The sequence below is a fragment of the Halalkalibacter sp. APA_J-10(15) genome (genome assembly GCF_023017105.1).
Taxonomy (GTDB): domain Bacteria; phylum Bacillota; class Bacilli; order Bacillales; family Bacillaceae_D; genus Halalkalibacter.
On the sequence record NZ_JALKEV010000003.1, the window covers coordinates 1 to 57,671 of the forward strand.

Below are 57,671 nucleotides of genomic sequence, written 5' to 3' on the forward strand. Positions count from 1 at the left end.
TCAAACTTTTTTATAAAAGAATGATTCAATTGAATATAGAAAAAGCGTGTTTTGATCAATCTTTTTTCAAAACACGCTTTTTCTATTTGCTATTTTATCAAGGTTTATAGAGTTAATTTAATCAAACCCTATTTCATTGCTACAAAACTGTTTCAATAATAGGAAAAAAAGCTCGTTACGTAAGGTACTCCTTTCGTAACGAGCTGTTCATAGAGATGATTATACTTCCATAATAATTGGTAAAATCATTGGCTTTCGCTTTGTTCGTTCATATAAAAACGGACCGAGTAAATCTGTAATTTCATTTTTTATTTCAGACCATTGTGATGTTTTACGCTCCATTACCTCATTCAAATGATTCGATAGAAGCTTCTGAGATTCATGAATTAAGTCTCCAGATTCACGCATATAGACAAATCCTCGCGAGATTAAGTCAGGGCCAGCCGTAACCTTAAATTCCTTCATATTTAGGCTAACGACAACTACTACTAAACCTTCCTCTGATAAGATTCGGCGATCACGTAAAACGATATTACCAATATCACCAATTCCATTTCCGTCAACATACACAGAGCCGGAAGGAACCTTCCCAACGACACCTGCTTCTTCAGGATGAAGAGCTAACACATCTCCATTATCCATAATGAAACAATTTTGTTCGGGTATTCCACAATCCTGTGCTAATTGAATATGCATCTTTAGCATGCGGTATTCACCATGAATAGGCATGAAATATTGAGGCTTCATCAGTCTAAGCATTAATTTCTGTTCTTCTTGACCACCGTGACCAGATGTGTGTATATCATTTAATGAACCATGGATGACATTAGCGCCAGCACGAAAAAGTTGATTGATCGTTTTACTCACACTTAATGTATTTCCTGGAATTGGCGATGATGAAAAGACAACGGTGTCTCCAGGAATGATCTGGATTTGGCGGTGTGTTCCGTTAGCAATTCGTGATAATGCCGCCATAGGCTCACCTTGACTCCCTGTGCATAGAATCGTTACTTGATTGTCAGGAAGCTTATTCAGTTGAGATGTCTCAATAAATGTATTTTTCGGTGCTTGAATATAGCCTAATTCTTGTCCGATTGCTAAGGAGGATTCCATGCTGCGTCCGAAGACAGCGATTTTACGTCCATATTTCACAGCTGATTCCACAACTTGCTGCAGGCGATGAATATTCGATGCAAATGTAGCAAAGATGACTCTTCCTTCAACCTTACGGAAAATATTATCGATGCTTTCGCCAACTTTTCGCTCAGACATTGTAAATTCAGGTATTTCACTATTCGTACTATCTGATAATAAGCATAGTACGCCTTCTTCACCAATTTTGGCCATTTTTGTTAAGTTAGCAGGTTCTCCAACTGGAGTGAAATCAAACTTGAAATCACCCGTGTGTACAACACTACCAGGTGGAGTCTTCACGACAATTCCGTATGCATCAGGGATACTATGGGTCGTGCGAAAGAAGGATACTGACGTTTTCGTAAATTTGACGACTTGATCCTCATGAATTTCATGTAGCTTCGTTCTTCTTAGAAGCCCATGCTCTTCTAATTTCCCTTTCAGAAGTCCAAGAGCTAATTTTCCTCCGTATACTGGAACATTGACAGATCGTAATAAATATGGAATACCACCGATATGGTCTTCATGTCCGTGCGTAATAAAGAGTCCTTTAATTTTGTCCTCATTCTTAACTATATAAGTATAATCAGGAATGACATAATCAATACCGAGAAGCTCGTCCTCTGGAAACTTAATTCCGGCATCAATTAAAATAATTTCATCTTGAAATTGTACAGCATACGTATTTTTCCCGATTTCTCCGAGTCCACCTAATGCAAATACGGCTGTTTGGTTGTTTTTAACTTGTTTCATAAATTATACATTCTCCACTTTGTAATCTTCTTTTTGTTGTTCATATTCTAAGTATGGACCAGAGATCGGAGTAATAAACTCAATATTATATTGGCGTGAAGCTAATTTTAAACGAACTTCTGCTTCACTCTCCGCTTCAATAAAGAGAGATTCCGTAAACTCTCGTACTGGAACCTCGGAAAAATTATTTTGATAATACACTTTAAAAATCATTTAGCTACCTCTCCTTAATTGTGGTTATAGGTTCATTATAAAGTAAATACTTCCTAATTTCATGTTTTTCTTTTTTTATTTTCGATTAAGAAGAGTCAATGATTCACAAGTAGTCGTTTTTTTCTTTGATGTCATTAACGTTGAACTTCAAAATATCGTTTCTTTGGGAGTAGGTTCTTACATTTGTTTACGATTCGCTTTCTCCATTTTTTTAGCATATGATCCCGCCTTTCTTCACAATAGTGTTCTTTTCTGTAGTATGTGTTAGTTTATGTCAGTTTGTTCAAGGGAATTTTTGTAAAAACAAGAACTTGGAAAAATAAAATGCTCTAAAAAGTCACATGGACGTTTCAGAGCATCAACCTAACTTATGCTATATACCTTTTGGAAGATGACGTTTTAATTTGTCTGAGAAGTCCTCAATTCGATCATAAAACATAATACCATCAAGGTGATCTAATTCGTGTTGAAAAACAATGGCAATAAATCCTCTTAATCGTAATGTTACTTCTTCTCCGTCTAAGGTAGTTGCTTTAACGGTTATTCTTGAATGGCGTGGAACGTTACCTGGGATATCACGATCGACTGATAAGCAACCCTCTCCGCCTTCTAAATGATTTTCTTCGACTGAATGACTTATAACCTTTGGGTTAACGATGCCCATACTATATAAACGGTCTTGTTCATCCGTTGCATGAATGGCAAACATTCGCTTTGAAACACCAACCTGTGGGGCAGCTAATCCGACACCAGGGCGAAGGTCATGTTTTTCAGCTAATTCCGGGTCTTGACTATTAATAACAAAATCAAGCATGTCCTGTAACAGCGATCTATCTTCTTCATTTAAAGGTAAAGGAACCTCTGCTGCTTTTTGACGCAAAATAGGGTTTCCTTCTCGAACGATATCCTTCATTGTAATCATTTATGTATCACTCCTTGTTAACTTTAACACTAATGGGATAGTGGGCAAGCATTCTTTAATGTATTCTTATGTTAACGTGAAATAAGGAAAAAGCAAAGGTTGATGTTATAAAAATTTTCAAAAAACGAATTGGGGAATGTGCACAATTACGGCAAGTAATTGTGCACATTCTCGTGATTAGGGGATGAATATAGGAGAAATTAACCTCCGAATTTTGATGCGCCGACAATAATTAAGAGGATGAAAAGAACTACAATCAACGCAAAGCCCTTTCCAGCACCTCTGTCGCAGTGGCTAGGACCATATTGCATAGGACCATATTGCATTGGAGCTACTTGACCACCATAGCCATATCCACATGGGTCATAGCAACATTGTTGACCAGCACCAGCACCGTAACCGTAACCAAACATGAGCCATTCCTCCTTTATAAGCGTATCGCATTGTAGCGATTCACTAATTACTGTATGCATGTTACATATAAGCGGTTGGACGTTTGCCCAATTCTGATCGTTTATTTTAATTTATTGTACTGGCTCATATTCATTGTACTTCGCTCATATAATAGCAACGTTTACATTTACATGGGCAAAAAAGATGTGTATGGTTAAGCTAGATATTAAAGTGAGAAGGAGGGGAGTTTTGTGAAATACATACAATTTTTACTAATAATTGGACTAGCATGTTTCGTGCTTACAGCTTGTGGTGGGGATCCAGCTCAAGACGTATATGAACACTTAGAGACAGCTGTTGAACTAGAACGACCATTTGAAGAACAACAACAATCTCTCTATCATGCTGAGGAAAGAGAAAATGAATTGTTTGATGAAGTTATAACGTTAGGGACGTCTGAATTAGACGAAATTGAACCTCTTATTGAAGAAGCGCTTGAATCGATTGAGACTAGATTATCGATGGTTGAGATTGAAGAGGAGAGCATTGAAGCAAGTTTTCATGAATTTAGTGAAATTGAACAATATGAAGATCAGTTTAATGAAACCGAATTGGAAGAGCTATATTCTTCATTATTAGAAACGATGAACACTCGTTATGATGCTTATCATTTATTAAATAAAGTGTACAAAGAAGCAGCACAAGCTGACCAAGATCTATTCGAAGCATTTCTTGATGAAGATTTAACACTTGAACGATTGCAGGGGCTTGTCGATCAAGTAAATGATCATTATGAATCTGTAGATCAGCATACGCAGTCTTTTAATGAGGCAACCGATTTATACAATGAGAGTAAAAGGAAATTCTACGAAGCATCAGATTTAAACATATCCTATGAATGAGTCAGATAAACGTGCTACATGTGCCTTCTATGAGAATGACTCATAGAAGGCATTTTTATCGAGTGAACGAGCTTTCTTTTATTAGGACGTGGCGCTGTGCTAAACGGAACTTCGTTGTGTTAAAAGAAAGAAATACGCCATTTTTAGCATGAGAAGTGGAACGTCATTCTGCTAATACGCAAAAAGAAGAGAAAAGTGAAGCACAATAATAATGATATGACGAAGACTCTGTTTGAAACTGTATTATAAAAAAACATATTGATCTATAACACAGTTTTAAAATAAAAGGGTTGTTAGGGTGGAAAGGAATTGTTAAATGACACAATGATACAAAAGGATTGACGAATTTATACAAAGTAGGTTAGACTTATTTTTGAAGGTGACTATTGTATTAGTTATTGAAAAGTTTTACTAATACAGTCTCAGTTGTCGATAATTATTTCAGTTCTTTAAGGCTTTGACATGAAAAAGATCTACTTGAAACTGTTATGGATAAAGGTAGATTGGGTATTCTATGCTAGAGAATGGTCAATAGTCTTGAAATTAAATGAAACATTTAAGAACGACAGAACAGGTTCTTTATTTTTGAGGAAGAGGTGAAGGTGGAAATGAATACAAAAACGTTAGAACAAGTTGAAAGTCAATTTGAAACGTTTCAAATTTTGGATGAGGATGGAAAGTTAGTAAATGAAGAAGCGATGCCTGAGCTAAGTGATGAACAACTTCAAGAGTTAATGAAGAGAATGGTTTACACACGCATTTGGGATCAACGGGCGATCTCATTAAACCGCCAAGGGCGTCTTGGTTTCTATGCCCCTGTAGCTGGACAAGAAGCTTCAATGCTTGGTTCACAATTTGCGTTAGACAAAGAAGATTGGATCTTGCCGGGATATCGCGATGTTCCACAAATTGTATTCCAAGGACTACCACTATATCAAGCTTTTTTATGGTCACGTGGACACTATGAAGGTGGACAAATGCCTGATGGGTTAAATGTATTGTTCCCACAAATTATTATTGGAGCCCAAATTGTTCAAACTGCCGGCGTTGCACTTGGGCTTAAGCGTAAAGGAAAAGAAAATATCGCATTAACATATACAGGTGACGGTGGTGCGTCGCAAGGTGACTTCTATGAAGGAATGAACTTCGCTGGTGCATATAATGCTCCTGCTGTATTTATTGTTCAGAATAACCGTTTTGCGATTTCAGTGCCGGTTGAGAAGCAATCGGCTGCAAAAACAATTGCTCAAAAAGCAGTTGCTGCTGGTATCGAGGGCATTCAAGTCGATGGAATGGATGTATTAGCTGTTTATAAAGCGACAAATGATGCTCGTAAACGTGCATTAGCTGGAGAAGGTCCTACGTTAATTGAAACATTAACATACCGTTATGGCCCTCATACGATGGCTGGGGATGACCCAACTCGATATCGTTCTTCTGATTTAGATGATGAGTGGACAAAGAAAGATCCGCTTGTTCGTTTCCGTAAATTCTTAGAAGAAAAAGGACTTTGGAACGAAGAGAAAGAGAATGAAGTTGTTGAACAAGCGAAAGCAGACGTGAAAGAAGCGATAAAGAAAGCAGATGCTGCTCCTAAGCAAAAGGTAACAGATTTGATAGGCTTTATGTTCGAGGATTTACCAGCAAATCTTCGTGAGCAAATGGAACAATACACAGCAAAGGAGTCGAAGTAACCAATGGCGCAAATGACGATGATTCAAGCGATTACGGATGCAATGCGTAATGAGCTTAAAAATAATGAAGATGTACTTGTGTTTGGGGAAGACGTTGGTCAAAACGGTGGTGTGTTCCGTGCGACTGAAGGTCTGCAAAAGGAATTTGGGGAAGAACGTGTGTTTGATACACCACTTGCAGAATCTGGTATTGGTGGTTTAGCAATTGGTTTAGGTTTAACCGGCTTCCGTCCAGTGATGGAAATTCAATTTTTTGGATTTTTGTTCGAAGTCTTTGATTCAGTAGCAGGTCAAATGAATCGTATGCGTTACCGTACAGGAGGCAAGCTAACGTCACCAATCACTGTGCGCTCTCCATTTGGTGGTGGAGTTAAAACACCTGAAATGCACGCTGATAGCTTAGAAGGACTCGTCGCACAAACACCAGGTTTAAAGGTTGTTATTCCTTCAACACCATATGATGCAAAAGGTCTACTTATTTCAGCAATTCGTGATAATGATCCTGTTGTGTATCTTGAGCATATGAAGCTTTACCGTTCATTCCGTGGAGAAGTTCCTGAAGAGGAATATACGATTCCACTTGGAAAAGCGGATATTAAACGTGAAGGTAAAGACTTAACCATTGTTACATATGGCGCGATGGTACACTCATCATTAAAAGCGGCTGAGGAGCTTGAAAAAGAAGGGTATGATGTGGAGGTTATTGATTTAATGACCATTAGTCCTCTTGATATCGATACAATTATTGCATCTGTTGAGAAGACAAATCGTGCAATTGTTGTTCAAGAAGCTCAAAAGCAAGCTGGGATTGCAGCGAATGTTGTGGCGGAGATTACAGAGCGTGCAATCTTGAGCCTAGAAGCCCCTGTAAAGAGAATAACAGCACCTGATACTGTGTATCCTTTTGCTGCAGCGGAAGATGTTTGGTTACCAGACTACAAAGATATTGTTGAAACAGCAAAAGAAATCATTAACTTTTAATGTATGAATAAAAAGAAGGAAAGATATTTGTCTTTCCTTTTTACCGAATCGTTAAGAAACAAAGGAGGCACATAAGGTGGCATATCAGTTTAAGTTACCAGATATTGGTGAAGGTATTCACGAAGGTGAAATTGTTAAGTGGTTTGTAAAGGCAGGCGATGAGATTAAGGAAGATGACATTCTTCTTGAAGTTCAAAATGATAAAGCAGTAGTAGAAATTCCATCACCTGTTGATGGAAAGGTGCTTGAAGTAAAAGTTGAAGAAGGTACGGTTTCAATCGTAGGCGATGTTCTTCTAACGATTGATGCTGGAGATGCTAATCCTGCAGAGGAAGAAGAGACAGTAGAAGAGGAAAAAGATGAACCAATTGCAGAAAAGCAAGAGAAGTCAGAAGAATCACCTAAGACAGATCAAAATGGCTCTACTGAAAACACTCGTGTGATCGCAATGCCTTCTGTTCGTAAATATGCTCGGGACAATGACGTAACGATTGCAAATGTGTCAGGTACTGGTAAAAATGGACGCGTATTAAAAGAAGACATTGATGCATTCTTAAATGGTGATCAAGCGGCTCCAGCAGCTGGAGCAGAGAAAGAAGAAAAAACGGCAAAAGAATCAGCAAAGCCGGCTTCTATTCCTGTTGGTGAGCTAGAGGAACGTGTTCCTTTAAAAGGTGTGCGTAAAGCAATAGCGAAAGCGATGGTTAACTCAAAGCATACCGCGCCACATGTTACTCATATGGATGAGGTTGAAGTTTCAGGATTAGTTGCTCATCGTAAGCAGTACAAAGAGGTTGCTGCAGAGCAAGGTACGAAGCTAACTTATTTACCGTATGTAGTGAAGGCTCTAACTGCTGCATTACGTAAGTTCCCAACTCTTAATGCTTCAATCGATGATGCCAATGATGAGATTGTTTATAAGAAGTATTTCAATATTGGAATTGCGGCAGATACGGAGCATGGACTATTTGTACCTGTTATTAAAGACGCAGATCGTAAATCGATTTTCGCATTAGCTGATGAGATTAATGAGCTTGCGGCTAAAGCTCGTGATGCTAAATTAAGCGGTGATGAAATGAAGGGCGGGTGCGCGACGATTTCAAATGTAGGTTCTGCGCGTGGCTTGTGGTTTACACCAGTTATTAATCACCCAGAAGTAGCCATTTTAGGTATTGGTCGAATTGAAGAGAAGCCTGTAGTGAAGGACGGCGAAATTGTTGCTGCACCTGTTCTTGCCCTCTCTATCAGTTACGATCATCGTCTAATTGATGGAGTAACAGCACAGAATGCACTTAATCATGTGAAACGCTTGTTAAATGATCCACAATTACTATTAATGGAGGGGTAACAGATGGTTGTAGGAGATTTCGCGAACGAAGTAGATACACTAGTCATTGGTTCAGGTCCTGGGGGATATGTTGCTGCTATTCGCGCAGTGCAGTTAGGACAAAAAGTAACAATTGTTGAGAAAGGTGATATTGGTGGTGTTTGCTTGAACATAGGTTGTATCCCATCAAAAGCACTTATTTCAGCAGGACATCGCTATCATCAAGCAAAAGCTTCTGAAGATATGGGAATCGTTGCTGAAAATGTTTCCATTAATTTCGATAAGGTTCAAGAGTGGAAAGCATCCGTTGTTAAGAAATTAACAGGTGGAGTTGAAGTCTTGTTAAAAGGGAACAAAGTTGAGATTGTCAAAGGTGAAGCATATTTTGCGTCGGAGAATTCTGTACGTATTATGGATGAGTCAAGCGCTCAAACATACAATTTCAAAAATTGTATTATTGCAACGGGCTCTCGTCCAATCGAAATTCCAGCATTTAAATATACGAAGCGAGTTATTAATTCAACGGGTGCACTTGCTCTTAAAGAAGTACCAAAGAAAATGGTTGTCATTGGTGGGGGCTATATTGGGATCGAGCTAACAGGTGCGTTTTCAAATATGGGCACTGAGGTTGTTGTTCTAGAAGGAACGAAACAAATTCTTGGTGGATTTGAGAAGCAAATGGCTAAGCTTGTTGAACGCCGTCTTAAGAAGAATAATGTTGATTTCAAATTCGAAGCGATGGCTCAAAGTGTAGAAGAGACAGAAGATGGTGTGAAAGTAACGGCTGAAGTAAATGGCAAAGAGGAAGTATTCGAAGCGGATTATTGCCTTGTCACTGTTGGACGTAGACCAAACACAGATGAACTTGGCCTAGAGCAAGTCGGAGTTGAAATGACAGATCGTGGAATTGTTAAGGTTGATAAGCAATTACGCACAAATGTATCTAACATCTTTGCAATTGGTGACATTGTAGACGGACCACCTCTTGCTCATAAAGCATCTTATGAAGGTAAAATTGCAGCTGAGGCTATTGCAGGTGAAAAGTCGGAAATTGACTATTTAGCGATTCCAGCGGTTGTCTTCTCGGAGCCTGAATTAGCAAGTGTTGGATATGATGAAGAAGGTGCAAAAGAAGCAGGCTTTGATATAGTTGCAGCGAAATTCCCATTCGCCGCTAACGGACGTGCGTTATCATTAAATGATGCTGACGGTTTCATGAAGCTTGTAACACGTAAGGAAGATGGACTCGTCATTGGAGCTCAAATTGCCGGGCCGAATGCTTCTGATATGATTTCAGAGCTTGGTTTAGCAATCGAAACAGGAATGACAGCAGAAGATATCGCATTAACCATTCATGCTCATCCAACATTAGGTGAGATTACAATGGAAGCAGCTGAAGTTGCACTTGGTACACCTATTCACATTGTGAAATAAAGGTAAAGCCGTACGGAAACAGTGAATCTGTTTCCGTACTTTCGTTTGAGGGTAAGAAAGTATTGTTAACTCGATAGAAGAAGGGTATTCCGAAAGATTAATTGTCTCTTTCGGAATACCCTATTTTCCTTTGATTTGGATAGCCATTTAAGGTGTCTCCTCCTCTAAAAACAGATCAAACAGCTCTGTAATAATTTCTTCTTCTGTAAGGATTCCTTCCATACGTAGGTGTTCATTTTCGCCAGTTACTACAATCATTGTTGGAAACTCATTGATTTCAAAATATCTAATTACATCTCGTTCATTAAGATCAACAATAATAAATGTGAGCATTTCATCTTCGAAATGTTGTTGTAATGTTAAGAATGCATCATAATATGTATTTTCATCCTGTATAGAGGTAGAGTCCGAAAATAGGACAGTGACCATTTCATCATCCGGATGATTTAAAGGGTTTTCTTCGGTGGAGGCGACGGAAACACAAGCAGTTAGAATAAACATAGAGCTTAACAGAAAGACCATGATGTACTTGTCCAACGCAGTTCACTTCCTTTGCATACTGACTAGCATTGTTTCTCCATTTTAGCATGCAAGAACGTTCCTAATAGCTAAGTAACAAAAATGTAATGAAATAGAAATATTTTGCATAAATTCAGGAAAAGAGTAAAATTAATCAGTTAAAGATGGTTTGTTAAAAATATAAGAGGGATAACTCTTTTCTTCAATTGATACACGCCTTTCATCACTTGTAATTTGAGTTAAATCTTTCATCACTCTTTGAAGAGATAACAGCTCACGACATACTTGATGTAAAAATAAATCTTCGTGCTTATGCTTGTTTAAAAGTTGTTTTAACTGTTCTAAACAAATATAATGTTCTGTCGTAACTTGGTGATAAGGGTCCATTAATATAGCCGAAAATGAATCAATTGCTCGCCGTAACACCTCTTGATCTCCATTCGAAAAATGATGGTTAACTCGGGTATGAGCTAATTTACCCAAATGAAAAAGAATAAAATGTAAATAGTCCATTTTTTTTTGCAAATAGCTGAATGATCTTCTCTCTAATTCTGTTGATCGACGGTATACCCACTCGTCTATTTGAAAATGAATAAATTGATAAGCTTTTATTAGATCATCTTGTAATAATCGGTAATGTAATGTTTGGTTCTGCTCATTTTGATTAAAGTGATCTTCCATAATGGCATGAATACAATGAGCAGTTTGTGAAAATAAATAATTGACTTTGTTAGACAGAATTGGCCCGAATTGTGGTGGTAAAATAAGAAAATTAATAAGCGTAGAAACGATAATACCGATAGAAGTCCCTGTAATTCTTTGAGCGAAGTCTGAAACCAAATCTAGTGAAGTGGCTGGTATCATTGCAACGGCTGTTAGTGTGGCGACGAGAGTCCCTGTATCAAGTTTTAGCTTCATGCAAGCCATAATCGTCAATATAGAAACGATGCCATACGTGATGGGTGTTGGGCCTAACAACTTTGTTAGGAAAATAGCAAACATGGCTCCAATAGCAGCGGCAGGTAATCGAATTAGACCTTTTTTTATTGAATCAGCTGCTGTCGGCTCGATCGTCACAATCGCTGTTACAACTGCAAAAGTCGGTGGGATATTAATGAAGTGACAAATGGTCGCCGTAATGAAGACAGACAAGCCTGTTTTTAATACGCGTCTACCAATCCATCCTTTCATAATCATCCTCCCAATAAGAAGTCACCAAAAAAGTTAAAATCAAACTTTTTCAGTGCATTCCCCAATAAGCCTTTTTTAGTATTTATGACAAAAAGTGATATTTATAGTATGTCATAAATAAATTCCTGTTATACTTATGGAGGTGAAGGAGTGAAAGGAAATGAGGAATCTATATTGGATCGTGATCTTTTGTTTGTGCTTTCTTATTGGATGCGAACAAACAGTAGATGAGGAGATTGATGAGAATCAATTAGATGAGCAACATCAAATAGCAAATGAAAAAGATGAACAAATAGATGAAGATGTGCAAGGTGTTAAAGAAGATGATGATGAGCGCGCGGAAAATGTAGAGAAAGAGGAAGTTGAAGAGTCTAACTATTACCGCGTAAATGAAGCGAATTGGAATATAGAACCAATTGATGAGGGGAATGAACAGATTGTCTTATTAACGATTGATGATGCTCCTGCTAAGCATTCAATGGAAATGGCAGAGACGTTATATACATTAGGTGTTAATGCAATTTTCTTTGTGAATGGTCATCTTCTTAATGAAGAGGGGAAGGAAGTCGTCAAACGTTTGCATGAGATGGGCTTTGAAATCGGAAATCATACGATGAATCATCCGAACATGAGCGAATTATCAGAAGAAGAACAACATTTCGAAATAATCGAGCTTAACGATATTCTTTATGAAATTACAGGTGAATATCCGCGTTTTTATCGTGCACCATTTGGTGATAATACAGATGTTTCGAATGAATTAATAGAAGAGCTAGATATGACGAGGATGAACTGGACGTATGGATATGATTGGGAAACCGATTACCTAGATCCTGAACCGTTGGCCGATATAATGGTAAATGCGCCAGAATTACAAAATGGTGCGAATTTACTTATGCACGATCGAAAATGGACGGCTGATGCGTTGGAGAAAATTGTACATGGACTTCAGGCAAAAGGATATGAAGTTGTCGACCCAAAACTTATTAAGGTGGAGTAGGAAAATCTCTACTTGTTAATCAAATGAGAGCAAGGTAAAATAATCGTCATATGATAATTTAGGGGGAATCTAAGGCGTGTTAAAGTCGAGATGGTTACTCTCTGCATGTTTCATTCTTTTAGTAGGTTGTCAAATGAATGATGAGCCTATAGAAGAACAAGAGATGGATGAAAATAAGGCAGCTGAGACAAAGCAACAAGATGTTAAAGAAAAAGATGATGTAGAGGAAGGATCAACAGAAGTGGATGATTCACTTCAACTTTTATCTATGGAACGGCTAAATGATCAACCACACTTTATGCTAAATGATTTATTAGATATAATTGGTGGAGAATATGATTTTGATGACGTGCATCGTACTGTTGAAATAACAATAAACGATGACTCCTTTTATTTAATAGATGAAGTTCCTGTATTAGAGCGTAATGGACAATATGTTGCAACCGATGAAATTCATTTAACTATAGTGGAGGAAAAAGATGATTATTCTGTTTTTCTTCCCGTTGCATTTATTGAGAAAGGGCTAGATATTCCAGTTCAAATAGAAAGAGAAACGATAGAATTTCACTGGTATGGTCCAACAGAACGAGTAGGAGGTCCACCAGAAGATTTTGATATGTCTGATTGGGATGTAGATGAAATGGTTGACTATCTATCTTTTCTCGAAAGCCCTATTCAGGGAGCTCAAGTGAGTCGTCAGCCTAGTCATTTGCCTGGTGCACCGCGAGATTATCGCAATGGGTTTCATGAAGGGATTGATTGGTATGGCTATGCTACAGGTGAAGCGATTACACCAGAAACTCCTATCTATGCGATGGGGGAAGGGGTTGTCGTTCGTGTTGATCATGACTTTAAGGAATATTCATCTCCTGAGGAGCGCAATGAAGATTTAGCTTATACGGTTGAAATACAAGATACTCCGGAATACATTTTTGATCGATTGCGTGGTATGCAAGTATGGGTTGAATATCCAGGTGGTGTCATGAATCGATTTGCTCATTTATCTGGAATTCCCGAAGATTTGCAAGTAGGTGACACGGTAGATGCTGAAACAGTTATTGGTTATGTAGGAAATACAGGTACAAGCTTCTCTGTTAATGGCGATGAAATGGGTGGCCTTCATTTACATCAAGATCTACTCATATATGGCGAATTATTTTGGGAGCCTTTTACGTTAGATGAGACATCAACGATATTACAACGTATTTGGGAATAAATAGGGAACCTGCATGAGCTATTATTGCTCATGCAGGTTTTTAAAGGTCAGTAACTAAATTGCTTTTTTACGTTCACTGAATCGCTTTGTGTTCTTTAATCACTCGTAATGTGTTGAAGCTTTCGTCTTCTGGTCCTTGAACAGGTAAGCCATTAGAAAGATTTTCTGTAATGTACTGCAAATTGTCAGTTGTAATAATTTCTCCTGGAATTAATACTGGAATTCCTGGTGGGTATACCATAATGAATTCGGCAATAATACGTCCCGCTGATTTTGAAAATGGAACAATCTCGGTATCAGCATAGAAGGCATCACGTGGTGATAGTGATAAAGTAGGTATATTCGGTACTGATACAGGTTTATGATCTTGATTCGGTTGTATTTTTTTTTCGGAGGCTAAATGTCTTAAAGCATCAACTAGCTTATTAATTTTCTCTTTCGTATCACCGAGTGTAATAATGCACAAAATGTTGTACAAATCAGAAAGTTCGACTTCGATTGAATAATTCTTGCGTAACCAAAGCTCAACATCATGCCCACTAATGCCTAGCTGTCTAACAGAAATAATCAATTTGGTCGGATCCATATCGTAGGTTGCAGGAGTACCGAGAATGTCTTTATCGACACAAGTAAGGCCGCTTATATCATTAATTTCTTTGCGGGCGTCATTTGCAAGCCGAATGGCTTCATCTAGTAATGCTACGCCTTTTGTTGCAAGTTGCATACGAGCTGTATCTAGAGATGAAAGCAAAAGGTAAGACGTGGATGTCGTTGTGAGCATACTGATAATTGCTTGTACTCTTTTAGGAGATACGAGTCCTTCTTTTACATTTAAGATCGAGCTCTGTGTCATTGATCCACCAAGTTTGTGTACACTTGTTGCTGCCATATCAGCCCCTGCTTGCATAGCTGATAGTGGTAAGTCAGGATGGAAATGAATATGAACACCATGGGCCTCATCAACAAGAACAGGGATTTGATACGAATGAGCCAATTCTACAATTTGCTTTAAATTCCCTGATATTCCGAAATAAGTTGGATTAATCACTAGTAGCCCTTTTGCATCAGCGTGTGCATGTATAGCCTTTTCTACTGAATCAACCGTTATACCGTGTGAAATTCCAAGGTTCTCATCAATCTCTGGATGTATAAAGATGGGGGTAGCACCAGAAAAAATAATGGCAGACATAATCGATTTATGTACGTTGCGTGGGACAATAATTTTATCCCCTGGCCCACATACAGCCATAATCATCGTCATAATAGCTCCACTCGTACCTTGTACGGAAAAAAAAGTGAAGTCAGCTCCAAAAGCTTCTGCTGCTAACTCTTGTGCTTCTTTAATGATTCCATTTGGATGGTGTAAATCATCTAACGGTGCAATATTAATTAAGTCTATTGCAAGTGCATTTTCGCCAATAAATTGTCTAAATTCAGGGTCCATCCCTGCTCCTTGTTTGTGACCAGGGATGTGAAATTGGATTGGTTGCTTTTCTGCGTGTTGACGAACACCAGTGAACAACGGTGTAAGATGTTGTCGAGACAACGGGTTCACCTCTTTTGTATAATAATCATCGCTAAAACAAAATGAGTATATCAGAAATAAGTTATAATTCCTAGAATGTTTTTGTTTTTTGATTCGATAGTTCCTCGTTGATTAGGGTGTCAAAATTGGTGATAATAAACAAAGAAAGGATGTGAATAAGATGGATCGATCTTTACCAATTTCTTTAGACTGGAGTACGGAAGAAGTGGTTGATGTTATTCAGTTTTTTGAATGTATTGAATTAACGTACAAGCAGCCAATAAACCGCGAAACGATTCTACATAAATATCGCCGTTTTAAAGAAATCGTTCCTAGCAAAAGCGAAGAGAAGACGTTATGTAAGCAGTACGATGAAGAACTCAATATATCGACATATCAAGTGGTGAAACGAGCAAGAGAGAGTCAAGATCAAATGATTAAAAGTGAGCGTCAAAAGTAAGAAAGTGTTCCAAAGGGTTTTGGCCTTTTGGAACACATAAGCAGTTGAAATATGCTCTATTCATTTGCACTCATCGCTAATTGATATAAAGGTAATAATTCTTCATACGTACGTTTTACATACTCCACTAGCTTTTCTTTGTCTTGAACAACCTCATCATTAGGTGTTAAATGTTTACCAATTAAGAACTCTGCCTTTTTCACATCCCTTAAACGAATAAGAGATTGCTTTAATTCTTCTTCAGAAAAGTTAACTAATGGTTTCGCGTCCTTTTTCATATGATCTAATGAAACAACCATGTCGTTTGAAAGCGAAGAAAATAAGTCTAATTCATTTAGAAAACAATTGGCGATGGCTGATTTTGCTGGTAACTCATATATGAACGCCAACCAGATAAATAGATGGTCATCAAATAGTCCTAATTGGAAATGGGGATGTTTTTTATAGCCGCGCTTGTTGTCAGCGATGGCCAACCACGTATCGTTTGGTGGATTTACTTTTCTTCTAGCGTGTTTAGCAATGTGTAAATACATTTCATTTCCAATCAACATCGATAAATCAGTTGTTAATTGTGAACCAATATCTTGGAATTTGGGTTGAATTTGATTTTGGATGGCAGTCATTCGCTCATCTAATCCTTCTAACTGAAAAACGTGAAAATCTTCCTTTGTAAAACCACTCATATTTATACCTCACTTTTCCTGTTGTTCATTTCCTTTAGCCATTGTTAATAACAAAATAGTCATGACTGATTTCCTTTATATTATCATATTTTCACGCTGTGTCGAAAAGATGTGCATTATAAAAATTTCCCCCTATTCCTCATTTCTTTTGTCGTTGCTCTTGATTTTTTCTGAAAATTCACTTAAAATAATAACTATAAATAACTGAAAATTTAGTTAACTATTAATGACAGTTATTCGAGCCATTGAAAAAAGGGAGTGTAGCAAATGGAACAAGTAATGAATACGTTGAAACGAAAAGACGGAAGAGATAGAATCCCTGTGTTGCGTCTCGAAATAGATTATGAGCTTGTTACCTTACATGATGCAATGGCAACAGAAAATTTAGATGAAATGAAGGCTGCTAAATGTAGACTAAGACAGCTTCATGCAGAATTAGTAGAATATGGATTTTTCCATTAAACGTATTGAGATGTGCAAAGGAAGTTTGACTTCAAGCGCATCTCTTTCTCATTTTTCAAAAAACTAGTAAGTCGTGCTACCTCATACTTGATTCAATATGGTCATTCACGTCATAATGGAAGGAAGTCAAAAGGTTCATTTCAACAATGAGGAGGTATGATGTGATGTCAAATGATTGGTGTGAAATTGAAAAGGTAGCAAAATCATGGATCTATGAAGCAGCGCAGATCATAAAGAGTTCGTTTGCTTCGTCAATACATATTGAAACGAAATCAAATCCAAATGATCTTGTAACAGAAGTGGACAAGGCAATAGAATCGTTTTTTTATCATAAAATTAAGGAAGCGTTTCCGGAACATTTTTTTCTCGGAGAAGAGGGAATTGCGGAAGAATTACAATCATTAAAAGGGACAGTTTGGTTAATCGATCCAATTGATGGAACGATGAATTTTATTCATCAGAAATATAATTTTGCCATTTCAATTGGAGTCTATCAAGATGGTATAGGTATGGTTGGTTTAATTTATGATGTAATGGCAGATGAACTGTTTCATGCTGTTCGAGGGAAGGGTGCTTTTTTAAATGAAGAACCACTTGTTCCTGTTAAAGAAAGACCTGTTGAAGAAGCGATTATTGGAATTAATGCTCGGTGGTTAATTGAGGGAAGAAACCCTTATCGAAATCCTTTATCAGCACTTGTACGAGATGTACGTGGTACTCGTTCAATTGGATCGGCAGCGATTGAACTAGCATACTTAGCAGCTGATCGATTAGATGGCTATATAAGTGTGAAATTATCTCCGTGGGATTATGCGGCCGGCTTAGTTTTACTTGAAGAAGTTGGTTGTAGAGCTTCAAATTTTCAAGGAGACCGTTTAAGCTTATTAGAGCCAGGCACATTTATTGCTGGAAAGCCTCATGTGCATAAAGAAATTATCTCTTTGTATTTAGGTGAGGATCATTAGCTTGAATCACAAAAGAACCTGGTGCAGCTTATGCATCAGGTTCTTTATTTTCGCGCTCGTTTATTTTTTTCTTTAACGTAAATCCTAATCCCATCGCCAAGAAAATACCGATAATAGATAAAATAAAAATAAGCATACTCTTTTCTGCGACTGCTACACCAATGCTCATGATACAAATGACGGTAATAACAGCTAATAATAAAAATAAGACATTTTCTTTCTTCATTAGTGCCCCCTTATATATGCATATTCACTAATATAGAGTTGTTCAAAAAGGGAGGTTTTTCCTTTTTTGAATGGCCTCTTTGGTGCTTTTTGAACAGGCTCTTATAGTGTACCTTTTTCTAACAGAAAGAAAAAGGCTTGAATGTGTCAAATCGCGCAAATATTTTTTAGAAAAGAACGAAATATATCATTTGTGTGTAACGAAAAAACATGAAAGATCTGTAAAGGTTGTTGAATTATCGAAGAAAATCTTGCTAAATAGAGTGTGGACAAGTTATACTTGTACAGTTAATGAACGCATAAGGAGAGAGAAAATACAAAATGACCATTCGTAACGATATTCGTAACATTGCTATTATTGCTCACGTTGATCATGGTAAAACGACTTTAGTCGATCAGTTATTAAAACAGTCCGGGACGTTCCGTGAAAATGAGCAAGTCGATGAACGTGCTATGGATTCCAATGCTCTTGAAAAAGAACGTGGAATTACCATTTTGGCTAAAAATACAGCTATTCGCTATAATGACAAGCGAATTAATATTATGGACACACCTGGACACGCAGATTTTGGTGGTGAAGTAGAACGGATCATGAAAATGGTCGATGGTGTTCTCCTCGTTGTTGATGCGTATGAAGGCTGTATGCCGCAAACAAGGTTTGTTCTTAAGAAGGCACTTGAACAAAAGCTAACACCTGTAGTTGTTGTGAATAAAATTGACCGTGATTTTGCTCGGCCGTTAGAGGTTGTTGATGAAGTGGTGGATTTATTTATTGACTTAGGGGCCGAAGAAGATCAATTAGATTTCCCTGTTGTCTATGCATCGGCTATTAATGGTACAGCGAGTCTAGACCCAGAAAAGCAAGATGAAACGATGACAGCTCTATTTGAAACGATTATAGATGCTATTCCTGCACCTGTAGATAATAGTGATGAACCACTACAATTCCAAGTAACGATGTTAGATTACAATGATTATGTCGGTCGAATTGGAATTGGACGTGTGTTTAGAGGAACCATTAAAGTTGGTCAGCAAGTAGCATTAATGAAACTTGATGGCTCAGTTAAGCAATACCGCGTTACTAAGATGTTTGGCTTCTTAGGTCTGAAACGTATAGAAATAGAAGAAGCAAAAGCTGGAGATTTAATTGCGGTTTCTGGTATGGAGGAGATTAATGTCGGTGAAACGGTTTGTCCGCTTGAACACCAAGATGCACTACCGATTCTTCGAATTGATGAGCCTACATTGCAAATGACTTTCTTAGTGAACAATAGCCCTTTTGCTGGACGAGAAGGGAAGTTCGTTACAGCTCGTAAACTAGAAGAACGTTTGAAAGCGGAACTAGAAACCGATGTAAGTTTACGTGTTGAAAATACTGAATCTCCAGATGTTTGGGTTGTTTCAGGCCGTGGAGAACTCCATTTATCAATTTTAATTGAAAATATGCGAAGAGAAGGTTACGAGCTTCAAGTTTCGAAGCCTGAAGTTATTATCCGTGAAATTGATGGAGTGAAGTGTGAGCCGATGGAGCGGGTTCAAATCGATGTTCCTGATGAGTATACAGGTTCTGTTATGGAGTCATTAGGTGAGCGTAAAGGTGAAATGCTTAATATGACGAATAATGGTAGTGGTCAAGTTCGTCTAGAGTTTTTAGTTCCTGCCCGAGGCTTAATTGGTTATACGACGGAGTTCTTATCACAGACAAGAGGGTATGGAATTATCAATCATTCCTTTGACAGCTATGCACCTATTGCTGCAGGTCAAGTGGGGGGACGTCGACAAGGAGTCCTCGTCTCGATGGAAGCAGGGAAAGCTAGTCAATATGGCATTATGCAAGTCGAAGACCGTGGTACGATCTTTGTTGAACCTGGAACAGAGATTTATGAGGGAATGATTGTTGGTGAGCATACTCGAGATAATGACCTTGCTGTTAATATTGTGAAGATGAAGCAGCAAACGAATGTACGTTCCGCAACGAAGGAAAATACGGTGACAATGAAAAAACCTCGTATTATGACATTAGAAGAAGCGCTAGAGTATTTGAATGAAGATGAATATTGTGAATTAACACCTGAGTCGATTCGCCTAAGAAAGAAAATCTTGAATAAATCAGAGCGTGAACGTGAAGAGAAAAGACGTAAGCTTTCAGGTAAAGGGTAGATAGAAAGGATAGGTGACCGTAAATGTTGGTCGGTAGTCCACAAATATCTGAGGAGAATCTAGAACAGTTAACGTGGTTAATGAGAGCAACAACTGAAAATCCCTGGTATGGATTTTATGGGTTTTTGGCTATCGTTGCTTTAGCAATCATTGTTTTTAATTTAGGGTTTGCTAAGAAATTGCCAATTTTAAAAAGGGTTCTTGTCTATATCACATTGATTATTGGTTGCTTTGTGCTTTGGTTTCTAGAATTTTTCTTTGGGGCACCAATCATTGTCGTGTTAATTATTTCAGGGCTCGTTTTAGGTATTTATCGATTTCGCTTACACTTGCACCGTCAGCAGAAAAAAGAAACATAAAAATAAAGGGATGTCCGAAAAGGTATGTTTTTAACCTTTGGGACATCCCTTTTGCTGTAAGGTAAGAATGTATAAAATTCTTAGAGGTTTAATCTAGGAGGAGTCTGGTTCTCTCGTTCCACTTTCTGAAATTCCCAACTTCTTTGTACTACTCAGCACGACGCAATTAAGAAAATTGTCCAATCCCTTATTGTGATTGGCGACGTTGTTCGGTTTTCACCTTAATTCGATCATAGCATTCGTTACACATATACGTATGAATCGGTCTATTTCGTAAACGTTTTGCCAATGGTAGTTCGTCTGAAATTTTTTCGATTTTATCACATAGCACGCATTTAACTCTCATGTTATTACTCCTCCTTATAACAGCAAACAAACGAGAAGGACCCACTTGTTTTCTCGCTATTACTTATATTGTAAGCAATGGAGACTAGAAAATCCACTTTAAATATACATCTACCTAAAAATCGAACTGTATAAAATATAAAAGCGAGCATACTTTTTCCTTCTAGATTAAAAAGCTTGATCATACATTTCTACAAACAGCTAAGAGCGAGATAACGAATCCGGTGATAGTGAAACTCTAGTCAGGAGGAAGAATGTTGAAGAAAATTTACGTTTTGGATACGAACGTGCTCTTGCAAGATCCTTATTCGATTTATTCCTTTCAAGATAATGAAATCGTAATCCCAGCAGTTGTACTTGAAGAATTAGATTCAAAAAAAAGGAACATGGATGAAATAGGAAGGAATGCTCGCAAGTTTTCAAAATGTATAGATAAATTAAGAGGTGATGGCAAATTACATGAAGGTGTCCATTTACAATCTGGTGGGGTTTTAAAAGTAGAACTGAACCATAAGTCCTTTTTAAGATTGAAGGACTCATTTGCAGAAATGACGAATGATAATCGAATTATCGCAGTCGCTCTAAATCTAATGCTTGAAGAAATGGAGAAGGAGGATGGTAAGCAGGTTATTTTAGTTAGTAAAGATGCACTCGTTCGTGTGAAAGCAGATGCTCTTGGATTAGTTGCTGAAGATTTCTTAAGTGATCGTGTGATAGAATTTGAAGATGTTTACCCAGGATATGTAGAAGTATATGTGGATTCGACTGTTATGAAGAGCTTTTACGCAAAAGGAGAAATTACAATATCGGAATTAACGAAACATCCCTTTTACCCTCATCAATTTATTATTATGAAGGATGCACTTGGGAGCTCAAGCTCTGCATTAGGTAAGGTTGAACCAAATGGTAAGAACGTAAAGCCTTTTTTAAATGAACCTGAACAAGTTTGGGGTATTCGCTCACGTAATGTCCAGCAACGTATGGCTCTAGAGCTACTATTACGTGATGACATTCATTTAGTTACAATGATAGGGAAGGCAGGGACTGGTAAGACGTTACTATCTCTGGCAGCTGGTCTGATGCAAACAGAAGATTTAGGTAAATATAAAAAATTAGTAGTGGCAAGACCAGTCGTTCCTCTTGGGAAGGATATAGGGTTTTTACCAGGTGAAAAAGAAGAAAAGCTACGACCGTGGATGCAGCCAATCCATGATAATTTAGAATTTCTATTTAATACTAAAAAGCCTGGGGAGCTTGATCAAATTTTGGCAGGGATGGGATCGATTCAAGTAGAGGCACTAACCTATATTCGTGGAAGGAGTATTCCAGATCAATTTATTATTATTGATGAGGCACAAAATCTAACGAAGCATGAAGTGAAGACAATATTAACTCGTGTTGGTGAAGGGAGCAAGCTTGTTCTAATGGGTGATCCAGGGCAGATCGATCATCCTTACTTGGATGAATACAATAATGGGCTCACTTATGTTGTGGAACAATTTAAAGATCAAACGGTAAGTGGACATATTAAGCTTGTAAAAGGAGAAAGATCAGGTCTAGCTCAGCTCGCTGCTGATTTGTTGTAGTTGAGGGGGTGCAAAGCCACCCTCAACATAATCGTAGTTAATGGACAATTATTTTCTTAATATGACGAATGGGATCATTTACATTAGAGCCGTCGCCATAGTAGAGATGGACGGGGCCATCTTCATGTAATGGTTTCCCTTCCTTAGCAAAACCAAGTAGGGCTTTTTTCACTTGAGCATATTGTAGTGTGACAGTTTGCTCCTTGCATTCTATTTCAATAAATGTCGGTGTTTGAGTAGGTTTTGTATTTTCGATAAAAGGGAGCAGTGGTATTGCATATTTCCCATTGATTTCTCGTTGCTTCTTATGCTTAATTTCATTCCCATTTGTATGAAGGCGAGGTGGCGCAGAGCCTTCAAGGATTTCTTTGTCCCATTGAGCAGAGATCTCTTTCTTATAAATCGTATCCTCGTCTTCGTTATTAGCTTGTTCATTGAAGTATGTATCTAAATCAACCTTCCTTTCATCAAATATCCAAACGGTTGGGTCAATCGTTAAAGGATGCTGGACATGACCTTCTATGAAAAAAACAAATTCTTGCATAAACGTATCCCCCTTGACATGTTGTGTCTCAATAAAGTATAAATGGTTTCAATAGATTTGTCACATATGGGGGGATAAACGTGGTCTGTGAATATGGAACTGAATTAAAGCGAATGGTTGAGGTCGCACGCGTACATACAGAAAATGGGAAGCTTGCCGATTATATACCTGCATTAACAAAGGCGAATCCGGGCGATATAGCTGTTTCAATATTTGATGGTCAATCTACGTGCTTTAGTGAAGGAAATTACAATCAACGTTTTACGCTTCAAAGTATATCTAAAATTTTAACACTTGCGCTAGCATTGATCGATCATGGTGAAGATGTGGTTTTCAATAAAGTTGGAATGGAGCCTACTGGTGATCCTTTTAATTCAATCGTCAAGCTTGAGTCTCATAAGCCATCTAAACCATTAAATCCAATGATTAATGCAGGTGCTCTAGCCGTCAGTTCATTAATATTAGGTGAATCCGCAAATGAAAAGGTAGATCGGTTAATTGCTTTTGTTTGTCAGCTTAGTGGTAATGATTTTTTGACATATAGTGCCGATGTAGCTCAGTCAGAATTTGAGACTGCAGACTTAAATCGGTCTCTAGCTTATTTCATGAAGCAACATGGTGTCATTACCGAAAATGTAGAGGAATTGCTATCATTTTACACGAAGCAATGTGCAATTGAAGTCTCATGTGAGGACCTTGCCCGAATTGGCTATGTTTTAGCGAACAAAGGTAAAAATGAAGATGGAATAGAGGTGATTCCCGCAGACGTTGCTAGAATTGTAAAGACATTCATGGTTACTTGTGGCATGTACAATGCATCTGGTGAGTTTGCCATTAAAGTTGGAATTCCAGCTAAGAGTGGTGTGGCAGGTGGAATTCTTTGTGCAGTCCCGAATAAGATGGGGATAGGGATCTATGGTCCAGCCCTAGATGAAAAAGGAAATAGCATTGCTGGAATGAAATTACTTGAGCTTATTTCTGAACGATACGAATTAAGTATTTTTTAGATATGGATAAATGAGAATGATTCTTATAACCAATGTTTCTGATTAAAATCATTGCTTTTTCTTGCTAGAAAAGATACTATTAAGACAAGATTATTCATGAGGGAGGGGTCCAGATGTCAGCTAAAATGTTGACTGAAGATAGAGATAAAGCATTTGCCCTTCTGAAATCAGATGCGGATAAAATTAGGCAGCTAATTGAGGTACAAATGGAAAATTTAACAATGCCTCAATGCCCTTTATATGAGGATGTCCTAGATACACAGATGTTCGGATTATCGAAGGAGATTCATTTTGCTGTCCGATTAGGCTTAATAGAAGAAGAAGATGGCAAGCAGATTCTAGATGAACTAGAACGTAAATTAGCAGATCTTCATGATTCTACAACTAGAGCATAAAAAGTCAAGCTATCCATGATGGTAGCTTGACTTTTTATTTATCTCATAAAATCTATACAAAGAATGTGACTGTATAAGACTTAATATTAAATGTTTAATATTGGTTTGATAGGTAAAGCTAAAAACGATATAGGGTCAGCTTTTTAATGATAACTAGTTCTTTCTAAGTAGAACCATAACAACATAACTAAGTACTGAAAACAGTACGGATATAATGAGCGCATGTAACAAACCAATTGAAAGAACTTCATTTTCTGTAAATACGACAGATATACCACTGACTAATTGTGCAGTTACAAGTACAAAAGAAAGGATCGTTGCCCATAATAATACTCGTTCATGCTTATAATGTTTAACCGTCCAGAGCATCAAAGCGAGAAGGACGAGTAGAAGAAGGGTACCAGCTACCCTGTGAAAATAGTGTGCGCCTACTGGCCCAGCAAGCCCAGGGAAAAGCATGCCGTTACATAATGGAAACCCAGAACATGCTAGTGTTGCCTGTGTATGCTTCACATAGGCCCCGGTATAAATAACAGCATAACAATACGTGATCGTCATAAAGACAAAATATTTATAGCGGTTCGATACATGAACTAATACACGGGACCCCTTTGAGTCTTCATAGGCTAGAACGGTTAGTAAGACGACAGCAGCAAGTGACATCGCTGATATACCAAAATGTAAAGCGAGAATCGCCTTTGATTGACCGAAAACAACAGCACCAGCACCTAAGAGACCTTGGAATATGATTAAAATGACTGCAAGTGTTGCCATTAATCTTGTTTCTTTTACATGCTTTAACTGCTTCCAAGACCATAAGGCAAGTATAATGATAAGTGCTCCTACCAAACCAGAAACAATACGGTGACTATATTCAATAATTGTTTCAATAGCAGGATTTGTTGGAATCACTTCTCCAAAGCAAAGGGGCCAAGTAGCACCACAGCCTTCACCGGACTCTGTTTTTGTAACGAGTGCGCCTTGAATGAGTACGATTAACACACCAATTGAGGTTAATGTACCAAAGATTTTTAATTTTTTATGCATAGACATCACCTTTCTTCTATAAAAATGCTCCGAAATATGCTAGAGTAAGCTATGGTATGTGACTACTTACCCATTGATCTTATGTAGAATCATGAGAAAAGTCAATTTAACAAAGATGAAGATTTTATGACATACATAATTGTGAAGAAAATGTGAACCTGATGATTTTAGTGAAACTCGTAAGATTTTAAGATATAATGTCACTGTACTCGTTATTAGGTGATAGGGTTATGCACCTAATTATTTTTTATAATGTGGCTTGTTACCTTTAAAGGAGGTGAAGAATGGATGAATAAGTCAAATACGGCATTTGAAGCAACTGAGGTGATCAATTCTGACTCACCAATAACTACAAGTCATCAAAAGTCTTGGAAAGATTATTTAGTTCTAGCTAAGCATGGAATTGTGACATCTAATTTGATTACGACATTTGCTGGCTTTTATTTAGCGGTAGTCTATACAGGAGTAGGCCTAGGTTCTCAGCTTTCAACGATGATTTTTGCACTAGTGGGTGCAGCACTTGTGATGGCAGGCGGCTGTACATTAAACAATTATATTGACCGTGATATTGATCATATTATGGAAAGAACAAAGGAACGTCCATCAGTGACAGGTCGATTCTCAGCAAATCAAGTATTAGTATTAGGGTTAGTACAAGCTGCTGCTGGTCTAGCTTTTCTTTCGCTGACGACTGCATCTGCTGTTGTTATAGGGTTGATCGGTTTGTTTATCTATGTTGTACTTTATACGATGTGGACGAAGAGGACAACGACGTTAAATACAATTGTCGGTAGCTTTTCTGGTGCAGTACCACCACTTATTGGGTGGGCAGCTGTAGACGGTGGCTTACACTCATATGCTTGGTTGTTATTCTTTATCATGTTCTTTTGGCAACCTCCTCATTTTTTAGCGTTAGCAATGAAACGTGTGGAAGAGTATCGAGCTGCGGGCATTCCGATGCTTCCGGTTGTTGCTGGTTTCGCGATGACAAAACGACAAATTGTTGTTTATGTAGCGGCTTTGTTGCCAGTGTCTCTTATGCTATATCCATTTGGGATTGTTTATACGATCGTTGCCTCTGCTTTAGGATTGGGTTGGCTATTGTTAGGATTAGCAGGCTTCAAAATGAAGGATGACATTAAGTGGGCTCGGTATATGTTTGTGTATTCACTTAATTATTTAACAATACTATTTGTTCTTATGGTTGTTGTTCATATTTAAGGATATGAACCGACTAAAGATATAAACATTAATACGAATGATCGTATGAAAGTGAGGTTGAATTATCTGATGAAACTTTGGAAAACATCTTGGCGTTTCCTGTCTCTGTCATTGCTCGTCTTTTTCCTTTCGGGCTGTCTTGGGGAGACTAATTTAACTGCCCTTGATCCAAAGGGACCACAATCAGAGTGGCTATTTGATAACATGCTTCTTTCCTTGTATGTTATGGCATTTGTCACGATTGTCGTGTTTGCAATCTTTTTTATCATTCTTGCAAAATTTCGTCGCCAGCCTGGAGATGACGAAATCCCTAAGCAAGTTCACGGAAATACAGCACTTGAAATTACATGGACTGTTATTCCGATTATCTTGCTTACTATTTTAGCTGTCCCAACAATTACAGGTACGTTTATGTTAGCTGATATGGAGCCTGATCCAGAAGTTGGGGAAGATACGCTCTACATTAAAGTAACTGGACACCAGTTCTGGTGGCAGTTTGACTATGAAGACGAAGAATTTACAGCTGGAAATGATGTATACATACCAGTTGGGGAAAAGGTTATCTTTGAACTACACGCACAAGATGTTATTCATTCATTTTGGGTACCAGCATTAGGTGGTAAAGTCGATACAATTCCTGGTATTACGAACCATCTATGGCTTGAAGCATCTGAGCCAGGAATTTACAAAGGAAAATGTGCTGAGCTTTGTGGAGCATCGCATGCATTAATGGATTTCAAAGTGATTGCGCTTGAGCGTGATGATTACGATGCGTGGGTAGCTGGCATGCAGGCGGAAGAAGTTGAGCCAACAGATACATTAGCGCAACAAGGTCGTGAAGTATTTGAAGAGCAATCTTGTATTGGCTGTCATGCGGTTGGTGGAATGGGTACAGCTGCAGGTCCTGCACTGACGGATTTCGCTAATCGTGAAACACTTGGAAATTACTTAGAAAATAATGATGAGAACTTAGAAGCGTGGATTCGTGATGCTGAAGCGTTGAAACAAGGCGCTGTTATGCCTGCATATCCTGAATCAGAACTAAATGATGAAGATATGGAAGCACTGATTGCTTATTTACGTTCTCTATCAATTGACTAGAAATAAAGGAGGTTAACCCTTTGGCTACACAGAAAAAGGAAAAAAGCGTCATCTGGGATTGGTTAACGACAGTTGACCATAAGAAGCTAGGCATCATGTATTTAATTGCCGGGACGCTTTTCTTTGTTAAAGCTGGAATTATGGCGTTATTTATGCGTATCCAGCTCATGTATCCAGATATGAATTTTTTAAGTGGTCAAACATTTAATGAATTTATTACGATGCATGGGACGATCATGTTGTTTTTAGCAGCAACGCCATTATTATTTGCCTTTATGAACTATGTAATTCCGTTACAAATCGGAGCAAGAGATGTGGCTTTCCCATTTGTTAACGCTTTAGGTTTTTGGATCTTCCTATCAGGGGGATTATTACTAAGTATGAGTTGGTTCTTTGGTGGAGGTCCTGATGCTGGTTGGACAGCTTACGTTCCTCTATCGAGTCGTGATTATGCGGGCGTAGGACTCGACTTTTACGTTTTAGGTCTACAAGTTTCTGGTATCGGTACGCTCGTTTCGGCTATTAACTTCTTAGTCACGATTATTAATATGCGTGCACCAGGAATGACGATGATGCGTTTACCATTATTTGTGTGGACGTCATTTGTTACATCAACATTAATCTTATTTGCCTTTACGCCATTAGCTGCTGGGCTTGCGTTATTAATGTTGGACCGTCTGTTTGATGGGCAGTTCTTCATATCGAGCATGGGCGGTAATGCCGTGTTATGGCAACATATATTCTGGATCTTCGGACACCCAGAAGTGTACATCCTTGTTTTACCAGCGTTTGGTATTATTTCAGAAGTGATACCGGCCTTTGCAAGAAAACGTTTATTTGGTTATACAGCGATGGTATTTGCTACAATGATTATTGCATTCTTAGGGTTTATGGTTTGGGCTCACCATATGTTTACAGTTGGTATGGGACCAGTTGCGAACTCTATATTTGCGATCACGACGATGACCATTGCTGTACCTACTGGGATCAAAATCTTTAACTGGCTCTTCACCATGTGGGGCGGTAAGATTACGTTTAATACAGCAATGATGTTTGCTTCATCATTTGTACCTACGTTTGTATTAGGTGGGGTAACAGGGGTTATGTTAGCAATGGCACCAGTTGACCACCTTTACCATGATACGTACTTTGTTGTTGCTCACTTCCACTATATTATTGTTGGTGGTATCGTTCTTTCATTATTTGCTGGCTTGTTCTATTGGTATCCTAAAATGTTTGGACATAAATTAAATGAAACACTTGGTAAATTGTTTTTCTGGATTTTCTATATCGGTTTCCATTTAACATTCTTTGTTCAACATTTACTAGGGTTAATGGGTATGCCACGTCGTGTATACACATACTTAGAAGGCCAAGGATTAGAGCTATTTAATTTAATTAGTACAATTGGTACGTTCTTCATGTCTGCAGGTATTATCTTATTAGTTATTAATATCATTTACTCTGCAATTAAGGGAGAGCGTGTAACGGTTGCCGATCCATGGGATGCACGTACGTTGGAATGGGCTACACCGACACCGGTGCCAGAGTATAACTTTGCTCAAACACCACAGGTTCGTTCATTAGACCCATTATTCTATGAGAAAATTCATGGAGATGGCAAGATGAAGCCTGCTGAGCCTGTTGCTGATATTCATATGCCTAATGGATCAATACTACCGTTAATCATTTCAGTTGGTCTATTCTTTGCTGGTTTTGGCTTTATCATGATGAATATGGAGAATCCAATTATTCATCCATTAGTCGTTGCAGTGGGTGGTTTGGTCATTACTTTTGGAGCGATGTTTGTCCGTTCTATTAAAGAAGATCATGGCTATCACATTCCTGCATCTCAAGTTAAAGCAGATTTAAATGAGAAGGGAGGAAACTAAGAAATGGCGGGTTCAGTTGATACTTCAAAGGGTCTTCCCTCTCATCCGGAGAGAGCAACACTTGAAGGGAAAAACAAGTTTCTCGGTTTCTGGTTCTTCCTAGGTGGGGAAACGATTTTATTCGCAACGTTCTTTGGTACGTACCTTGCATTAAGGAATGGTGTTGCGGATGGTCCAACATCACAAGAAATGTTTCATCTTCCACTCGTTTTTATTATGACGATGATTCTACTTACTAGTAGCTTGACGAGTGTACTTGCGATGTTCGCAATGAAGAAGAATCAGTTTACGAAGTTTAAAGTGTGGATGTGGATTACCGTTCTATTAGGTCTTTCGTTCATCTCTCTTGAAATTTATGAATTTTATGAGTATGTACATCATGGGCTTGGATACTCAACAAGTGCATTTGCTTCGTCCTTTTATACACTAGTAGGATTACATGGAGCCCACGTAGCCTTTGGTTTAGGTTGGATTATTGTTTTGTTAATTCGATATAATAAATCAGGTATTACGTTAACGAATGCACCTAAGTTTTATGTCGCTAGTTTATATTGGCACTTTATCGACGTTGTGTGGGTATTTATTTTCACCGTTGTCTATCTCATGGGAGTAGGAGGAGGTCACTAATATGGCGGATCATTTAAGTCAACCTTTTGAGAAGAGTGCTATGACCAATGAGGAAAAGAGACAGACCCAGAAAGAAATCAAAAAGCAAATTGTCGTATTTGTCTTAATGATCTTTTTAACGGTCTTATCATTTCTAGCAGTTGGTGCTGACTTAATACCACGTTCATTTGCGATTCCATTCATACTCATCCTTGCAGTGATTCAGTTTGCGTTGCAATTAGTATTTTTCATGCATCTCAAGGATAAGGACCATGGATGGGCAACTGCCTTTATGATCTCTGGTATTTTCGTAACAGTACCAACAATAGCTGCTTTAATGTTATTGATTGGAGTTGTAAAATATTAAGAACAAAAGAGTGATCCAATTGGGTCGCTCTTTTGTTATAAGATCGTTTTCAAAAAGTCCATTAAGAATGAGCAATGACTTTGATTGTTACGTGTAACACCACGACTAAACGATCCAAAGAAACAGTGAATACGTACTTCGAGGTTATTCAAAATAGAAAAAAATCGTTCATTAGTTTGTAAATGATTCACCTTCTGTAGGTGTATGAGTTTGTGTATAATAATGAGGACATGTTTTGAAATAAGAGGAGTTGAAAGTATGGAGCAAGCAAGTTCTACGTTTAAAAAGCGCAATTATAAACCCGCCATTATTATAATAACGATCGTCATCAATGGATTAGTTGCTTTGTTAGCTGGATTACCTGGAGTCGAGAGCTTTGATGCGTTTGATGTGACGATTTTACCGATGTTAAATGCCATTTTTAATAGCTTCACGTTCATCTTTTTATTGATAGCCTTTATAGCGATTATTCGAAAAAATGTAACGTGGCATCGACGTTTCATATACGCTGCTTTTATCACAACAACGTTATTTTTAGTGACGTATGTGGCTCATCACTTTTTATCACACTCGACTCCATACGGAGGAGAGGGCTTCTTAGCAGCCTTTTATTACTTTATTCTCATAACGCATATCGTTTTAGCCGCAATTATCGTTCCGCTTGCGTTAACTTCGGTAGCCCGTGCATGGAATATGGAAAATGAACGTCACCGTAAAATCGCTCGTTGGACGATGCCGATTTGGCTTTATGTCAGTTTTACTGGTGTGTTAGTTTACATTATGATCTCACCATATTACTAGAAGCTTTTTGAATACAAACACGAATTGAGCATTTACAAAAGGGACTCTTTTGAAGCTCAGTCTCGTGTTTTTTTGTCTATTAAGTGTAAATAGTTATGTAAATAATGAATAATTATTAGGGTTTGCATCAATTGTATCTATGTTATTATGAAAGTGCTTACAATCAAATGGAAGCTAAAAGTGCTTGATTTCGTTTTGAAAGGAGTATATAGATGACCAGTCAATCGAATCATCGTTATCCTGAAAGAGGAATAGTTAGTAAAAAACCAGCCGATCAATGGCAAGAGGCAATGATTACCGGAAATGGGGAACTTGGTGCTCTTATTTTCGGTCAGCCATTAGAAGAAACGATTATTTTTAATCATGAAAAGCTATATGAACCTTTACATGGGCAAATTATTCAAAATAACAATATGTCACCGTATTTAGGTGAAATAAGAGAATTAATGAAAGAAGGGAAATTTCGCGATGCTGCGGAACTTTTTTCTAATAAATCTGGACATCCATTGTTATTTACTGATGCTTATCATCCTGCCTTTGCTTTAAAGCTTCAAATGTCCAATTGTGACCGAATTTGCGATTATGATCGATCTATAAATTTTGAAACCGGTGAAGTGACCGTTAGTTGGTCTGATGATCGAGGGCGGGTTGTACGTAAGCAGTTTGTTTCTAGAGAGGATCATGTTAGTGTTATTTCTTTAACGACAACATCAAATGAAGAGATGAGCCTTGAATTGTCCATTGATGATCTTGTATTAGAAGGTAGTGCGCGTGAGAAGCACATTAGTACAGATGAACGCTTTCTTGCTTTTAGTTGCGCATATGCGAAAACAAAAAAAGGGTATGCAGGTGGAACAGTTGTCATAACTCCAATGGGTGGACATGTTGAAGTACACGGAAAAACACTCACTGTTTCAGAGGCAAAGGAGGTCATCCTTTTAACAAAGATTAAACCAATTGATGATTATGATCAACAAGCTCCATCGACATTAGCGTCGATAAAAAAAGCATTAAAAGCGATATCTTCTAAGGAGTATGTTGAACTATTAACATCACATATACGCATTCATGGAGAGTGGTTTAATCGAATGTCACTAACTATTTGTGATAGAGAGGACACACAAAAGCCTACGGAAGAGTTGCTAGTAAGTGATCAATCTTTGAATAAAGCATTGTTACAGCAAATGTTTGATATGGGGAGGTATGTCTTTATCTCTTCTTCAGGTTCTTATCCTCCAAACTTGGTTGGGCTATGGACTGGTGAATGGCGTCCGGCATGGAACGGTGATTTTACAACAGATGCAAATGTGAATTTGGCTGTTTCTGGTGGTGGAATCGGCAATATGCCTGAAGCACTAGAAGGCTATTTTCAACTCATCGAAAAAATTGTTCCAGATTGGCGAATAAATGCCCAAACATTTTTCGGATGTCGAGGTGTGTTAGCAGGATCTAAAACAGACGGTAACCACAATATTCATACTCATTTTGATGTTGATTGGCCGTTAGGATTTTGGACTGCGGGTGCACAGTGGCTAATGCTACCATTTTATGAATGGTATCAAATTAGTGGAGATGATGCGTTCTTTATTCAACGCGTTTTACCCATCATGAAGGAAATTGCTCTTTTCTATGAAGATTTTTTAACAGAATACAATGATGATGGTACGTTTATGTTTATACCTTCTTATTCACCAGAAAATACACCACGGATTTCAAACGATCTCCAAAAGGAAGGATGGCAGCCGAATCAAGCAAGTATTAATGCAACGATGGATGTAGCTGCAGCTAGAGAGTTGTTTACGTCGTTAATTGTCACGTGTCAGGAATTAGGAATCGAACGAGAGAGCATTCCTAAATGGAAAGATATGCTTGCCAATATGCCTGATTACGCCATTAATGAAGACGGTGCATTAAAAGAGTGGATTCATCCTCAATTAGATGATGAATATGACCACCGACATGTTTCTCATCTGTATCCTGTATGGCCAGGGCATGAAGTAAACCCTGAAGTTACGCCTGAATGGTTTGAGGCATCAAAAGTAGCATTAGAAAAGCGTGGGAGAGAAAATTATTCTGCTCACGGTGTTGTCCATTGTGCATTAGTCGCTGCAAGACAAAAGAATGCTGATCGAGTTGTGGATAACTTGAAGCTACTATTGCAAGAGGGGGACTATATTCACTCAAGTCTTGTGACGTCTCATAATCCGAATCGTGATATTTATAATGTGGATGCAAGTTGCAGTTTGCCTACATTAGTAATGGAAATGTTAGCTTACACATCACCTGGATTAATTGAATTATTGCCAGCAGTCCCAGAAGAAATTAGAAAAGGAGTCATAACGGGGATGAGAGCAAGAGGCCAAGTAGTGATTGAGAAGCTAGAGTGGGATTTAGGAGCGGGTGATGTCAATGTCTATTTGCGATCTCTTAAAAAACAAGAGGTTACCGTTCGTTTACGTCAAGGCATTGAGAAAGCATGGAATTCTGAAAGTGAAACAATATTCATCCATAACAATACAGACCTTTCTATACATCTAAACAAAGATGAAGAGAGATATATTAAAATAAAACTTTCCTAAGAAAGAAGGAGTGGAATTATATGTTTACAAAAATGCCATATGGTGGAGATTATAACCCTGAACAATGGGATCGCGCTACTATGGAAGAGGATATAAGAATGTTTAAAAAGGCTAACATTGATTTTGTCCGTGTTCATATATTCTCTTGGGCTCTTAGTCAGCCAGATGAAGCGACCTATCAATTTGAATGGTTAGATGAAGTGATAGATCGTCTTCATGAAAATAATATACAAGTCGGAATTGGTACTGGTACTGCAGCACATCCAGCTTGGTTAGCTAAGAAGTACCCTGATGTTTTACGAGTTGAGTTCAACGGTATGAAACGTAAATTTGGTGGAAGACATAATTCATGTCCGAATAGTCCATCTTATCGAACATTTGCGAAGCGCCTTGTTGAGAGATTAGTTGATCGTTATAAAAATCATCCAGCAGTAGTATTATGGAATGTATCAAATGAGTTCGGTGGAGCATGTTATTGTGAAAATTGTGAAAAGGCATTTCGTGTTTGGTTAAAAAAGCGTTATCGAACATTAGATGAAGTAAATCGTGTTTGGAATACGAGATTTTGGGGACATACGTTTTATGATTGGGATGAGATCGTTGCACCAAACTTGCTCAGTGAACATTTTGCTGAAAACCGGACTATGTTCCAAGGTATTTCGCTTGATTATGCTCGCTTTAATTCTGATAGTATGCTTGAATGCTATAAAATGGAATATGACGTAATTAAGGAAGGAAATCCAGATACAATTGTAACGACTAATTTAATGGGAGCCTTTAAACCGTTAGATTATTTTAAATGGGGTAAGTATATGGATGTCATTGCTTGGGACAATTATCCAGCATTCGATACCCCTTATAGCTATACAGCTCTCATGCACGATTTAATGCGAGGGGTTAAAGATCAACAGCCATTTATGTTAATGGAACAAACACCAAGTCAGCAAAATTGGCAACCTTATAACTCGTTAAAACGTCCTGGTGTATTAAAATTATGGAGCTATCAAGCTGTTGCACACGGCTCTGATTCCGTTTTATATTTCCAAATGAGACGATCAAGAGGTGCTTGTGAAAAATTTCATGGTGCTGTTATCGAACATGTTGGTCATGAACATACGAGAGTGTTTAAAGAGGTAGCGGAGATTGGTCAAGAGTTAGTTGACTTATCTAATACTTTCATTGGATCAAAGCTACTGTCTAAAGTGGCGATCGTGTTTGATTGGGAAAATTGGTGGGCAATCGAATATTCAAGTGGGCCACACGCAGATTTAAAATATGTCGAACAAGTTCATAAATATTATGAAGCGTTGTATAAGAAAAATATTCAAGTAGATATCGTAAGTACCGACTCTGATCTTGAGCAATATGAAGTAGTTATTGCCCCTGTATTATATATGGTAAAAGAAGGGTATGTCAAAAGGCTCGAACGTTTTGTTGAAGCAGGTGGATGCTTTGTAACGACTTTCTTCAGCGGTATTGTCGATGAGAATGATTTAGTGACCTTAGGCGGATATCCTGGAGAACTCCGTTCGTTGCTTGGCATTTGGTCGGAAGAAATCGATTCATTACCACTCGAACATAAGAACAAAATGGTACTGAAATCGAACCGCGGTCAATTGCAAGGAGAGTACGATTGTAACATGCTATTTGATTTGATTCATTCAGAAGGGGCAGAGGTTGTTGCTGAATATGGTGATGACTTTTACAAAGGACGGCCAGCTTTAACCGTTAATAAATATGGAAAAGGTGAAGCGTGGTATGTTGCCACTAACCCTGAACAGGATTTCATCGATCATTTATTAATCGATATTAGTGAGAGACAAAACATTAAACCAGTATTGAACACTCCTTCTGGTGTTGAAGTGACGAAAAGAGTGAAAGATGAAAACGAGTTTGTATTCGTAATGAACCATAATAAAGAATCCAAAACGATTCAGCTGCAAGAAGCTTATAAAGATTTGCAGACGGGCCAGCTGTGCCAAGATCAATTAACGGTTGAAGCGAATGGAGTCTTGTTGTTAAAAGTATAAATGTACATGTAGTATGAAGAAAGAGGCTGGGGCATTATAAAAGTGTTTAGATGAGGAAACTGTACAATGGAGTACGATAGCGGATAAACTACACGTAGACTCCTACGTTATGAAAAGAAGGGCACTGAAAAAGTTTGGTTTTTAACTTTTTTGGTGTCCTTTAAGCAATGTGCGAACAGTTACCTGTTAAAAGCTTGATACGATTGGGTTTCTCGTATCAAGCGAAACCATTGCTAATCAAATTAAAGGTTCTGAAAAGTCGAATTGTCCTTTTTCAGTACATCTGGTTATGACAGCACTTTATAAAATAACATTAAATTTCTATATGAATTCACTTGTAATTATGATGGTATTTCTCCTATAGTTAGTAAAGTATAATTGTATAATAATTTCACCTTGTAAGCGCTTCCTTTTTGAGGGAGTAGATTGAAACATATTGGGGCAATCATGATGTTAAAGAAAATCATTCAAAAAATAAATAATATTACTTTACGAAGAAAGTTAATTTTATCGTTTATTATAGTTGTTTTTGTCCCTTTGTTGATTGTAGGGGTTTTTTTAACATACGAGCTTAGACAAATCTCCTTAAACAATGTTGTGGAGCAGTCCACTTCTGATATAAACCGTATACAAACTCGAATTTCAGAAGCACTTTTACCAATTGTTTATTTATCAAACCAATCATTGGCTGATGAGGGTTTAAAGGATTTAGTTAACCATGAGTATGAGACCGTTTTTGAAGTTGTAGACGCTTATAAAAATTATCCAGTTTTTGAACATAATATCCGCTTTTACAATGAGATAAGTAATATTCGATTGTATACGAACAATGAAACAATGCTTAATAATTGGCGGTTCATTCCGATTGATCCAGAAATAGTGAGACGTACATGGTTTCAGCAAACTGTTGAAGCTAAAGGTATGATGCGATGGGAATTTACAGATCACTTAAACGGGCGATTCGATACAAACTTAAGCTTGACCCGTTATTTAAATTTTCAAGATGATTTATATGGTGTACTTGTAATTGATGTTAATACGGATTATTTGAATTGGATTCTATCTCAAGAAGTACTACCGACTATGATTGTAAATAGCGATAATCAAATAGTCTCATCTAATAAATTAGATTTAATAGGTCGTAATTTAAATGAGGATACGTTTTCCAATAAGTTAATTAAGGGTGAAATCGGTATTTTTGAAGACACGGTTTTTGGTGAAAGTTCGCAAATTATGGTTGAGCCAATTCAATTTGAATACAGTACAAATCAGCTGCGGATCGTTTCAGTATTACCAAATTCGGAGATAATAGCAGATGCGAACCGATTGAGCCGCTTAGGATTTATTATTATGTTTATCAGTGCAATCATTGCACTCATTCTCATTTATGTATTTTCCCATTTTATTACGAGAAGAATGCTCACATTAAGCAAGCAAATAACAAACGTGGCGGAAGGGAATTTATCAACAGAATTTAAAATCGTAGGAAATGATGAGATTGGTCAATTATCATCGCAATTTAATAAAATGACTTTAAGTATTCAACAACTACTTAAAGAAGTAGAAGCTAAAAATGAGGAAAAAAGAGTATTGGAGAAACGCCAAGGGGAAATTAAATTTAAAATGCTCGCAAGTCAAATCAATCCACATTTCTTGTTTAACACACTAGAAACGATTCGAATGAAAGCACATATGAGAGGAGAGAAAGATATCTCGCTCATTGTAAAATTATTAGGGAAGTTACTACGAACAAGCTTAGAGATTAGTAGTAGTTTTGTTAGCTTGAAGCAAGAAATGGATATGGTTAAGTCTTATCTCGATATTCAAAGCTTCCGGTTTCAGGAAAGATTAGAATATGAGCTTGTTATAGATGAAATGATCAATAATATTCAAATTCCGCCTCTTATTATTCAACCACTTGTTGAAAATGCTGTAATACATGGATTAGAAAACCATGCGGTCGGTGGAAAAGTGATTGTGGAAGCGAAGAATCAAGGAGAGTGGATCCAAATTAATGTTATTGATAATGGTGTTGGTTTCACAGCAGAAAGACGGCAGCGGATTATAGAATCACTCACCTCAACTGACGAGGAGCATCGTATTGGTTTACGAAATGTTCATGAACGAATCATTCTTTCTTTTCAACAAAGTGAAGGGTTAGTAATTGAAAGTGAACGTGATAAAGGAACGTGTGTTTCATTTAGAATACCGAGACAGTCAGAGGGGGATCTGTATGATGTATAAAGTATTGATTGTTGATGATGAACGAACGGTACGAGAAGGGCTTAATTCTTTAATTCCGTGGGAAGATTATGGCTTTCAAGTGGTCGGACTAGCTAAAGATGCGGAGACGGCATATTCACTATTTCGTGAATTGTCACCAGACCTAGTCATTTCTGATATCCGTATGTACGGCATGAATGGATTAGATTTAATTAAACGTTTACGTGAAATCAATAAAGTATTTCAATGTATCATTTTAAGTGGATATGCTGATTTTGATTATGCTAAAAGAGCTATTCAAAATAATGTTGCAGGGTATTTGTTAAAACCGATCTACGAGGAAGAATTAATTGAGTATCTAGAGAAAGTAAAAAAAGAATTATCGAAACAGCAGGCTGTTACGGAGTTAACAGAAAGTGAAGAGACGAGAAAGCGTGAACAGTATGTTCTCTCATTGATCGGGAGCGATCACCACTTTTTTTCTGAAAAAGAAGCAAACCAATTTGGTTTAGATTGGGATCGATATCAAGTGCTATTAATGAAAGTGGATAACTCCTTTGAAATGGATACAGATATGTTCAAAATAAAAAGAGAAGTAGAGTTTTTAATCAACAAAGATGTTGCACTATTTGTTAGTGAACCGTATGTAGGTTTAGTTCTAAATGCCTCCGAATACCGAATGAAAGAGGTTCAACAGTTATACCAAGAATTAAAACTGTCACTGGATAGCTATGCTCATTCTATAACGTATAGTATTGGACAAGTTGTTGAGAGTTTAAATGACGTTCATCAGTCCTACAAAAGTGCGTTTCAAATGATCCAGAGAAAGTTCTTTTATCCCAAAGAACAACTACTGTCAGATGGTATGCAAATTGATATACAGTATTCTGAAGGTCAATTTGAGGTTACAGATATTATTGATAATATGTATTTTGCTTTAGACCTAGGGGTGTATGAAAGTTTGCGTGAAACAACTAATGACATGTTTAAGTGGGCGATGCAAGATCTCTCTGAAAGAAATGTGAAAAAAAACATCGTTTACGTCATGACAACGGTATTTAATAAATTACAGAAATCAAAGGAGGAAAAAGAGGAATTTTTCACTTCAATGCTAGAAAAGGTATTAGAGTTGTATCAACAACCCTCATTTGAAGATGTGAAAAAAGTTGTTAATGAGATGATGAATGATGTATTGAATGAGCTTGAATATGCTGATAGCGATCATCAATTAAAGAAATTATTGTTACTAATTGAAAATAAGTATAATGAAAATTTAAAGTTGGAACAGCTAGCGAAATTGTTCAATTACAACAGTGCTTATTTAGGGAAATTATTTAAAAGCTATACAGGCGAATATTTTAATACGTATTTAGATAAAGTTCGAATAAAAAATGCAAAGAAATTGCTTTTACAAGGACAGAAAGTGTATCGTGTTGCTGAGATCGTCGGTTATAACAATGTTGATTATTTCCATAGCAAATTTAAAAAATATGAAGGTGTATCTCCTTCAGCATATAAAAGAAAGATGATAAAAAGCGACTGAATTGGTTGCTTTTTTTTCTGAGTAAAGAAGTTTTATGTGAGGATTGGGGTTGCGTGCAAAAAGACAGATCACTAAAAAACATAGTAATTTCACTAATTATTAAGGTGTAAACGTTTTAAGTGTTATTAAAACAACAATGAAAGCGCATTCCTATATAAATTATTATATGAATTTAGTTGAAATCATTTAGGTATTTACAAAGGTGCATTTTCGTTATGATTAATTTGTAAAGAGGAGGGGATAGCATGGACGTGAAACCAGAGAAAGCGCCTTCAAAGCTAGAAGTCGTAAAAAAGAAAAAGAGTTTCTGGAAAACAATGAAGAACCAAAAAATCTTATATTTGATGTCGATCCCCGTTGTTATATGGGTATTCATTTTTAATTATCTCCCTGTATGGGGCTGGACAATGGCCTTCCAAAATTTTCGACCAGGAAGAGCTATTACGGAGCAGGAATGGGTAGGATTTGAGCACTTTATTCAATTATTCCAAGATGATCACTTTTATCTTGTATTACGAAATACGATTGCAATGAGTGTTATGCTCTTAATTGCTGGCTTTGCCATTCCGATATTATTTGCTGTTTTATTAAATGAATTAAAGGATTCATTATTCAAACGATCGGTTCAAACGATTTCTTATTTACCTCACTTTGTCTCTTGGGTAGTTGTTGCTGGAATAGTAACAAAAATGCTCTCAACAGATGGTGGGATTGTGAATGACATTCTTGTTGGTTTAAATTTGGTCGATCGACCCATACAGTTCATGGCTCAAGGGGAATTGTTTTGGGGCATTGTCACATTAGCAGATGTCTGGAAGGAAATGGGCTGGAATTCGATTATCTTTTTAGCTGCAATGGCTGGTATTGATCCACAGCTTTATGAAGCTGCAAGAGTTGATGGAGCAGGTAGATGGCGCCGCATTTGGCATATAACATTACCTGGAATAAGACCTACTATAATGGTTATTTTAATCTTGTCCATCGGTAGTATGATTAGTATTGGTTTTGAACGACAACTTCTATTAGGAAACTCTCTTGTCAGGGAATACTCAGAAGTCCTTGAATTGTATGCGCTTAATTACGGGATTGGAATGGGACGATATTCCTACGGTACGGCAATTGGAATCTTTAATTCAATTGTAAGTATTACTTTGCTGCTGTTAGCTAATGGCATATTTAAGCGACTTACCAAGACGAGTGTCATGTAGAGGGGTGATGTGAAATGAGTAAAAAATCAAGTTTATTTGCGACTAGTACATCTGAAAAAGTATTTGATGTGGTTAATTATATATTGATGTCAGTAGTGATCGTCGTCATGTTATATCCATTTTTGAATGTGTTAGCCATTTCATTTAATGAATCAAGTGATACGGTTCGTGGAGGAATTTATGCATGGCCACGAGCGTTTACTTTAGATAATTATCAAGTCATTATGCAATATGATAGCCTTGTCACTGGATTTATTAATTCGGTGCTTCGTACAGTTATTGGTACAGTATTAGGATTATTCATTTGTGCGATGGTTGCCTATGTGTTGAGTAGAAGGGACTTCCAGGCGAGACGGTTCGTTTCAACGGTCATCGTATTAACAATGTTCTTTAGCGGTGGGTTAATTCCGACGTATATGCTTATGCGTGATTTAGGATTAATTAATACATTTGCGGTTTACATTTTACCTTTACTCGTTAGTGCATGGAATATAATCATTATCCGTTCCTTTATGGATGGTTTGCCATTTGCTCTTCAAGAATCAGCTAAGATGGATGGAGCCAATGATTTCACTATTTTCTGGCGAATTATTTTGCCAATCTGTAAGCCTGTTCTAGCAACAATTGCTTTGTTTATTGCGGTTATGCAGTGGAACATGTGGTTTGATACGTACATTTACAATAGTGCGAACGCTTCATTAACGACTTTGCAATATGAACTAATGAAAATATTGCAAAATACTTCTACAAGTGCAGGAATTGATTCTGTCAGAGGTGGGCAAGGTACTGAATTAATGAACCGAGTATCGCCCGAGTCTGTTAGAATGGCGATTACGATTGTAACAATTGTACCAATTTTACTCGTCTATCCTTTCCTACAACGATACTTTGTCAAAGGAATGACACTTGGAGCAGTTAAATAAACGTTCTTGTTTGTTACAGGTAGTACAATTTATTGTGCTACCTGATAATAAAATATAAATATAAACGAAAAGGGGAGGGTTATATTATGTCTCATACTAAGAAAATGCTATTAATGGGCTTCATTACTGTTTTGTTGTTATTTGTTATGGTAGCATGTAACAGCAGTGAAGAGGGTTCATCTGATGATCAAGATCAAGATTCGACGAATGTTGAAATCGATGGAGAAGCGGAACCAATTACATTTTCGTTTTTTGCCGCAGATAATAATCCGGATTGGGATGGAATGAGTACAGATGTCGGAGAAGTTATTTTACAGGAAACGGGCGTGTCATTAGATGGCGATTTTGCTATAGGTGATCCAGCAGAACGTATTTCATTAATGGCAGCTAGTGGTAGCTATCCAGATTTTGTTCTTCCAAAGGGCGATGGTAATCTACTAGTTGATTCTGGCGCGATGCTTGACCTACGCCCACTTATTGAGGAACACGCTCCTAACATTCAAGAGGTTTATGGTGATTACATGAACCGTATGCAATGGAGTGAAAATGACGATTCAATATATTTTTTAGGGACGTATCCAGTAGATCAGGAAAATTGGGAACCCGGACATACTTTTTGGCTACAGCATGATGTTGTAAAAGAATTGGGATACCCCGAGATTAATACAGTTGATGATTTTGAGAGCGCTATCAAAGAATATTATGAAATGTATCCTGAAATCGATGGTCAACCAACGATTCCATTAACTTTGTTAGCAGACGACTGGCGTTTACTCATATCTGTAACAAACCCTGCTGGATGGGCAACAGGTGCTCCTGATGATGGAGAATGGTTTATTGATGAAGATACACATGAAGCGATGCTACGTTATCGTCGTCCAGAGGAAAGAGAATATTTCCGCTGGTTAAATCATATGAACGCCGAAGGTTTACTTGATCCAGAATCATTTATTCAACAGGAAGATCAATATAAATCGAAAATAGCTTCAGGTCGAGTATTAGGATTAATTGATGCAGATTGGTCTATTGGTGAGCCACAAACAGCTCTCCGTGAAGAGGGTAAACATGAAAGGATGTATGGTGTGTACCCTGTAACATTAGATGAAAGCTTTGAAACACGTAATTTTCAAAATACTGGATATATACCGACTTGGGGAATTGGTATTACAGTTGACAATCCTGATCCTGTTCGTGCGATTAAGTTTTTAGATTGGATGGCATCTGAAGAAGCTCAAATATTAAACAATTGGGGTATTGAAGATGTTCATTACCAGTTAGATGAAGATGGAAATCGCTATTTAACTTCCGAACAACGTCAAGAGCGTTTAAATGATAGTAATTATCACAAACGTACGGGTATTGGTATGTATAAAGCATATGCCCCTCACTATGGAGATGGTGTTCTTGATTCAACAGGTCAACCATTTACAACTAATAGACCTGAACAATTAAGAGAAGATTACACTGAAATAGAAAAAGAAGTATTAGATGCTTATGGGGTTGAAATTTGGGCAGATTTATTCCCAGATGGAGATCAATTCCCGGTTAAACCATGGGGAGTAGCGTGGCAAATCAATTGGGATTCAGATTCACCAATTGCTGTACCATTTCAACAAATTCAAGATACAATGTTTACTCGAATTCCAGAAGCGATATTAGCAAATCCAGAAGATTTTGATACGATTTATGATCGATTTATGGATGAAGTTGAAGGACATGGTGTCTATGAAATGGAAGAACACTTTACTGAACTTGTTCAAAAACGAGTAGAGCTTTGGAGTGAATAGATCGACTTAAGAAAAAAGAATATTGAACAATAATTGATAAATGTCTTTATTTTTGAGTTACTGGTTGTTGTAATGCCCTAATCGAACTATAGGATAAGATGGTAGGATGGTTAGTAGTAACGTTTCGTAAGCTTAATAGTGTTTATGACAGTTGTGTTTTAATAGTAAGGTCGTGCAATTACTATTTTACTTGACAGAAAAATAGAGAATCACTCTAAAAAAGGAGGGTTTTATTCATGGTTCATTTTAAGAAAAAGCTATTAGGTGGATTTATTGCTATTGGATTACTATTGCTCATTGCAGCATGTAATAGCAGTGAAGAAGGTTCATCAGACGAACAAGCAGATAACAATGCACCGGATGTTGAGATTGATGGTGATTTAGAACCAATTACATTTTCATTCTTTGCCGCAGATAATAATCCAGATTGGACTGGGATGGATACAGATATTGGTGAAGTTATTTTACAAGAGACAGGTGTTTCATTAGATGGTGATTTTGCCTTAGGTGATCCTGCAGAACGTATATCTCTATTCGCTGCTAGTGGTGACTTTCCTGATTTTATCTTACCTAAAGGTGATGCCAATCTGTTAGTAGATGCAGGTGCAATGGTTGACTTACGTCCACTTATCGAAGAACATGCTCCTAATATTCAAGAAGTCTATGGAGATTATTTAAATCGTATGCAGTGGAGTGAAAATGATGATTCCATTTATTTCTTAGGTACGAGTCCGGTTGATGAGGAATGGTGGAGCCCAGGAAATGGCTTTTGGTTACAGCATGATGTTGTCAGAGAATTAGGTTATCCAGAAATTCGTACAGTTGATGATTTTGAAAGTGCTATAAGAGAATATTATGAAATGTATCCTGAAATTGATGGTCAACCAACGATTCCACTATCGTTATTAGCAGATGACTGGCGATTACTAATTTCAGTAACAAATCCAGCTTTTTGGACAACTGGAGCGTCTGATGACGGAGAGTGGTATATTGATGAAGAAACACATGAGGCGATGTTGCATTTGCGACGCCCTGAGGCAAGAGAATATTTACGTTGGTTAAATCAGATGAATGCGGATGGTTTACTTGATACAGAAACGTTTGTTCAGCAAGAGGACCAATATAAATCGAAAATAGCTTCAGGTCGAGTATTAGGACTAATTGATGCGGATTGGTCGATTAGTGAGCCACAAACAGCTCTACGAGAAGATGGGAAATATGAACGAATGTATGGAGTCTATCCTGTAACATTAGATGAAAGTTATGAGCATCGTAATTTCCAAAGTACAGGTTATTTACCAACTTGGGGAATTGGTATTACGGTCGATAACCCAGATCCTGTTCGTGCGATTAAGTTTTTAGATTGGATGGCATCTGAAGAAGCACAAATTTTAAATAACTGGGGTATTGAAGATGTTCATTATCAGTTAGATGAGGAGGGAAATCGTTATTTAACTTCTGAACAGCGTGAAGAGCGCTTAAGTGATAGCAATTTCAACAAACGTACAGGTATTGATATGTATAAGTCATATGGTCCTCACTATGGAGATGGTGTTCTTGATTCAACAGGTCAACCATTTACGATTAATCGACGAGAGTCACTAAGGGACGATTATACGGAAATTGAAAAGGAAGTATTAGATGCATACGATGCCGAAATTTGGGCTGATTTGTATCCAGATGGAGATCAATTCCCGGTTAAACCATGGGGAGCTGGTTACCAAATCAATTGGGATGCTGATTCACCAATTTCGGTACCTTTCCAACGAGCATCAGATTCGATTTACACTCGAATCCCAGAGGCCATTTTAGCTGATCCTGAAGAATTTGATGCAGTATTTGATCGGTTTATGGATGAGCTTGAAGGGCATGGTGTTGAGGAAATGGAAGCACACTTTACTGAACTTGTTCAAAAACGTGTAGAGCTTTGGAGTGAATAAAGGTTTAAGCAAAGTGACAAATGATGTCACTTTGCTTCTCAATCAAGTTAGATTATGAGAATTGTTTTATGAATGTAATTTTGATTAAATTGGAGGTTAACATGGCACATATAAAGAAGAAGTTACTAGGAGGGTTAGTTGCCGTTGCGTTACTATTCGTGATTGCAGCGTGTAACAGCAGTGAAGAAGGTTCATCAGACGATCAAACGGATAATGACGCACCGGATGTTGAAATTGATGGGGATTTGGAACCAATTACATTTTCATTCTTTGCATCAGATAATAATCCAGATTGGGATGGGATGAATTCAGAAGTTGGTGAAGTAATTTTACAAGAAACAGGAGTATCGCTCGAAGGTGATTTTGCACTGGGTGATCCAGCAGAGCGTATTTCATTAATGGCAGCTAGTGGTGAATACCCAGACTTGGTTCTTCCAAAAGGGGATGGGAATCTACTAGTTGATGCAGGAGCTATGGTCGACCTTCGTCCACTTATTGAGGAGCATGCACCTAATATTCAAGAAGTTTATGGTGATTATTTAAATCGTATGCAATGGAGTGAAAATGATGATTCGATTTATTTTATAGGTACGAATCCAGTCGATCAAGAGTATTGGGAGCCAGGACAGGCTTTTTGGCTGCAACATGATGTCGTAAAAGAGTTAGGGTATCCTGAGATTAATACGATTGACGATTTTGAGAATGCTATTAAAGAATATTATGAAATGTATCCTGAAATTGATGGACAACCAACGATTCCTTTAACGTTATTAGCAGATGATTGGCGTTTACTTATTTCTGTTACAAACCCTGCAGCATGGGCAACAGGGGCACCTGATGATGGCGAATGGTTTATTGATGAAGAATCACATGAAGCGATGTTACGTTATCGTCGTCCAGAGGAAAGAGAGTATTTCCGTTGGTTAAATCACATGAATGCAGAAGGATTGTTAGATCAAGAATCATTTATTCAGCAGGAAGATCAATATAAATCGAAAATTGCATCAGGACGAGTATTAGGGCTTATAGATGCAGACTGGTCGATTAGTGAGCCACAAACGGCTCTTCGTGAAGATGGGAAATATGAGAGAATGTATGGTGTGTATCCTGTCACATTAGATGATAGCTATGAGCCACGTAACTTCCAAAGCACTGGTTACCTGCCTACGTGGGGGATTGGTATTACAGTGGATAATCCAGATCCAGTTCGTGCGATTAAATTTTTAGATTGGATGGCGTCTGAAGAAGCTCAGATTTTAAATAACTGGGGGATTGAAGATGTTCATTATCAGGTTGATGAAGATGGAAATCGTTATTTAACTCCTGAACAGCGTGAAGAGCGTTTAAGTGATAGTAATTTTACTAAACGTACGGGAATAGAAATGTATAAAGCATATGGGCCTCACTATGGTGATGGTGTTCTTGATTCAACAGGTCAACCATTTACGATTAATCGTCCTGAAGAATTAAGAGAAGATTATACTGAAATTGAAAAAGAAGTATTAGATGCTTACGGTGCTGAGATTTGGGGGGATTTATTCCCAGATGGTGATCAATTTCCTGTTAAACCTTGGGGTGCGGCATGGGAGATTAATTGGGATTCAGATTCTCCTATCGCTGTTCCGTTCCAACGCATTCAAGATACAATGTTTACTCGAATTCCGGAAGCGATTTTAGCAAATCCTGAAGATTTCGATGATGTGTATGATCGTTTTATGGATGAGGTTGAAGGACATGGCGTCTATGAAATGGAAGAGCAATTTACAGAGCTTATCCAAAAACGGGTTGAACTTTGGAGTGAATAATAATCAAGAGGCTAGGACGTAACTAGCTTCTAATCGTGAGAAAGTTGAATTTGAGCACGCTCAAATTCAACTTTCTATTTTGCGTATAAATTCTTCGCGTACCTTAGTTAATGTTAACAAGAAAAATAAGCTATTTTTATAAAGGTTGTGGCTCTGACGATGGGGTATTCTTATGGTGAAATGGAGAGGAAGCCACTCGACTCCTGCGGGACATAGAGGGAGGTACTGAATAGGTCCTTTCTAGTCACTTAAAGAAGAGTAATGGCTCCACTCGTTGCGCGCCTAGCTATGAGAAACCCACTCATTGCAAGGCTTTCAAAATCGGGCAACGGCTACGCACATTACTTCAAAGCCACTGAAAAAGTTAAAACCAAACTTTTTCAGTGGCCTCACATAGAGGGAGGGCCGAGACCACAGAGGCACATCGCCGCGGAAAGCGAGTGGCTGGTGCGCAATGAAACGAACTTGTGACAGTCACTTATTTATAGAGTTAAAAAATAATTAAAGCCGGTGAAATTTTACGATACGTAAAATTTCACCGGCTTTTTCAATTCAGAGGAGGGTTTTGTCCTAACCTCGTGTTTAGATTTATTGATTGTTTTATTTACTGGTGGTGATGTCAACCTTCTCATCTCGTTACCATTTCGATTTGGCTGGATGAGGACAAGTTTTTGATTTAAAATGAGCACGGTAAGCGACCCATTCTCCAGAATATGCACAAGTTGATTTGTATAAGAGTGAAGGACAACTTAAACAAATTGAGACCCTTTTCTCAAAAACCTCTTTTGTGACGGTTTCAAAATCATAGGTAGGATGATAAGACCAATCAGCTTGAACATCGATCATTCGACAACTTTTACATTCTCTTTGTTGACTTGTTTTCATATTGTTGGCTACCCTATTGTCAATGATATGATGGACATGCTTGGCAAGTTCACTTGTAACGTGTCCCCTTCAACAGTAAAGTCCTCGAATGAAGAAGGCTTGACATGATCAGGATTTTCAAATGTGTTGTGAGCGTTACATTCATTTGCTGTTAATATACGTCCCTGAATGGTACGCAATGAATCTATACCACGCAGGTCAATCGCAACAGAAGTTTGGTCATTTGGGTTCAGATGACAAATGCTAATGTGAACCTTCCCTTGCTTATCTTTTGATGCGGTGGCACTGACAGCTGGTAACTCTTCACTATTAATCTGATACGTGCTTGAGGAAATATCAATATCAAGCTTTGTTGCATCTTGATGAACCTTATACATTTCAAAGACATGGTAGGTTGGTGTTAAGATCATTTTTTCTCCTTCAGTCAAAATCATTGCTTGAAGGACATTGACAGTTTGAGCAATGTTCGCCATTTGTACCCGGTCATTATGCTCGTGGAAAATGTTAAAGTGTAGCCCTGCGACAAGAGCATCTCGAATCGTATTTTGTTGATAAAGGAAGCCTGGGTTCGTTCCAGGCTCTACATCGAACCAAGTTCCCCATTCATCAATGATCATACCTACTCGTTTGTCTGGGTCATATTTATCCATAATGGTCGAGTGTTTTGAAATCAACTCATTCATATGAAGTGCTTTTTTCATCGTAAGAAACCATTCATTTTCACTTGGATCTAATGCAGAGCCTTTATTAGCCCAATCGTCACTTGGAACCGTATAATAATGAAGGCTTAATCCATCCATTAAATGCGAAGCTTCACGCATGAGTACTTCTGTCCAGTGATAATCATCCACATTAGCCCCACCAGCAATTTTATATATCTTATTGTCACCATAATTTCGAACATATGTCTGGAACTGCCGATAGAGGTCTGCATAATATTCAGCGCGCATATGTCCACCGCATCCCCAGTTTTCATTGCCAACTCCAAAGTACGTTAATGACCATGGTTCGTTACGACCATTTTCTTTTCGCCAATTCGCCATCGGAGATTCTCCATTGAACGTCATATATTCGACCCATTCTGACATTTCTTGTACAGTTCCGCTACCAACATTACCACATATGTATGGTTCGGTGTCTAACATTTCACAAAGCATCAGAAATTCATGCGTACCAAAGTGGTTATTTTCAACGACTCCTCCCCAATGTGTATTGACCATTCTTTTTCGGTTTTCATTAGGGCCGATTCCGTCTTTCCAATGGTATTCATCAGCAAAACAGCCCCCTGGCCAACGAAGGACAGGAATTTGAATTTCCTTGAGCGCTTTTACTACGTCATTTCGTATCCCATTTGTATGCTCAATATGCGAGTCTTGTCCAACCCAAAAGCCCTCATAGATACACCTTCCTAAATGCTCGGCAAAATGACCGTAAATATTTTTGTTGATTTTTCCTTTAGGAACATCCGCTTGAATGACTATTTTATTTTTCATTTGAAACCCTCCATAGAAAATAGCTAGAAATAGTTGTACGATATCTTAAACAAGGTATACCTAAAGTTATAAGCATTGTACGTACAAAATAAATTGTAAACGCAATCATTAGGTTTTACAAGTCATTCAATTGATATTTATTTCAATTAAAATATCAATTGAAAGAGTAATGTTTTTTCTATAATTTCTATATGAATTTTGTTTGAAATCATTTGGTAGAGCTTAGAAAGATAATGAATTAAACTAGTAATAAGAGTATGAAAGCGTTTTATATTTGCGTTTAAGCTGAAAAAGGAGAGTGTACAATGGCAAGACAATTTGAATATCCATTTCAAAACCCAGAGTTATCGATAGAAGAAAGGGTTCATGATCTCGTTTCTAGGTTTACGTTAGATGAAAAAATTGCATTAATGCATCAGTATCAGCCAGAAGTTAGTCGTTTAGGTATTAAAGCACATAAACAAGGAACAGAGGCTGCTCATGGGATTGCATGGTTAGGAGAAGCAACCGTCTTTCCGCAAAACATCGGGTTATCTCTTACGTGGAATCCGCAGTTAATGAAACAAATTGGTGATGTGATAGGAGATGAGGCGCGAGTATTCTATCAAAAAGATCCAGATGTGAATGGTCTTACTCTATGGGCGCCAACAGTAGATTTAGAGCGTGATCCACGATGGGGCCGAACGGAAGAAGCGTACGGTGAAGACCCTACTCTCGTAGGTAAGTTAGCAACAGAGCTCGTAAAAGGGATGCAAGGTGATCACCCTGTCTATTTAAAATCAGTAGCAACATTGAAACACTTCTTAGGAAATAACAATGAGTTGGATCGTGGTGAATGTTCAGCAAGTATTGACCCACGTAATATGCATGAATATTATTTAAAAGCGTTTGAGCCAGTGTTCGTAGAGGGAAAAGCGAAGTCAATGATGACCGCATATAATTCTATTAATGGTACTCCAGCGCTGCTACATCCGTATGTGAATGATCTTGTTAAAGAAAAGTGGAACATGGATGGTTTTGTTGTTAGTGATGCTGGGGATGTATTAGGAATTGCTCGCGACCATCACTATTATGATAATCATGTAGAAGGTATGGCTGATACGATTAAAAGTGGAATTGATAGTATAACGGATGATAAGGAAGAATCACTTGAAGCAATTAGAGATGCTCTAAAGCAAGGACTACTCGGAGAAGATGATCTTAATAAAGCATTAAGAAACGCATTTCGTGTTCGTTTTTGGTTAGGAGAATTTGACCCTGAATTAAATCCATACGTGAATATACCTGAATCAAAGTTGCTGGCGAAAGAACATCAAGAGCTTTCCTATAAAGCTGCCAAGGAGCAAGTAGTCTTACTTAAAAACGAAGAGGGTACGTTACCTTTACAATCGTCTAAATTGAATAAAGTAGCTGTACTTGGTCCGCTTTGTAATGATGTACATGCTGATTGGTATAGTGGAACACCTTCTTATCGCGTAACTCCATTAAAAGGAATACAACATAAATTAAAAGGACAAAATATATGCTCGCATGAAGGCTACAAACAAATCAAAATTCGTTCTAAGAAAACAGGGGCGTACATTGGAATCGACGAGAAAGATGGCAACAAATTGATTTCAACAAAGCAATCTGCTCGCGCAGAGCTGTTTCAATGGACCGATTGGGGTTGGGGAAGTCAAACGTTAAAATCAACGTCAACAGGGAAATTTGTTACGACTGGAGATGAATGCTTGACGGCTACTGCTGAAGAAGCACGAGGATGGTTTGTGAAGGAGCTTTATACGTTACATGAAGAAGAAGGTGCTGTTCGTGTAACATCTTGGGACGGTCATCCCGTTTGTGTAGGAGATGATGGACAGTTATTTGCAGCAACAGAAGGGCAAGAAGACAAAGGCGACTTTTATGAAATTGAAGTGGTTGAGGATGGAATAATGGAGGCTGTGAAAGCAGCTAGTGAAGCGGATACAGCGATTGTCTTTGTAGGTAATAGTCCGTTTATTAACGGTAAAGAGACGATTGATCGAGATGATATTATTTTACCACCTGAGCAAGAAAAGTTAATCCGCTCAGTAAGAGAAGTGAACGAAAATACAATTGTTGTTATTGTAAGTAGTTATCCTTATGCAGTTAATTGGGCTGATGAACACATTCCTGCTATTTTGTATTCATCTCATGCAGGACCCGAGCTAGGTACAGCAATGGCAGATGTGTTATTTGGTGATTATAACCCAGCTGGACGTCTCAGTATGACATGGTATCGATCAACAGAACAGCTTCCTAACATAATGGATTACGACATTATAAAAGGCAAGAGAACGTATCAATATTTTGATGGAGATGTATTATATCCATTTGGACATGGTTTAAGCTATACGACATTTACTTATAGCGATTTACACCTTTCTCATAAAGAAATAAACCGAGACAGTACGTTAGAAGTAACATGTTTAGTGGAGAATACGGGCGAGCTTGATGGTGAGGAGGTTGCGCAGCTTTATGTAAGAGCCAATCAATCTCGAATAACACGACCGATTAAGACGTTAAAGGAATTCTCAAGAATTTTTGTGAAACAAGGTGAGAAGAGGACTGTCACTTTCAAATTACCTATTAAGGAATTAGCTATTTGGGATGTTGTGAGTGAATCGTATAAAGTTGAATCAGGTGAATATACGGTTATGGTTGGTTCATCATCTGCGCTCTTACCATTACAAGCAACGGTTCACGTTCAAGGTGATGTACTAGATAATCGTACGTGTACAGATAGGATAAAGGCATTTAATTACGATGATTACGAAAGTGTGTATTTAGATGAAGGTGAAAACCGTGAATATTGCGTACGAACGAATAATGAGCTTGGCTGGGTTTCTTTTAAAAATTGTGAATGGAGCAAACCTTTATCAAAATGGACAGTGAAGGTTCATGCGCAATCACATGCTGAATTACAATTGAGAGTAGGTCGTTTCAATGGTGAGCTATTGGCTACGGTAGAAGTTGAAGGAAATACGGGGTGGCAAGAACTAAGAACGACCATGAACAGTGATAATCATTTAGCGGACAAAGAAGACATTTATGTTATATTAAAAGGTGATGTACAATTAAGCTGGTTCCAGCTTGCTTAATCTGTATGCTATGAACGTAGTAGCTATTGCTTTAAGGATTTTCAAAAGGGGGAATGATCTATCCCCTTTTGAGGTACTTATATAATATAATATTAGAGGGTGTTACGCTTGAAGAAAGCTTTGTTGTTTGTATTATGCATCATTACTTCCTTTCATATGGGTGGCTGTTCTAGTGAAGAAGAAGCCGTTACATTAGATGTGATGTTTTTTACTGATTTGCCAATTGATTTGGCAGAAGCATTTACGGATTATACGGAAAGCTTATATGAAGCTTCCGACGTATCAACAATGACTCATATGTTTTTACCTTCCCCTGAGAAATTAACAGTAGAAATGGTTGCTGGTGAAGGTGATATTTATGTTGTGGAAGATTGGATGTATCATATTATTTTTGATCCGGTTATTTTACATCCACTTGATGAGATTGCAGAAATAAAGGAAGTGGATGAACGGTTTTTTGGAAAGAATGAAATAACGGAAGAGGAACATGTGTATGCCATTGACTTGGATCAAGACTCTCCACTTTTAATGGAATTGGGTATTGAGTATTCAGACAGGCTGATTGCTGTTATGATGAGAGATCGTCAAGTAAATGATTTAGGGTTAGAAGTATTGCAACAATGGTATGATTAACTGTTACGTTTTACGAAATGGTTGAATCTAAAGGGTGAACATAATGCAGAAAAATTGGACAGATACACCACTTTATACGATAGCAGATTGGGTAATGAAATTAGCTTATATTAATTTATTATGGTTTCTTTTCACATTTTTAGGGCTTATTATTTTAGGTTTCTTTCCAGCGACAGTAGCAATGTTTACGATTTTAAGACAGATGCTCTTAAAAGAAGATAGCGTCCCCATTTTTAAAACGTTTTTAACCGTTATCAAGCAAGAATTTGTGCGAGCGAATGCGGTTGGGCTTATGTTAGCTGTTATAGGGTATATTATCTATATTGACTTTCTTTATTTAGGGACGGTAGATGGTTATCTCCATTCGATTCTATCTGTTGTTTTTATCGTATTATCTATTGTTTATGGCGCTGTATGTTTGATGATTATACCTGTTCTTGTTCATTTTGAATTGTCATTTAGTCAATATTTCAAACATGCGATTCTATTTTCGGTCATAAATCCGCACATTATGATCTTTATGGGAGCGGGAATCTATTTTGCGTATCGATTATTTAACTTTTTACCTGGATTAACATTATTTTTCTTTGGCAGTCTTATTTCTTTATTTATCATGTGGAGTGCAACCTTGGCGTTTAATAGAGTGGAGAAAAAACAACAAAGGCTACAACCAAGTGAAGATAAGTAAAGTCCGTTTACTACGAACGATGTAGTAAACGGACTTTTTTAAAAGGTTAAGAAATTCGCGGATATCGTTGTGGCTAAAAGAGGGCAATGGCTCTGCGTGCCGCACGCTTCTCTACAAGACGTTCACTTGTAGAGAACTTTCAAAATAGGAGATGGCTTCGCCCATTGCTTTGAGCTCAAATTTTAAAGTTTAATTTAATAATGCCAGCTTCTTTTGCTGAAGTGAATGCGATGACAATGAGTGGACCGATAATGAATCCAAGTACACCAAATAGCATAAGTCCAATATACATAGCGATGAGAGTCGCCAATGGAGATAATCCAATTTGCTGCCCCATCACCTTCGGTTCGACTGTTCTACGAATAACGAGTAGAATGGCGGCTAATACAAGCAATTGAGTTCCCATACTAACATTTCCAGCGAATAATTGAAAAATTGCCCATGGTGCTAATATAGCAATTGATCCAATTAACGGTATAAAATCAATGAGCCAAATAATAAAGGCCATTAATAAGGCAACTTCAGGAGCGATAAACAACAGTCCGATTAATGAAACGATAAAGATAATGATACTAACTAAAAATTGAGCTTTTAAAAATCCCCATAGAACATACTTTAATCGTGAAGTCATAAAATTGACTTTGTCTTTTGTCTTATCAGATAAGTATGAAAAGGACTTTCGTTTTAAGACGGGTAATTCTAATAAAAATAAAAATAGAGCAATTAAATAGACGATAATGGATACTAAGTATCCAGGTATACTCGAAACAAAAGAGGTCACATCGTTAATAATGTTGCGTTCGCTTATTGTGTTTCGAATATCATTCAATGTTCTAGTCACAAGAATGTTGATTTCTTCTACTAATTCTGGCGGTAAATTATCATATTCGTGTTCAAGATTGCGTTGGAAATTTAGCCAAGAACGATTGATGTCATTAATGTGCTGTGGTAAATTTTCAACAATTTGTGAACCTTGTGTAATTACTTTTGTGACACTATAATAGCCAGTCAAACCGATAAAACAAATAAACAAGGTAAAAACAATCATGACGGCAAGGTTTCGCTTTAATTTAAGTCGTTTATGTAAAGATTCTACTGCTGGTGATAACAATAAGGCAGTGAAAAAAGCCAACAGTAATGGGATCGAAATAGGTATAATGAAATAAGCTACGATAGCGATGGCAATGATGCTAATGATGATAATGAAGGTGCGTTTAGATATGAGTGCTGCCAATGTAGGACTCCTCTCTTGAATGTAAAATGTATCTATTCGTAAAAGCTTACACATCTCTTAACTTATATTATAGTATAGAACATTATAGAATGAACAGTTTATATAGGTATATTTTTATACTTATGGTATACTCATTCAAGCGTTCAATCAATGAAGAAGGCTTGAACTTTTTGAAAGGAGTATGTATGTAGTGAGAAAGTCCAATTGGATTGTTTTATTTTGTTGTATGTTTCTTGTTGCTTGTCAATCACCTGACAACTCCGAGTTAATAAAAGTAGAAGATGATACAGAGCTAGTGGAGTTTGTAACAAATTACAAAAAAACGATGATCGAGTCGGTAAATGACGGTCATTTTAATGATGTAGAACCTTATTTAATGGCAAACGTTAGTTTCTATCATTCTTTACGCAGGTACGTAAATGATTTACATAGTGATGGAGCTAGTAAAGAGCTGAAGGAATTTCATGTTGATCACGTTTATGAAGATGACGTAGGTGATTATTATGTTGAAGCTTTTGAATCAGTTGTGATCCATTACCCTAATGAATCAGAAGAAATAGAACGTTACATTAGGTTTGAAATTAATAGGCTTAACAACGATTCGCTACGTATTGTAACGATTCGAGAACGTGAAGAATAAGAAAAAGACGACGATGGTACATCGTCGTCTTTTTCTTATTCTTCTGCTTCTAAATTCCCTTTTAAAAGCTCAAGCTTCTTGTTACACTTATCAATAATTTGTTGAGGGAACTCTTCCCCCTCGTATTCAACACCATGTGGATAATAATGCTTACCGAGTAAAGGGGTCATCAGTTTCACGACTGTATCTTCTTTTGGAATCTCGCCTTTAATTGCATATGCAGGAACACGTAAATAATAAATATTTCCTTGATTCACAATTTTGTAATCAAACATGGCACGTTCATAGTCCCATTGACCTGCATGGACAAGCCCGATTGATTCACACGCATAGCGAAGTGTCTCAAAACGTATTTCTTTATCTGCTATTTCAATATGATCAAATCTCACTGTCAATCCGCCTCCAATTGATCTTATATGTACTCTTTTAATGATAGTATGAATTGAGCTTTGTTGCAATGTATAATCATGAATGTTTTGTGGAGATTCCCTTTCGACAAGATTATACTGGAAATGGACAGAAGGTTACAACGTTAGAGAGAGGAATAAGATGACTGAACATTGAATAGATCAACTAATAAGATCGAGAATAGAGGTGTTTCCATGAAGAAGATCATTATAATTTTTGGTTGTGCCTGTCTTCTTCTCTTTTTTCTAATAATCGAATCAGATTATTTTCAGAATTCTGAGGAGAATGAGACAGATGCTACAGAAGAGTTTGAGGTAATAGAGTGGTTAGTTGGGGAGGAATTAACAGAAGATTTAGAGATAGAAGAACCGGACCATGAAGAAAATCTACTAACAGATGAAGAGGTTTTTATTGGATTGGCTGGCGATGAAATAGAAGAAAGGTTTGGTGAGCCTGATCGAATAGATCCGACAGCTTATTCATATGACTGGTGGATTTATTTATTTGAAGAAGATTCAACGACCTATTTACAAGTGGGTATACAAGATGACGAAGTTGTAACAGCTTTTGTTTCGGGGCAAGTTGGTGAAACGTTTTTTTCTGTTGGAGAAATGTATGAGGAGTTAGATGACTTGTTCACCTTTTCTAATCAAGTTGATGTAAAGGCTAGTAATGGCCAGTATCAATTCGAATTAAGTGCAGCAGATTTGCTAGCACGACCTCTAGTTGAAGTTGATGGGGAGTGGGTTCAGCTATATTTCGATACACATACGAATGAACTTTCGAGTTTACGTATGCTTACGGCTGATATGCTTGTAGAAATGCGCCCTTATTCTGTTTCCTACATAGGTGATCCCCCAGAAAGACCAACTGTATCAAACGACGATTGGCAAGAAATCGAACATGCAGAAGCAAGACAAATTTTTGATTATACAAATGTCATACGTGCCAGACATGGTTTAGAGGCATATGAATGGCAAGAGGATGTTGCTGTTGTTGCATATGGACATAGTCGTGAAATGAAGGAAAAAGAATTCTTTTCACATACATCTCCTGAGTATGGTGAGTTAGACCAACGATTTGAAAGAAGTGATATTGGTTTT

General features: G+C 37.6%; 50 protein-coding genes (1 of these 50 running past the window's edge). 35 read left to right on the plus strand and 15 right to left on the minus strand.

All coding sequences use genetic code 11. The annotated features are described in order from the left end of the window. Positions 1 to 219 precede the first annotated feature (219 nt). From rnjA to MW695_RS23155, 4 genes are all read right to left on the minus strand, one after another. Positions 220 to 1,887: a ribonuclease J1 gene (gene rnjA / locus MW695_RS04270; protein ID WP_247103745.1), complete on the minus strand. Its 1,668-nt coding sequence runs from the start codon at positions 1,885 to 1,887 to the stop codon at positions 220 to 222. A gap of 3 nt (positions 1,888 to 1,890) precedes the next feature. Next, entirely contained in the window at positions 1,891 to 2,100 is a 210-nt protein-coding gene (locus MW695_RS04275; protein ID WP_035341958.1) for a DNA-dependent RNA polymerase subunit epsilon, read from the minus strand. A 373-nt stretch (positions 2,101 to 2,473) separates the two neighbouring features. Then, on the minus strand, positions 2,474 to 3,022 hold the full coding sequence (gene def / locus MW695_RS04280) for a peptide deformylase (RefSeq protein ID WP_247103747.1): 549 nt from the start codon (positions 3,020 to 3,022) through the stop codon (positions 2,474 to 2,476). Between the two features lie 200 nt (positions 3,023 to 3,222). After that, positions 3,223 to 3,333, minus strand: coding sequence for a YjcZ family sporulation protein (locus tag MW695_RS23155; RefSeq protein ID WP_373646857.1), 111 nt, complete (start codon positions 3,331 to 3,333; stop codon positions 3,223 to 3,225). Between the two features lie 333 nt (positions 3,334 to 3,666). Between MW695_RS23155 and MW695_RS04290 the strand changes: the two genes are divergently transcribed. The 5 genes from MW695_RS04290 (at position 3,667) to lpdA (ending at position 9,753) form a co-directional block, all read left to right on the plus strand. Beyond that, the gene (locus MW695_RS04290) at positions 3,667 to 4,317 is read left to right on the plus strand and encodes a YkyA family protein (RefSeq protein WP_247103753.1); all 651 of its coding nucleotides are present in this window, start codon (positions 3,667 to 3,669) and stop codon (positions 4,315 to 4,317) included. Between the two features lie 608 nt (positions 4,318 to 4,925). After that, positions 4,926 to 6,011: a pyruvate dehydrogenase (acetyl-transferring) E1 component subunit alpha gene (pdhA, locus tag MW695_RS04295; protein ID WP_247103754.1), complete on the plus strand. Its 1,086-nt coding sequence runs from the start codon at positions 4,926 to 4,928 to the stop codon at positions 6,009 to 6,011. 3 nt (positions 6,012 to 6,014) lie between these two features. Further along, on the plus strand, positions 6,015 to 6,992 hold the full coding sequence (locus MW695_RS04300) for an alpha-ketoacid dehydrogenase subunit beta (RefSeq protein ID WP_247103755.1): 978 nt from the start codon (positions 6,015 to 6,017) through the stop codon (positions 6,990 to 6,992). A gap of 76 nt (positions 6,993 to 7,068) precedes the next feature. Next, the gene (locus MW695_RS04305; protein WP_247103757.1) at positions 7,069 to 8,340 is read left to right on the plus strand and encodes a dihydrolipoamide acetyltransferase family protein; all 1,272 of its coding nucleotides are present in this window, start codon (positions 7,069 to 7,071) and stop codon (positions 8,338 to 8,340) included. A 3-nt stretch (positions 8,341 to 8,343) separates the two neighbouring features. Then, positions 8,344 to 9,753: a dihydrolipoyl dehydrogenase gene (gene lpdA, locus MW695_RS04310; protein WP_247103759.1), complete on the plus strand. Its 1,410-nt coding sequence runs from the start codon at positions 8,344 to 8,346 to the stop codon at positions 9,751 to 9,753. Between the two features lie 147 nt (positions 9,754 to 9,900). Here lpdA and MW695_RS04315 read toward each other — a convergent pair whose 3' ends face one another. Then, the gene (locus tag MW695_RS04315; protein ID WP_247103760.1) at positions 9,901 to 10,290 is read right to left on the minus strand and encodes a hypothetical protein; all 390 of its coding nucleotides are present in this window, start codon (positions 10,288 to 10,290) and stop codon (positions 9,901 to 9,903) included. Positions 10,291 to 10,422: 132 nt separating this feature from the next. Next, entirely contained in the window at positions 10,423 to 11,463 is a 1,041-nt protein-coding gene (locus MW695_RS04320) for an FUSC family protein (RefSeq protein WP_247103767.1), read from the minus strand. A gap of 160 nt (positions 11,464 to 11,623) precedes the next feature. On the opposite strand from MW695_RS04320, the gene MW695_RS04325 reads away from it, so the two are divergent. Both MW695_RS04325 and MW695_RS04330 read left to right on the plus strand, forming a co-directional pair. Then, entirely contained in the window at positions 11,624 to 12,463 is an 840-nt protein-coding gene (locus MW695_RS04325) for a polysaccharide deacetylase family protein (RefSeq protein ID WP_247103768.1), read from the plus strand. Positions 12,464 to 12,539: 76 nt separating this feature from the next. Continuing rightward, positions 12,540 to 13,679 (plus strand): M23 family metallopeptidase, encoded by a 1,140-nt coding sequence (locus MW695_RS04330; protein WP_247103770.1) that lies wholly within the window; start codon positions 12,540 to 12,542, stop codon positions 13,677 to 13,679. 73 nt (positions 13,680 to 13,752) lie between these two features. On the opposite strand, the gene MW695_RS04335 is transcribed toward MW695_RS04330, so the two are convergent. After that, on the minus strand, positions 13,753 to 15,225 hold the full coding sequence (locus MW695_RS04335) for an aminotransferase class I/II-fold pyridoxal phosphate-dependent enzyme (RefSeq protein WP_252120652.1): 1,473 nt from the start codon (positions 15,223 to 15,225) through the stop codon (positions 13,753 to 13,755). Positions 15,226 to 15,385: 160 nt separating this feature from the next. On the opposite strand from MW695_RS04335, the gene MW695_RS04340 reads away from it, so the two are divergent. Next, positions 15,386 to 15,664, plus strand: coding sequence for a UPF0223 family protein (locus MW695_RS04340; protein ID WP_247103774.1), 279 nt, complete (start codon positions 15,386 to 15,388; stop codon positions 15,662 to 15,664). Between the two features lie 56 nt (positions 15,665 to 15,720). On the opposite strand, the gene MW695_RS04345 is transcribed toward MW695_RS04340, so the two are convergent. Continuing rightward, the gene (locus MW695_RS04345; RefSeq protein WP_373646855.1) at positions 15,721 to 16,353 is read right to left on the minus strand and encodes a YktB family protein; all 633 of its coding nucleotides are present in this window, start codon (positions 16,351 to 16,353) and stop codon (positions 15,721 to 15,723) included. Between the two features lie 261 nt (positions 16,354 to 16,614). On the opposite strand from MW695_RS04345, the gene MW695_RS04350 reads away from it, so the two are divergent. Both MW695_RS04350 and MW695_RS04355 read left to right on the plus strand, forming a co-directional pair. Then, a complete protein-coding gene (locus tag MW695_RS04350) occupies positions 16,615 to 16,809 on the plus strand; it encodes a hypothetical protein (protein ID WP_247103777.1) in 195 nt (64 codons plus the stop codon). A 164-nt stretch (positions 16,810 to 16,973) separates the two neighbouring features. After that, entirely contained in the window at positions 16,974 to 17,774 is an 801-nt protein-coding gene (locus MW695_RS04355; protein ID WP_247103783.1) for an inositol monophosphatase family protein, read from the plus strand. Positions 17,775 to 17,802: 28 nt separating this feature from the next. On the opposite strand, the gene MW695_RS04360 is transcribed toward MW695_RS04355, so the two are convergent. After that, positions 17,803 to 18,000, minus strand: coding sequence for a DUF5325 family protein (locus MW695_RS04360; protein WP_247103784.1), 198 nt, complete (start codon positions 17,998 to 18,000; stop codon positions 17,803 to 17,805). Between the two features lie 320 nt (positions 18,001 to 18,320). Here MW695_RS04360 and typA point away from each other — a divergent pair, with 320 nt between their 5' ends. Together typA and MW695_RS04370 are read left to right on the plus strand one after the other, a co-directional pair. Further along, entirely contained in the window at positions 18,321 to 20,159 is a 1,839-nt protein-coding gene (typA, locus tag MW695_RS04365) for a translational GTPase TypA (RefSeq protein ID WP_247103787.1), read from the plus strand. Between the two features lie 23 nt (positions 20,160 to 20,182). Then, positions 20,183 to 20,518, plus strand: a complete 336-nt coding sequence (locus tag MW695_RS04370) for a YlaH-like family protein (RefSeq protein ID WP_247103790.1) — start codon at positions 20,183 to 20,185, stop codon at positions 20,516 to 20,518. 187 nt (positions 20,519 to 20,705) lie between these two features. Here MW695_RS04370 and MW695_RS04375 read toward each other — a convergent pair whose 3' ends face one another. Then, complete coding sequence (locus tag MW695_RS04375) at positions 20,706 to 20,864, minus strand: YlaI family protein (protein ID WP_081728141.1); 159 nt, start codon at positions 20,862 to 20,864, stop codon at positions 20,706 to 20,708. A 256-nt stretch (positions 20,865 to 21,120) separates the two neighbouring features. Between MW695_RS04375 and MW695_RS04380 the strand changes: the two genes are divergently transcribed. Further along, positions 21,121 to 22,449 (plus strand): PhoH family protein, encoded by a 1,329-nt coding sequence (locus MW695_RS04380; RefSeq protein ID WP_247103791.1) that lies wholly within the window; start codon positions 21,121 to 21,123, stop codon positions 22,447 to 22,449. Positions 22,450 to 22,486: 37 nt separating this feature from the next. Here MW695_RS04380 and MW695_RS04385 read toward each other — a convergent pair whose 3' ends face one another. Next, positions 22,487 to 22,993: a peptidyl-prolyl cis-trans isomerase gene (locus tag MW695_RS04385; RefSeq protein WP_247103793.1), complete on the minus strand. Its 507-nt coding sequence runs from the start codon at positions 22,991 to 22,993 to the stop codon at positions 22,487 to 22,489. Positions 22,994 to 23,073: 80 nt separating this feature from the next. On the opposite strand from MW695_RS04385, the gene glsA reads away from it, so the two are divergent. Both glsA and MW695_RS04395 read left to right on the plus strand, forming a co-directional pair. Next, positions 23,074 to 24,000 (plus strand): glutaminase A, encoded by a 927-nt coding sequence (gene glsA, locus MW695_RS04390; RefSeq protein ID WP_483299844.1) that lies wholly within the window; start codon positions 23,074 to 23,076, stop codon positions 23,998 to 24,000. A 113-nt stretch (positions 24,001 to 24,113) separates the two neighbouring features. Then, the gene (locus MW695_RS04395; RefSeq protein ID WP_247103795.1) at positions 24,114 to 24,395 is read left to right on the plus strand and encodes an Fpa/YlaN family protein; all 282 of its coding nucleotides are present in this window, start codon (positions 24,114 to 24,116) and stop codon (positions 24,393 to 24,395) included. A 153-nt stretch (positions 24,396 to 24,548) separates the two neighbouring features. Here the strand turns inward: MW695_RS04395 and MW695_RS04400 are convergent, their stop codons facing one another. Next, the gene (locus MW695_RS04400) at positions 24,549 to 25,442 is read right to left on the minus strand and encodes a COX15/CtaA family protein (RefSeq protein WP_247103796.1); all 894 of its coding nucleotides are present in this window, start codon (positions 25,440 to 25,442) and stop codon (positions 24,549 to 24,551) included. 288 nt (positions 25,443 to 25,730) lie between these two features. Between MW695_RS04400 and cyoE the strand changes: the two genes are divergently transcribed. The 15 genes from cyoE to MW695_RS04475 all read left to right on the plus strand — a co-directional run bounded on the left by cyoE (position 25,731) and on the right by MW695_RS04475 (position 47,468). After that, entirely contained in the window at positions 25,731 to 26,663 is a 933-nt protein-coding gene (gene cyoE / locus MW695_RS04405; protein ID WP_247103797.1) for a heme o synthase, read from the plus strand. A 69-nt stretch (positions 26,664 to 26,732) separates the two neighbouring features. Next, on the plus strand, positions 26,733 to 27,764 hold the full coding sequence (gene coxB, locus MW695_RS04410; RefSeq protein WP_247103798.1) for a cytochrome c oxidase subunit II: 1,032 nt from the start codon (positions 26,733 to 26,735) through the stop codon (positions 27,762 to 27,764). A gap of 20 nt (positions 27,765 to 27,784) precedes the next feature. Beyond that, positions 27,785 to 29,656: a cytochrome c oxidase subunit I gene (gene ctaD / locus MW695_RS04415; RefSeq protein WP_247103799.1), complete on the plus strand. Its 1,872-nt coding sequence runs from the start codon at positions 27,785 to 27,787 to the stop codon at positions 29,654 to 29,656. A gap of 3 nt (positions 29,657 to 29,659) precedes the next feature. Then, positions 29,660 to 30,283 (plus strand): cytochrome (ubi)quinol oxidase subunit III, encoded by a 624-nt coding sequence (locus MW695_RS04420; protein WP_247103800.1) that lies wholly within the window; start codon positions 29,660 to 29,662, stop codon positions 30,281 to 30,283. A 1-nt stretch (position 30,284) separates the two neighbouring features. Then, on the plus strand, positions 30,285 to 30,629 hold the full coding sequence (locus tag MW695_RS04425) for a cytochrome C oxidase subunit IV family protein (protein WP_247103802.1): 345 nt from the start codon (positions 30,285 to 30,287) through the stop codon (positions 30,627 to 30,629). Positions 30,630 to 30,887: 258 nt separating this feature from the next. Next, positions 30,888 to 31,430, plus strand: coding sequence for a DUF420 domain-containing protein (locus MW695_RS04430; RefSeq protein ID WP_247103804.1), 543 nt, complete (start codon positions 30,888 to 30,890; stop codon positions 31,428 to 31,430). A gap of 212 nt (positions 31,431 to 31,642) precedes the next feature. Then, a complete protein-coding gene (locus tag MW695_RS04435) occupies positions 31,643 to 34,009 on the plus strand; it encodes a glycosyl hydrolase family 95 catalytic domain-containing protein (protein ID WP_247103805.1) in 2,367 nt (788 codons plus the stop codon). Between the two features lie 20 nt (positions 34,010 to 34,029). Further along, positions 34,030 to 36,039, plus strand: a complete 2,010-nt coding sequence (locus MW695_RS04440) for a beta-galactosidase (protein ID WP_247103806.1) — start codon at positions 34,030 to 34,032, stop codon at positions 36,037 to 36,039. A 426-nt stretch (positions 36,040 to 36,465) separates the two neighbouring features. After that, positions 36,466 to 38,283: a sensor histidine kinase gene (locus MW695_RS04445; RefSeq protein WP_247103807.1), complete on the plus strand. Its 1,818-nt coding sequence runs from the start codon at positions 36,466 to 36,468 to the stop codon at positions 38,281 to 38,283. Next, on the plus strand, positions 38,273 to 39,805 hold the full coding sequence (locus MW695_RS04450; RefSeq protein ID WP_247103808.1) for a response regulator transcription factor: 1,533 nt from the start codon (positions 38,273 to 38,275) through the stop codon (positions 39,803 to 39,805). Before MW695_RS04445 ends, MW695_RS04450 begins: the two co-directional genes overlap by 11 nt. A gap of 245 nt (positions 39,806 to 40,050) precedes the next feature. Continuing rightward, positions 40,051 to 41,013, plus strand: coding sequence for an ABC transporter permease (locus MW695_RS04455; RefSeq protein WP_247103809.1), 963 nt, complete (start codon positions 40,051 to 40,053; stop codon positions 41,011 to 41,013). 14 nt (positions 41,014 to 41,027) lie between these two features. Next, complete coding sequence (locus MW695_RS04460) at positions 41,028 to 41,936, plus strand: carbohydrate ABC transporter permease (protein WP_247103810.1); 909 nt, start codon at positions 41,028 to 41,030, stop codon at positions 41,934 to 41,936. An 86-nt stretch (positions 41,937 to 42,022) separates the two neighbouring features. Beyond that, on the plus strand, positions 42,023 to 43,723 hold the full coding sequence (locus MW695_RS04465; protein ID WP_247103811.1) for an ABC transporter substrate-binding protein: 1,701 nt from the start codon (positions 42,023 to 42,025) through the stop codon (positions 43,721 to 43,723). A 236-nt stretch (positions 43,724 to 43,959) separates the two neighbouring features. Then, positions 43,960 to 45,663: an ABC transporter substrate-binding protein gene (locus MW695_RS04470; protein WP_247103813.1), complete on the plus strand. Its 1,704-nt coding sequence runs from the start codon at positions 43,960 to 43,962 to the stop codon at positions 45,661 to 45,663. 101 nt (positions 45,664 to 45,764) lie between these two features. Beyond that, entirely contained in the window at positions 45,765 to 47,468 is a 1,704-nt protein-coding gene (locus MW695_RS04475) for an ABC transporter substrate-binding protein (RefSeq protein ID WP_247103814.1), read from the plus strand. An 893-nt stretch (positions 47,469 to 48,361) separates the two neighbouring features. Here the strand turns inward: MW695_RS04475 and MW695_RS04480 are convergent. Then, on the minus strand, positions 48,362 to 49,846 hold the full coding sequence (locus tag MW695_RS04480) for an alpha-N-arabinofuranosidase (protein ID WP_247103815.1): 1,485 nt from the start codon (positions 49,844 to 49,846) through the stop codon (positions 48,362 to 48,364). A 305-nt stretch (positions 49,847 to 50,151) separates the two neighbouring features. Here MW695_RS04480 and MW695_RS04485 point away from each other — a divergent pair, with 305 nt between their 5' ends. From MW695_RS04485 to MW695_RS04495, 3 genes are all read left to right on the plus strand, one after another. Beyond that, positions 50,152 to 52,965 carry a glycoside hydrolase family 3 protein gene (locus tag MW695_RS04485; protein WP_247103816.1) on the plus strand — a complete coding sequence of 938 codons (2,814 nt, stop codon included), beginning with the start codon at positions 50,152 to 50,154 and terminating at the stop codon, positions 52,963 to 52,965. Positions 52,966 to 53,073: 108 nt separating this feature from the next. Further along, positions 53,074 to 53,598: a hypothetical protein gene (locus MW695_RS04490; RefSeq protein ID WP_247103817.1), complete on the plus strand. Its 525-nt coding sequence runs from the start codon at positions 53,074 to 53,076 to the stop codon at positions 53,596 to 53,598. A 43-nt stretch (positions 53,599 to 53,641) separates the two neighbouring features. After that, entirely contained in the window at positions 53,642 to 54,286 is a 645-nt protein-coding gene (locus MW695_RS04495; protein ID WP_247103818.1) for a YesL family protein, read from the plus strand. 175 nt (positions 54,287 to 54,461) lie between these two features. Here MW695_RS04495 and ytvI read toward each other — a convergent pair whose 3' ends face one another. After that, entirely contained in the window at positions 54,462 to 55,520 is a 1,059-nt protein-coding gene (gene ytvI, locus MW695_RS04500; protein ID WP_247103819.1) for a sporulation integral membrane protein YtvI, read from the minus strand. A gap of 190 nt (positions 55,521 to 55,710) precedes the next feature. Between ytvI and MW695_RS04505 the strand changes: the two genes are divergently transcribed. Further along, positions 55,711 to 56,160, plus strand: coding sequence for a TcaA NTF2-like domain-containing protein (locus MW695_RS04505; RefSeq protein ID WP_247103821.1), 450 nt, complete (start codon positions 55,711 to 55,713; stop codon positions 56,158 to 56,160). A 35-nt stretch (positions 56,161 to 56,195) separates the two neighbouring features. Here MW695_RS04505 and MW695_RS04510 read toward each other — a convergent pair whose 3' ends face one another. Next, complete coding sequence (locus MW695_RS04510; protein ID WP_247103822.1) at positions 56,196 to 56,549, minus strand: YugN family protein; 354 nt, start codon at positions 56,547 to 56,549, stop codon at positions 56,196 to 56,198. Positions 56,550 to 56,762: 213 nt separating this feature from the next. Between MW695_RS04510 and MW695_RS04515 the strand changes: the two genes are divergently transcribed. Continuing rightward, positions 56,763 to 57,671, plus strand: the 5' portion of a protein-coding gene (locus tag MW695_RS04515) for a CAP domain-containing protein (RefSeq protein ID WP_247103823.1). The gene runs 177 nt beyond the window's last position; the window shows 909 of its 1,086 coding nt (coding positions 1-909); its start codon is at positions 56,763 to 56,765; its stop codon lies off the right edge, out of view.

What these genes read in the sequence shown, in the direction of transcription:
- rnjA (WP_247103745.1), bottom strand. Translation starts at nt 1,887, where the DNA reads ATGAAACAAGTTAAAAACAACCAAACAGCCGTATTTGCATTAGGTGGA.
- MW695_RS04275 (WP_035341958.1), bottom strand. Translation starts at nt 2,100, where the DNA reads ATGATTTTTAAAGTGTATTATCAAAATAATTTTTCCGAGGTTCCAGTA.
- def (WP_247103747.1), bottom strand. Translation starts at nt 3,022, where the DNA reads ATGATTACAATGAAGGATATCGTTCGAGAAGGAAACCCTATTTTGCGT.
- MW695_RS23155 (WP_373646857.1), bottom strand. Translation starts at nt 3,333, where the DNA reads ATGCAATATGGTCCTAGCCACTGCGACAGAGGTGCTGGAAAGGGCTTT.
- pdhA (WP_247103754.1), top strand. Translation starts at nt 4,926, where the DNA reads ATGAATACAAAAACGTTAGAACAAGTTGAAAGTCAATTTGAAACGTTT.
- MW695_RS04300 (WP_247103755.1), top strand. Translation starts at nt 6,015, where the DNA reads ATGGCGCAAATGACGATGATTCAAGCGATTACGGATGCAATGCGTAAT.
- lpdA (WP_247103759.1), top strand. Translation starts at nt 8,344, where the DNA reads ATGGTTGTAGGAGATTTCGCGAACGAAGTAGATACACTAGTCATTGGT.
- MW695_RS04320 (WP_247103767.1), bottom strand. Translation starts at nt 11,463, where the DNA reads ATGAAAGGATGGATTGGTAGACGCGTATTAAAAACAGGCTTGTCTGTC.
- MW695_RS04325 (WP_247103768.1), top strand. Translation starts at nt 11,624, where the DNA reads ATGAGGAATCTATATTGGATCGTGATCTTTTGTTTGTGCTTTCTTATT.
- MW695_RS04340 (WP_247103774.1), top strand. Translation starts at nt 15,386, where the DNA reads ATGGATCGATCTTTACCAATTTCTTTAGACTGGAGTACGGAAGAAGTG.
- MW695_RS04350 (WP_247103777.1), top strand. Translation starts at nt 16,615, where the DNA reads ATGGAACAAGTAATGAATACGTTGAAACGAAAAGACGGAAGAGATAGA.
- MW695_RS04355 (WP_247103783.1), top strand. Translation starts at nt 16,974, where the DNA reads ATGTCAAATGATTGGTGTGAAATTGAAAAGGTAGCAAAATCATGGATC.
- MW695_RS04360 (WP_247103784.1), bottom strand. Translation starts at nt 18,000, where the DNA reads ATGAAGAAAGAAAATGTCTTATTTTTATTATTAGCTGTTATTACCGTC.
- typA (WP_247103787.1), top strand. Translation starts at nt 18,321, where the DNA reads ATGACCATTCGTAACGATATTCGTAACATTGCTATTATTGCTCACGTT.
- MW695_RS04370 (WP_247103790.1), top strand. Translation starts at nt 20,183, where the DNA reads ATGTTGGTCGGTAGTCCACAAATATCTGAGGAGAATCTAGAACAGTTA.
- MW695_RS04375 (WP_081728141.1), bottom strand. Translation starts at nt 20,864, where the DNA reads ATGAGAGTTAAATGCGTGCTATGTGATAAAATCGAAAAAATTTCAGAC.
- MW695_RS04385 (WP_247103793.1), bottom strand. Translation starts at nt 22,993, where the DNA reads ATGCAAGAATTTGTTTTTTTCATAGAAGGTCATGTCCAGCATCCTTTA.
- MW695_RS04395 (WP_247103795.1), top strand. Translation starts at nt 24,114, where the DNA reads ATGTCAGCTAAAATGTTGACTGAAGATAGAGATAAAGCATTTGCCCTT.
- MW695_RS04400 (WP_247103796.1), bottom strand. Translation starts at nt 25,442, where the DNA reads ATGCATAAAAAATTAAAAATCTTTGGTACATTAACCTCAATTGGTGTG.
- cyoE (WP_247103797.1), top strand. Translation starts at nt 25,731, where the DNA reads ATGAATAAGTCAAATACGGCATTTGAAGCAACTGAGGTGATCAATTCT.
- coxB (WP_247103798.1), top strand. Translation starts at nt 26,733, where the DNA reads ATGAAACTTTGGAAAACATCTTGGCGTTTCCTGTCTCTGTCATTGCTC.
- MW695_RS04420 (WP_247103800.1), top strand. Translation starts at nt 29,660, where the DNA reads ATGGCGGGTTCAGTTGATACTTCAAAGGGTCTTCCCTCTCATCCGGAG.
- MW695_RS04425 (WP_247103802.1), top strand. Translation starts at nt 30,285, where the DNA reads ATGGCGGATCATTTAAGTCAACCTTTTGAGAAGAGTGCTATGACCAAT.
- MW695_RS04430 (WP_247103804.1), top strand. Translation starts at nt 30,888, where the DNA reads ATGGAGCAAGCAAGTTCTACGTTTAAAAAGCGCAATTATAAACCCGCC.
- MW695_RS04435 (WP_247103805.1), top strand. Translation starts at nt 31,643, where the DNA reads ATGACCAGTCAATCGAATCATCGTTATCCTGAAAGAGGAATAGTTAGT.
- MW695_RS04440 (WP_247103806.1), top strand. Translation starts at nt 34,030, where the DNA reads ATGTTTACAAAAATGCCATATGGTGGAGATTATAACCCTGAACAATGG.
- MW695_RS04450 (WP_247103808.1), top strand. Translation starts at nt 38,273, where the DNA reads ATGATGTATAAAGTATTGATTGTTGATGATGAACGAACGGTACGAGAA.
- MW695_RS04455 (WP_247103809.1), top strand. Translation starts at nt 40,051, where the DNA reads ATGGACGTGAAACCAGAGAAAGCGCCTTCAAAGCTAGAAGTCGTAAAA.
- MW695_RS04460 (WP_247103810.1), top strand. Translation starts at nt 41,028, where the DNA reads ATGAGTAAAAAATCAAGTTTATTTGCGACTAGTACATCTGAAAAAGTA.
- MW695_RS04465 (WP_247103811.1), top strand. Translation starts at nt 42,023, where the DNA reads ATGTCTCATACTAAGAAAATGCTATTAATGGGCTTCATTACTGTTTTG.
- MW695_RS04470 (WP_247103813.1), top strand. Translation starts at nt 43,960, where the DNA reads ATGGTTCATTTTAAGAAAAAGCTATTAGGTGGATTTATTGCTATTGGA.
- MW695_RS04475 (WP_247103814.1), top strand. Translation starts at nt 45,765, where the DNA reads ATGGCACATATAAAGAAGAAGTTACTAGGAGGGTTAGTTGCCGTTGCG.
- MW695_RS04480 (WP_247103815.1), bottom strand. Translation starts at nt 49,846, where the DNA reads ATGAAAAATAAAATAGTCATTCAAGCGGATGTTCCTAAAGGAAAAATC.
- MW695_RS04485 (WP_247103816.1), top strand. Translation starts at nt 50,152, where the DNA reads ATGGCAAGACAATTTGAATATCCATTTCAAAACCCAGAGTTATCGATA.
- MW695_RS04495 (WP_247103818.1), top strand. Translation starts at nt 53,642, where the DNA reads ATGCAGAAAAATTGGACAGATACACCACTTTATACGATAGCAGATTGG.